This is a genomic window from Ottowia sp. VDI28 (assembly GCF_049532675.1).
GTDB lineage: Bacteria > Pseudomonadota > Gammaproteobacteria > Burkholderiales > Burkholderiaceae_C > Ottowia.
On the sequence record NZ_CP149820.1, the window covers coordinates 3,811,021 to 3,867,114 of the forward strand.

At 60.9% G+C, this 56,094-nt stretch carries 55 protein-coding genes and 2 pseudogenes (1 of these 57 only partly in view); 30 read left to right on the forward strand and 27 right to left on the reverse strand.

Going from position 1 to position 56,094, the window contains the following annotated elements; translation table 11 throughout:
- Positions 1-108: 108 nt before the first annotated feature.
- The 5 genes from WJU18_RS18070 to WJU18_RS18090 all read left to right on the forward strand — a co-directional run bounded on the left by WJU18_RS18070 (position 109) and on the right by WJU18_RS18090 (position 3,065).
- Complete coding sequence (locus WJU18_RS18070; RefSeq protein WP_423454477.1) at positions 109-642, forward strand: GbsR/MarR family transcriptional regulator; 534 nt, start codon at positions 109-111, stop codon at positions 640-642.
- Positions 643-762: 120 nt separating this feature from the next.
- On the forward strand, positions 763-1,242 hold the full coding sequence (locus WJU18_RS18075) for a thiol-disulfide oxidoreductase DCC family protein (RefSeq protein ID WP_423454478.1): 480 nt from the start codon (positions 763-765) through the stop codon (positions 1,240-1,242).
- Positions 1,243-1,263: 21 nt separating this feature from the next.
- Positions 1,264-2,169: an NAD-dependent epimerase/dehydratase family protein gene (locus WJU18_RS18080; protein WP_423454480.1), complete on the forward strand. Its 906-nt coding sequence runs from the start codon at positions 1,264-1,266 to the stop codon at positions 2,167-2,169.
- Between the two features lie 3 nt (positions 2,170-2,172).
- Complete coding sequence (locus WJU18_RS18085; protein ID WP_423454481.1) at positions 2,173-2,592, forward strand: DoxX-like family protein; 420 nt, start codon at positions 2,173-2,175, stop codon at positions 2,590-2,592.
- Positions 2,589-3,065, forward strand: coding sequence for a DUF2269 family protein (locus tag WJU18_RS18090; protein WP_423454483.1), 477 nt, complete (start codon positions 2,589-2,591; stop codon positions 3,063-3,065). The genes WJU18_RS18085 and WJU18_RS18090 overlap by 4 nt, the downstream gene beginning before the upstream one ends.
- A 12-nt stretch (positions 3,066-3,077) precedes the next feature.
- On the opposite strand, the gene WJU18_RS18095 is transcribed toward WJU18_RS18090, so the two are convergent.
- The 8 genes from WJU18_RS18095 to WJU18_RS18130 all read right to left on the reverse strand — a co-directional run bounded on the left by WJU18_RS18095 (position 3,078) and on the right by WJU18_RS18130 (position 12,097).
- Complete coding sequence (locus tag WJU18_RS18095) at positions 3,078-3,920, reverse strand: phosphotriesterase family protein (protein WP_423454485.1); 843 nt, start codon at positions 3,918-3,920, stop codon at positions 3,078-3,080.
- A 74-nt stretch (positions 3,921-3,994) separates the two neighbouring features.
- On the reverse strand, positions 3,995-4,123 hold the full coding sequence (locus WJU18_RS18100; RefSeq protein ID WP_423454487.1) for a hypothetical protein: 129 nt from the start codon (positions 4,121-4,123) through the stop codon (positions 3,995-3,997).
- On the reverse strand, positions 4,120-5,412 hold the full coding sequence (locus tag WJU18_RS18105) for an aspartate aminotransferase family protein (RefSeq protein WP_423454488.1): 1,293 nt from the start codon (positions 5,410-5,412) through the stop codon (positions 4,120-4,122). Before WJU18_RS18105 ends, WJU18_RS18100 begins: the two co-directional genes overlap by 4 nt.
- Positions 5,413-5,418: 6 nt before the next feature.
- Positions 5,419-6,960, reverse strand: coding sequence for a M81 family metallopeptidase (locus tag WJU18_RS18110; RefSeq protein WP_423454490.1), 1,542 nt, complete (start codon positions 6,958-6,960; stop codon positions 5,419-5,421).
- A complete protein-coding gene (locus tag WJU18_RS18115; protein WP_423454492.1) occupies positions 6,957-8,600 on the reverse strand; it encodes an ABC transporter ATP-binding protein in 1,644 nt (547 codons plus the stop codon). Before WJU18_RS18115 ends, WJU18_RS18110 begins: the two co-directional genes overlap by 4 nt.
- A complete protein-coding gene (locus WJU18_RS18120; RefSeq protein WP_423454494.1) occupies positions 8,597-9,541 on the reverse strand; it encodes an ABC transporter permease in 945 nt (314 codons plus the stop codon). The genes WJU18_RS18115 and WJU18_RS18120 overlap by 4 nt, the downstream gene beginning before the upstream one ends.
- A gap of 27 nt (positions 9,542-9,568) precedes the next feature.
- Positions 9,569-10,510: an ABC transporter permease gene (locus tag WJU18_RS18125; RefSeq protein WP_423454496.1), complete on the reverse strand. Its 942-nt coding sequence runs from the start codon at positions 10,508-10,510 to the stop codon at positions 9,569-9,571.
- A 3-nt stretch (positions 10,511-10,513) separates the two neighbouring features.
- Entirely contained in the window at positions 10,514-12,097 is a 1,584-nt protein-coding gene (locus WJU18_RS18130) for an ABC transporter substrate-binding protein (RefSeq protein WP_423454498.1), read from the reverse strand.
- A gap of 339 nt (positions 12,098-12,436) precedes the next feature.
- On the opposite strand from WJU18_RS18130, the gene WJU18_RS18135 reads away from it, so the two are divergent.
- Together WJU18_RS18135 and WJU18_RS18140 are read left to right on the forward strand one after the other, a co-directional pair.
- Complete coding sequence (locus WJU18_RS18135; RefSeq protein ID WP_423454500.1) at positions 12,437-13,186, forward strand: TetR/AcrR family transcriptional regulator; 750 nt, start codon at positions 12,437-12,439, stop codon at positions 13,184-13,186.
- A complete protein-coding gene (locus WJU18_RS18140) occupies positions 13,183-13,713 on the forward strand; it encodes a hypothetical protein (protein WP_423454502.1) in 531 nt (176 codons plus the stop codon). Before WJU18_RS18135 ends, WJU18_RS18140 begins: the two co-directional genes overlap by 4 nt.
- Before the next feature lie 3 nt (positions 13,714-13,716).
- Here the strand turns inward: WJU18_RS18140 and WJU18_RS18145 are convergent, their stop codons facing one another.
- The 5 genes from WJU18_RS18145 to WJU18_RS18165 all read right to left on the reverse strand — a co-directional run bounded on the left by WJU18_RS18145 (position 13,717) and on the right by WJU18_RS18165 (position 18,523).
- A complete protein-coding gene (locus WJU18_RS18145; RefSeq protein WP_423454504.1) occupies positions 13,717-14,694 on the reverse strand; it encodes a tripartite tricarboxylate transporter substrate binding protein in 978 nt (325 codons plus the stop codon).
- A gap of 38 nt (positions 14,695-14,732) precedes the next feature.
- Positions 14,733-15,068 carry a DUF4387 domain-containing protein gene (locus WJU18_RS18150; protein ID WP_423454506.1) on the reverse strand — a complete coding sequence of 112 codons (336 nt, stop codon included), beginning with the start codon at positions 15,066-15,068 and terminating at the stop codon, positions 14,733-14,735.
- 14 nt (positions 15,069-15,082) lie between these two features.
- A complete protein-coding gene (locus tag WJU18_RS18155; RefSeq protein ID WP_423454508.1) occupies positions 15,083-16,444 on the reverse strand; it encodes an acyclic terpene utilization AtuA family protein in 1,362 nt (453 codons plus the stop codon).
- A gap of 157 nt (positions 16,445-16,601) precedes the next feature.
- Entirely contained in the window at positions 16,602-17,609 is a 1,008-nt protein-coding gene (locus WJU18_RS18160) for a sigma-54 interaction domain-containing protein (protein ID WP_423454509.1), read from the reverse strand.
- Between the two features lie 23 nt (positions 17,610-17,632).
- Positions 17,633-18,523, reverse strand: a complete 891-nt coding sequence (locus WJU18_RS18165; protein ID WP_423454511.1) for a LysR substrate-binding domain-containing protein — start codon at positions 18,521-18,523, stop codon at positions 17,633-17,635.
- A 97-nt stretch (positions 18,524-18,620) separates the two neighbouring features.
- On the opposite strand from WJU18_RS18165, the gene WJU18_RS18170 reads away from it, so the two are divergent.
- Genes WJU18_RS18170 through WJU18_RS18180 form a run of 3 tightly spaced genes read left to right on the forward strand, consistent with a single transcriptional unit; the run spans position 18,621 to position 21,580 of the window.
- The gene (locus WJU18_RS18170) at positions 18,621-19,424 is read left to right on the forward strand and encodes a nitrilase-related carbon-nitrogen hydrolase (protein WP_423454513.1); all 804 of its coding nucleotides are present in this window, start codon (positions 18,621-18,623) and stop codon (positions 19,422-19,424) included.
- Between the two features lie 37 nt (positions 19,425-19,461).
- On the forward strand, positions 19,462-20,745 hold the full coding sequence (locus WJU18_RS18175; RefSeq protein ID WP_423454515.1) for an MFS transporter: 1,284 nt from the start codon (positions 19,462-19,464) through the stop codon (positions 20,743-20,745).
- Between the two features lie 13 nt (positions 20,746-20,758).
- A complete protein-coding gene (locus tag WJU18_RS18180) occupies positions 20,759-21,580 on the forward strand; it encodes a prolipoprotein diacylglyceryl transferase family protein (protein ID WP_423454517.1) in 822 nt (273 codons plus the stop codon).
- A gap of 22 nt (positions 21,581-21,602) precedes the next feature.
- On the opposite strand, the gene trxC is transcribed toward WJU18_RS18180, so the two are convergent.
- Genes trxC through galE form a run of 3 tightly spaced genes read right to left on the reverse strand, consistent with a single transcriptional unit; the run spans position 21,603 to position 23,489 of the window.
- Complete coding sequence (gene trxC / locus WJU18_RS18185; protein WP_423454519.1) at positions 21,603-22,052, reverse strand: thioredoxin TrxC; 450 nt, start codon at positions 22,050-22,052, stop codon at positions 21,603-21,605.
- A 29-nt stretch (positions 22,053-22,081) separates the two neighbouring features.
- On the reverse strand, positions 22,082-22,420 hold the full coding sequence (locus WJU18_RS18190) for a hypothetical protein (protein WP_423454521.1): 339 nt from the start codon (positions 22,418-22,420) through the stop codon (positions 22,082-22,084).
- A gap of 40 nt (positions 22,421-22,460) precedes the next feature.
- A complete protein-coding gene (gene galE, locus WJU18_RS18195) occupies positions 22,461-23,489 on the reverse strand; it encodes a UDP-glucose 4-epimerase GalE (protein WP_423454523.1) in 1,029 nt (342 codons plus the stop codon).
- 143 nt (positions 23,490-23,632) lie between these two features.
- Here galE and WJU18_RS18200 point away from each other — a divergent pair, with 143 nt between their 5' ends.
- The 6 genes from WJU18_RS18200 (at position 23,633) to WJU18_RS18225 (ending at position 32,908) form a co-directional block, all read left to right on the forward strand.
- The gene (locus WJU18_RS18200) at positions 23,633-24,406 is read left to right on the forward strand and encodes an ABC transporter permease (protein WP_423454525.1); all 774 of its coding nucleotides are present in this window, start codon (positions 23,633-23,635) and stop codon (positions 24,404-24,406) included.
- Positions 24,396-25,784, forward strand: a complete 1,389-nt coding sequence (locus tag WJU18_RS18205; RefSeq protein ID WP_423454527.1) for an ABC transporter ATP-binding protein — start codon at positions 24,396-24,398, stop codon at positions 25,782-25,784. The genes WJU18_RS18200 and WJU18_RS18205 overlap by 11 nt, the downstream gene beginning before the upstream one ends.
- A gap of 9 nt (positions 25,785-25,793) precedes the next feature.
- Positions 25,794-26,462, forward strand: a complete 669-nt coding sequence (locus tag WJU18_RS18210; protein WP_423454529.1) for a class I SAM-dependent methyltransferase — start codon at positions 25,794-25,796, stop codon at positions 26,460-26,462.
- Positions 26,463-26,557: 95 nt separating this feature from the next.
- Positions 26,558-30,568: a glycosyltransferase gene (locus tag WJU18_RS18215; protein ID WP_423454531.1), complete on the forward strand. Its 4,011-nt coding sequence runs from the start codon at positions 26,558-26,560 to the stop codon at positions 30,566-30,568.
- Positions 30,569-30,605: 37 nt separating this feature from the next.
- Positions 30,606-31,700: a non-hydrolyzing UDP-N-acetylglucosamine 2-epimerase gene (wecB, locus tag WJU18_RS18220; protein WP_423454533.1), complete on the forward strand. Its 1,095-nt coding sequence runs from the start codon at positions 30,606-30,608 to the stop codon at positions 31,698-31,700.
- Positions 31,700-32,908: a glycosyl transferase gene (locus WJU18_RS18225; protein WP_423454534.1), complete on the forward strand. Its 1,209-nt coding sequence runs from the start codon at positions 31,700-31,702 to the stop codon at positions 32,906-32,908. The genes wecB and WJU18_RS18225 overlap by 1 nt, the downstream gene beginning before the upstream one ends.
- Before the next feature lie 7 nt (positions 32,909-32,915).
- Here WJU18_RS18225 and WJU18_RS18230 read toward each other — a convergent pair whose 3' ends face one another.
- Entirely contained in the window at positions 32,916-34,106 is a 1,191-nt protein-coding gene (locus WJU18_RS18230; protein ID WP_423461034.1) for a PLP-dependent aminotransferase family protein, read from the reverse strand.
- Between the two features lie 95 nt (positions 34,107-34,201).
- Between WJU18_RS18230 and nth the strand changes: the two genes are divergently transcribed.
- Positions 34,202-34,840 carry an endonuclease III gene (gene nth, locus WJU18_RS18235; RefSeq protein WP_423454536.1) on the forward strand — a complete coding sequence of 213 codons (639 nt, stop codon included), beginning with the start codon at positions 34,202-34,204 and terminating at the stop codon, positions 34,838-34,840.
- Positions 34,841-34,856: 16 nt separating this feature from the next.
- On the opposite strand, the gene WJU18_RS18240 is transcribed toward nth, so the two are convergent.
- Complete coding sequence (locus tag WJU18_RS18240; RefSeq protein ID WP_423454538.1) at positions 34,857-35,618, reverse strand: IclR family transcriptional regulator; 762 nt, start codon at positions 35,616-35,618, stop codon at positions 34,857-34,859.
- Between the two features lie 145 nt (positions 35,619-35,763).
- Between WJU18_RS18240 and prpB the strand changes: the two genes are divergently transcribed.
- The 5 genes and pseudogenes from prpB to WJU18_RS18265 all read left to right on the forward strand — a co-directional run bounded on the left by prpB (position 35,764) and on the right by WJU18_RS18265 (position 39,738).
- The gene (gene prpB / locus WJU18_RS18245; protein WP_423454540.1) at positions 35,764-36,681 is read left to right on the forward strand and encodes a methylisocitrate lyase; all 918 of its coding nucleotides are present in this window, start codon (positions 35,764-35,766) and stop codon (positions 36,679-36,681) included.
- A 24-nt stretch (positions 36,682-36,705) separates the two neighbouring features.
- Positions 36,706-37,698 (forward strand): Bug family tripartite tricarboxylate transporter substrate binding protein, encoded by a 993-nt coding sequence (locus tag WJU18_RS18250; RefSeq protein WP_423454542.1) that lies wholly within the window; start codon positions 36,706-36,708, stop codon positions 37,696-37,698.
- A gap of 68 nt (positions 37,699-37,766) precedes the next feature.
- Entirely contained in the window at positions 37,767-38,552 is a 786-nt protein-coding gene (locus WJU18_RS18255) for a fumarylacetoacetate hydrolase family protein (protein WP_423454544.1), read from the forward strand.
- A pseudogene (locus WJU18_RS18260) lies at positions 38,549-39,309 on the forward strand (fumarylacetoacetate hydrolase family protein). Before WJU18_RS18255 ends, WJU18_RS18260 begins: the two are co-directional and overlap by 4 nt.
- 21 nt (positions 39,310-39,330) lie before the next feature.
- Positions 39,331-39,738 (forward strand): 5-carboxymethyl-2-hydroxymuconate isomerase, encoded by a 408-nt coding sequence (locus tag WJU18_RS18265; RefSeq protein ID WP_423454545.1) that lies wholly within the window; start codon positions 39,331-39,333, stop codon positions 39,736-39,738.
- 37 nt (positions 39,739-39,775) lie between these two features.
- On the opposite strand, the gene rlmD is transcribed toward WJU18_RS18265, so the two are convergent.
- The 4 genes from rlmD to surE form a co-directional block, all read right to left on the reverse strand.
- Positions 39,776-41,236 carry a 23S rRNA (uracil(1939)-C(5))-methyltransferase RlmD gene (rlmD, locus tag WJU18_RS18270; protein WP_423454546.1) on the reverse strand — a complete coding sequence of 487 codons (1,461 nt, stop codon included), beginning with the start codon at positions 41,234-41,236 and terminating at the stop codon, positions 39,776-39,778.
- A 134-nt stretch (positions 41,237-41,370) separates the two neighbouring features.
- Positions 41,371-42,225, reverse strand: coding sequence for a peptidoglycan DD-metalloendopeptidase family protein (locus WJU18_RS18275; protein ID WP_423454548.1), 855 nt, complete (start codon positions 42,223-42,225; stop codon positions 41,371-41,373).
- Positions 42,226-42,247: 22 nt separating this feature from the next.
- Positions 42,248-43,063 (reverse strand): protein-L-isoaspartate(D-aspartate) O-methyltransferase, encoded by an 816-nt coding sequence (locus tag WJU18_RS18280; RefSeq protein ID WP_423454550.1) that lies wholly within the window; start codon positions 43,061-43,063, stop codon positions 42,248-42,250.
- Positions 43,063-43,851 carry a 5'/3'-nucleotidase SurE gene (gene surE / locus WJU18_RS18285; protein ID WP_423454551.1) on the reverse strand — a complete coding sequence of 263 codons (789 nt, stop codon included), beginning with the start codon at positions 43,849-43,851 and terminating at the stop codon, positions 43,063-43,065. Before surE ends, WJU18_RS18280 begins: the two co-directional genes overlap by 1 nt.
- A 180-nt stretch (positions 43,852-44,031) precedes the next feature.
- On the opposite strand from surE, the gene WJU18_RS18290 reads away from it, so the two are divergent.
- Positions 44,032-45,006 carry an NADPH:quinone oxidoreductase family protein gene (locus WJU18_RS18290; RefSeq protein WP_423454553.1) on the forward strand — a complete coding sequence of 325 codons (975 nt, stop codon included), beginning with the start codon at positions 44,032-44,034 and terminating at the stop codon, positions 45,004-45,006.
- Positions 45,007-45,024: 18 nt separating this feature from the next.
- Here WJU18_RS18290 and WJU18_RS18295 read toward each other — a convergent pair whose 3' ends face one another.
- Positions 45,025-46,401, reverse strand: a complete 1,377-nt coding sequence (locus tag WJU18_RS18295) for a heavy metal sensor histidine kinase (RefSeq protein ID WP_423454554.1) — start codon at positions 46,399-46,401, stop codon at positions 45,025-45,027.
- Positions 46,398-47,081 (reverse strand): heavy metal response regulator transcription factor, encoded by a 684-nt coding sequence (locus tag WJU18_RS18300; protein ID WP_423454555.1) that lies wholly within the window; start codon positions 47,079-47,081, stop codon positions 46,398-46,400. The genes WJU18_RS18295 and WJU18_RS18300 overlap by 4 nt, the downstream gene beginning before the upstream one ends.
- Positions 47,082-47,301: 220 nt before the next feature.
- Between WJU18_RS18300 and WJU18_RS18305 the strand changes: the two genes are divergently transcribed.
- The 7 genes from WJU18_RS18305 to WJU18_RS18335 all read left to right on the forward strand — a co-directional run bounded on the left by WJU18_RS18305 (position 47,302) and on the right by WJU18_RS18335 (position 52,905).
- Positions 47,302-47,634 carry a hypothetical protein gene (locus tag WJU18_RS18305; protein ID WP_423454557.1) on the forward strand — a complete coding sequence of 111 codons (333 nt, stop codon included), beginning with the start codon at positions 47,302-47,304 and terminating at the stop codon, positions 47,632-47,634.
- Positions 47,631-49,040: a TolC family protein gene (locus WJU18_RS18310; protein WP_423454558.1), complete on the forward strand. Its 1,410-nt coding sequence runs from the start codon at positions 47,631-47,633 to the stop codon at positions 49,038-49,040. The genes WJU18_RS18305 and WJU18_RS18310 overlap by 4 nt, the downstream gene beginning before the upstream one ends.
- Positions 49,041-49,046: 6 nt before the next feature.
- Positions 49,047-50,459 (forward strand): multicopper oxidase family protein, encoded by a 1,413-nt coding sequence (locus WJU18_RS18315; RefSeq protein ID WP_423454559.1) that lies wholly within the window; start codon positions 49,047-49,049, stop codon positions 50,457-50,459.
- 87 nt (positions 50,460-50,546) lie between these two features.
- Positions 50,547-51,038 (forward strand): cupredoxin domain-containing protein, encoded by a 492-nt coding sequence (locus tag WJU18_RS18320; protein ID WP_423454561.1) that lies wholly within the window; start codon positions 50,547-50,549, stop codon positions 51,036-51,038.
- Between the two features lie 29 nt (positions 51,039-51,067).
- On the forward strand, positions 51,068-51,553 hold the full coding sequence (locus WJU18_RS18325) for a DUF411 domain-containing protein (protein WP_423454563.1): 486 nt from the start codon (positions 51,068-51,070) through the stop codon (positions 51,551-51,553).
- Between the two features lie 7 nt (positions 51,554-51,560).
- Entirely contained in the window at positions 51,561-51,905 is a 345-nt protein-coding gene (locus WJU18_RS18330) for a copper-binding protein (RefSeq protein WP_423454565.1), read from the forward strand.
- A 37-nt stretch (positions 51,906-51,942) separates the two neighbouring features.
- Positions 51,943-52,905, forward strand: coding sequence for an arsenic resistance protein (locus WJU18_RS18335; protein ID WP_423454567.1), 963 nt, complete (start codon positions 51,943-51,945; stop codon positions 52,903-52,905).
- A gap of 25 nt (positions 52,906-52,930) precedes the next feature.
- On the opposite strand, the gene WJU18_RS18340 is transcribed toward WJU18_RS18335, so the two are convergent.
- From WJU18_RS18340 to WJU18_RS18350, 3 genes and pseudogenes are all read right to left on the reverse strand, one after another.
- Entirely contained in the window at positions 52,931-54,199 is a 1,269-nt protein-coding gene (locus tag WJU18_RS18340; protein WP_423454569.1) for an MFS transporter, read from the reverse strand.
- On the reverse strand, positions 54,196-55,650 hold the full coding sequence (locus tag WJU18_RS18345; protein ID WP_423454571.1) for an efflux transporter outer membrane subunit: 1,455 nt from the start codon (positions 55,648-55,650) through the stop codon (positions 54,196-54,198). Before WJU18_RS18345 ends, WJU18_RS18340 begins: the two co-directional genes overlap by 4 nt.
- Positions 55,651-55,668: 18 nt before the next feature.
- A pseudogene (locus tag WJU18_RS18350) lies at positions 55,669-56,094 on the reverse strand (efflux RND transporter permease subunit) (it continues 2,960 nt past the right edge of the window).

The window sequence follows — 56,094 nt, forward strand, 5'->3', positions numbered from 1 at the left end:
TATTTAACGCCAGCTTTCGCCAGTATGACGGGAGGTCCTTTGCTCAATCGTCGGATGCTGGAATTCAAATTTCTGTCTTGACAGAAATAAATGACATAGAATGAAGCCATGGAATTAAGTCAGATCCAACGCCAATTCGTCCTGCACTGGGGCGAAATGGGTTCGCGCTGGGGTGTGAACCGCACCGTGGCGCAGATACACGCCCTGCTCTTCGTTCACGGCCAGCCGCTCAATGCGGAAGAGTTGAGCGAAACCCTGGGCGTGGCCCGCTCCAATGTGAGCAACAGCCTGAAGGAGTTGCAAGCCTGGGGTCTGGTGCATACCACCCATGTGCTGGGCGACCGGCGCGATTTCTTCGGGACGAGCGTGGATGTGTGGGAGCTGTTCCGCACCATCGTGCGCGAGCGCAAGGAGCGCGAGTTCGATCCCACCATTCGCATGCTCTCCACGCTGGTGAAAAGCCCTGAGTTCGAGCATGAAACCGCCGATGCGCAAGACCGTATCCGCTCCACGCTGGATCTGATGCAAAAGCTCGGCTCCTGGGCCGACGAGATGCTGCGGCTTTCGCCCGGCACGCTCGACAAGATCCTGGGACTGGGCGCCAGCGTGCAGCGCTTCGTGCGCGGCAACCCCAAGAGCTGAACCAAGGAGCACGTTCGACGCGCAAACCCCAACGACTCTCTGCATGGCAGGCATTGTCCTGCCTCTTTTTGAAGCCAATATTTCTGTTAATACAGAAATTACGAAATTAAAGGAAGCAACATGTCCAGCACCTCCATCCAGTTCCCGCTGACCTTGTACTACGACGCCAGCTGCCGCTTCTGCAATGCGGAGATGACCAACTTGATGCTGCGCAACACGCAGAACCGGTTGCGCTTCGTCAATTGCGCCGATCCTGGATTTTCTGGCGGCCCTGCGCCGCGAGAAGATTTGATGCGCGCCATTCACGGCGTGGATGCGCGGGGGCAGGTTTTCATAGGCGTGGATTGCCTCACCCGCGCCTACGAAGGCATCGGTTGGGCCTGGGTGCATCAGTTGTTCAGCCTGCCTGTGGTGCAGCCCTTGGCGCAACGCCTGTACCCCGTGATCGCGCGCAACCGCTACCGCATGCCGCAGTGGCCTGTGGCATGGCTTCTTGAGTTTGCAGCTCGCCGCGCTGCTGAAAGGGCCGCGAACCGCAGCGAGCGCTGCGCAGAAGGACAGTGCGACATCGACGGCAACGGACCCGCAAAAAGATCGTAAACAGGTTCTCAGGAGCACGCTATGACAGATACCTTCGCGCCCCCTGTCCGCATCGTATTGCTGTGTGGCGCTCACGGCTTCATCGGTCAAGCCCTGGCACAGCGCCTGGAAGGCAGCGGCTGGCATGTGCGCGCCGCCAGCCGCCGCAGTGAGCGGCCGCTGGACTATGCGCGCATGCGCACCGCTGACGATTGGCTGCCTCATTTGCAAGAGGTTCATGCCGTTGTCAACGCAGTCGGGCATCTGCGCGGAGGCGCCCAGGCGCCGCTCGAGCGCATCCATGCCGAGGCGCCCATGGCCTTGTTCGACGCTTGCGCCAGGTTAGGCATCCGGCGGGTGATGCAGCTTTCAGCCCTGGGTGTGGATGGCAACGACACTGCCTACGCCCGCACCAAGCGCGCTGCCGACCGGCATCTTCAGGCCCTGACGGCCGCCGGTCAACTCGATGGCGTCATCGTGCGGCCCAGCATCGTGATCGGGGCAGATGGCGCCAGTACCCAGCTCTTCATGCGGCTCTCGCTGCTGCCCATGCTGGCCCTGCCTCACCCCATGCTGCGGCGGCATATTCAGCCCCTGGCCGTGGATGACCTCGCCGATGCCATGCGGCGATTGCTGGAGTCCAGCCATACAGGGTTGGTTGAATTGGGCGGGCCCGAGCGCCTGAGCATGGCCGGGTTGATCGCCAGCTTGCGGCAGCAGCGGGGCCTGGGGCCTGCTCGGGTGGGCACCCTACCTGACTGGTTAAGCCGCGCGAGCGCCCGTCTGGGTGATGCTGTTCCCGTCTCGCCCTGGTGCAGCGCATCACTGGTTCTTGCCTCGCATGACAACTGCTGCGATCCAGCGCCGTTGCGCACCTGGCTGAGGCGTGAACCTGTAGCAATCGAAGAACTGTTGAGGCACATCGAAGCGGATGCCGCAGTGGAGTGATGTATGAGTCTCGACCTGTATGGAAGCCGTCTCCGCGTGGGCAACCAGTTGCCCGCCCTGCTGTTGCACTGGAGCGTGGTGGCCGTGTGGCTATTCACCGCCGCTGTCAGCGTGCATGAATGGCACGGGCAAAGCAGTGCGTTGCTGTCAGCCGCAGGCATTCCCATAGGGCGCTGGCATGACTGGTTGATTGGTGGCGGCGCGGCGATGGATCTGGTGATCGGCTTGTGGCTGTGCCTGATGCCATCGCGTCTGGCTTACGGCGTCGCATTGGCAGGCATGGCGGTGATGACGTTGGCTGCAACTGTTCTGCTGCCTGATCTATGGCTGCATCCCCTAGGGCCGCTGAGCAAGAACCTGCCGATCGCTGCCGCGCTGCTGCGGCTGATGCAATCCGCCAAAGAAAAAGAGGATTTGAAATGAATGCTTATCTGCTGCTCAAGACCTTGCACATCCTCTCCAGCGTGCTGCTGGTAGGTACTGGATTCGGATCGGCCTTCTACATGTATTTCGCCAATCGCAGCGGCAGCGTGCAGGCGCAAGCCGTCGTCGGCCGGCTGGTGGTGCGCGCGGACTGGTGGTTCACTACGCCTGCCGTCATCGTTCAACCGCTGTCTGGCCTAGCGATGATGCACCTGGCCGGCTGGCCCTGGCATACGCCGTGGCTGCTGCTTTCGGTGGCGTTGTATGCGTTGGCTGGCGTTTGCTGGCTACCCGTGGTGGTGATGCAGGTCCGGATGGCTCGCATGGCAAGCGCCGCTGCCGCGCAAGGGCATCCCTTGCCGCGGGCCTACCAGCAACTCGCCCGCCGCTGGGAGGCACTGGGCTATCCGGCTTTCATCGCCATGCTGGCGGTGTATGGCCTGATGGTGAACAAGCCAGCGCTGTGGGGTTAGCCTTTCGACGGTTCAATTGATCGTCAACAACCGCCGAGGCGTGGACACCAGGATGGTGTCCACGTCCTCCTGTGTGAAGCCTCGCCTGAGCATGCGGGGGGCAATGTTGGCGAAGACGTGCTGATAGCCATGGCCACCGTAGCGGCCCAGCCGCGTGCGGGTGCAGATGTCATGGCTGATCAGGACCTGGTTTCTGTATCCCCTGTCCACCAGGAGCTTGACCATGCGGAGCCTCGCTCCGTCGTTAGGCATATCGATGTCGGACATGGGGTATGCGGTCTGCTCCCAGCCGAACAGGTCGAACTCGATCACACAACCCGTGTCCGCCAGGCGAAGGAGCCGGTCGTCGTCGAAAATCGTACGGTCGATATGGCTGATCACGACGCGGTCCAACTCCTGGCCGCGGGCGCGGATGAAATCCGCGACTTCCATCGGTTGATCCTCATCGCGCCCAGGGTGAATATTGAGCGCGGCGCCGGTGGCCTGCATGGCCGTGATCGCGCCGTTCATGACCCGCTTTTCCAGATCCGTCCATGGCGCCTGGCAGCCGATCTCTCCGATGATGCCGGCCTTGACTTGCGTTCCCCATGCGCCTACGGTGATCTGCTCGATCATCTCGCGGGCGAAATCATCGGCTGAACGGGTGTGGTTGGCCGGACTCTGGTAGTCGTTCACATAATGGCCGCAGCCCATGACGATGTTCACGCCCGTGGCGCGCGCCACCTCCGCCAATCGCTCGGGCTCGGGGTTCAGGCCGCCCACGGTGAGATCGACCAGGGTAGAGCCGCCGGCGGCCTTCATGTCCTGGATCTCGCCGATGGCCACATCCGTCTCGTCGAGCCGGTAGTTGCGCATGAAGGGCTTCTGGCCGTAGGCAATGCCCCAGCAGTTGCAGAGATTGATATCTTCTTCCTGCTCGGCGGGCGGATTCAGCCGCAGTGGCGGGGGGTCAGATCGATGAACACATGCTCGTGCATCAAGGTGGGGCCCAGGGATGCGGGGTCCACCAAGCCCAACACGGTCTGCGCCTGGCCCCTCATTTCGTTGCGCGTCATCATGCGGCGAGCTCCTTGGTGTAGCGCTTCAGAAACTCCTCGAAGGCCGCATGGAAACGATCCAGATCCGAATCGGTCAGCGGCAGGGAGAGCACGATGAAGCCGCGGCGGGCCACATAGAAACCATGCGCGAGCATGTGGAAAAAGAAGAGATCCTTCACGATACCTTCGGATGCGGGAATGTCATCGCAGCGTTGAATCTCGGAACTGATGCCGTGCAGATTCATGAGAGAGCCCAAGCCCGTGAGCTGCAGCGGTGCGCCGTGCGCGTGGCAGCTGGCGTTGAGGCGTTCGCGCAGCGCATCGCCCCTGGCATTCAAGGCGACCGCGGCCTCGGGCGTATAGATGCGGCTCAGGCCCGTGATCCCTGCCGACATGGAAAGCACGTTGTTGTTGAAAGTACCTGCGTGGCCCAGATGCCCCGGCGTGCGCGGATCGAAGAGCGCCATGATGTCTTCGCGGCCACCGAAAGCGCCGAAGGACATGCCACCGCCGATGTACTTGCCCAGCGTGGTCAAATCAGGCGTGATGCCCAGTTGCGACTGCCGCCCGCCAGGTGCAAGGCGGGAAGTCATGACCTCATCGAAAACCAGCACGGCGCCTGCTTCGGTGGCCAGTTGGCGCAAGGCCGCCAGGAACTCCGGGCGCCCGACGATGCAACCGCCAGCGCCCTGCATGGGTTCGACCACGATGGCGGCCAAGTCCGCCGCGTGCTCCTTGACCAGCACGGTAGTACTGGCGATGTCATTGTAGCTGCCGATCACGAAATCATGCGGCACATTGATCGGGGCCGGGCCGGCGGCGAATGTGAGCACTCCGCCGTGGTAACCGCCCTTGAACACCATCACTTTGCCGCGGCTCGTGAAACGCTTGGCGGCGGCAATGGCCAGCAGATTCGCCTCCGTGCCGGAGTTGGTAAAGCGCAGTTGCTTGACCGATGGGAACCGCTGCGTCACCAAGGCAGCCAAACGGGATTCCAGCAGGTTGTGGCCCGTGAGGTTGATGCCGCCGTCAAGCGCGGCGTCAATGGCCTTTCGGATCTCAGGGTGGCTATGGCCGTACAGACCGGCCGTGAATTCCCCCAGCAGATCGGTGTACTCATGGCCGTCGGCATCCCAAAGCCGCGAACCTTCGCCACGGGCGATGGCCAAGGGGAACGGTTCATAGAACAGCACCGAACGCGTGTTGCCGCCCGGCATGACCTCGGTGGCGGTCAGGTACTGCACCCGGCTCTTGGGGTTGATGGCTACGTAGTCTTCTCGCAGGAGATTCAGTTCAGATGCAATGCTCATGTCGCTTCAAGAGAGGTTCAAGGGTTGATGATTCGGGTGCGTCTCGTCGTCAAGGGGCCAGATCGGGCGCCTGACGTTGCGGTAAGGCAAGGTGCGCAGATCGGTGGCATGAATTCCGCCGGACTCCACGAAGACGACACCGCGTGAAACAGGTTCGAGATCGGCACGGAAGTGGTTGATGCCTTTGAGCGCCAGGATATTGAGTTGCTCCACGTCCACACCCAGCACGCGGTACTGCCCGCGCTCTTCAGCCTGCACACGGTTGCTGGCCACGATGATCCGGACCTCTCCGCACTGCAGCAAAGCACTGGTTCCGATCGAGGCCGGCGTGCCAGTTCTGAAGGGCCCCGCGCGCGTGAAACGGCCATCGGAGGTGGCAAGCACCCGCACGCGCAACGGCACTGGGCCACCGCCGAAGTTGGGGTCGGTTTTTCCGGCGATGAGCAGGTCCACTTCGGCTCCAACGCCTGCGGCCACCGCCTGGCGCGCGCTCTCCGGGTCGTATAGAAGTCCGACCAGGGTGCCGGGCAGATTGGCTTGCACAAGCGCTCGCAGCAGATGCGTGGCGTCGCCGTAGCCGCCGCCGCCCGGGCCGTCGGTATAGTCCGCCAGGATCAGGGGGCCGCTGCGCCGCGCGGGCGCCTGGCACATTGCCAAGGCAGACTCGATACTTTGCAGGTGAACCGTTTTTTGAGCGCGCCAGGAATAGGCATCGTCCATCAATGCGTTCGCCACCGCGAGGCAGCGGCTGTCCTCGGCTTCACCGTCTCCCAGGACCAGAACAGAAGGCCCGGCCTCGAACACATCGCCCATGTAGTACCCGGCATTGAGGCTGAGATCCAGCACGAACCCTTCCGCCTCATACTGGCGCGCACGCGCCTGCAGGCGGGTCATGGGGGTATCGCCCAGCGTGCGTCCAAGATCCATGCCGGCGATGGTGGGACGGCGCGCCACCTGAAGGCGCGGGCGGATTTCTCCCTTCAACGTGCGATCGACCAACGCGCTGGCCCGCCGCCCTGTCTCGAACTGATCGGTGTGAGGAGTGGTCCGGTAGCTGGTGAGAATATCCGCATACCGCACCATGGCATCGGTCACGTTGGCATGCAAATCCAGGGTGGCGGCCACGGTCACTTTCCAACCGGCCTGCTGCCTTATCCTGAAGAGCAGATCGCCCTCAGGATCAGGCAGCCCATCCACATACATCGCGCCGTGCAGGGAAAGAACAATGGCATCGGTATCGGAATGCTCGGCCAGCGCGCGAAGAAGGGGCTCGGTCAATGCATCGTAGGCGGCGCGGGTGACCGGCCCCGAAGTGGACGCGCACGCGCTGACCACCGGCACGAGCTCCCAACCGTACTCCTGGGCGGCCTGGATGATGCCGCCCATTTCCGTGCGGGTTCCGGCCATGCGCTCGAGAATCTCGGCGCCGAACAGCAACTCCTCCCGGCCGAATTCAGCCAAGGTGGTGCGCAGCCGGCTGAATGAGTGGCTTTCGTGGCTAAGCCTCGCGACGAGCACCTTGGGAGACATACGGGTACAGGCTGTCACGCAGTGGCTCCGTGGAACAGGAATCCACGCCCGGGCACGGCTTCCAGCAGAGAACGTGTGTAGCTGTGCGTGGGCCGGCTGAATACGTCGTGTGCCGGCCCCTGCTCGACAATGGCCCCCTGGTGCATCACGATGATGCGGTCGCAGATCTGGTTGGCCACCCGCAGGTCGTGCGTGATGAACAGAAGTCCGATTTTCAAGCGGCGCTGGATCTCGTCCAGCAGTTCAAGGATCTGAGCCTGTACGGAAACATCCAGAGCGGAAACGGCTTCGTCCGCGATCAGCAAACGGGGGTTGCATGCGAGCGCACGCGCGATGCAGATGCGCTGGCGCTGCCCGCCGGAAAACTCATGGGGATAGCGGTTGAGCGCGTCAGGCTTCAAGCGCACCAGGGTCATCAACTCCTCCGCGCGTGCCCAGGCCTGCGCGCGCGATTGGCCCGCGTTCACGGCGCCCTCGATGATGGATTCACCCACTGTCTGACGCGGGTTCAGCGACCGGTACGGATCCTGGAAGACCACCTGCACCTGCTCGCGGAAAGCTCGCAGCCGCGCGCCTTTCGCCTGCTCGATAGCTTCGCCCTGCGACATGACCGTGCCGCCGCTCGGATCGATCAGGCGCGCGATGCAGCGGGCCACCGTCGATTTCCCGGAACCTGATTCGCCCACGATGCCCACCGTTTCCCCCGGGCGAACGGCCAGTGAAACATCCTTGGCTGCATGAACGTCCTTGCGCCCGCCAAAGAATTTGCGCGAGGTGTAGGTTTTGCTGAGCCCTCTTACCTCGATCAGGGGCTGTGCCTCTGCCACGGCCTCGCGCTGCACCGGCTCCAGGCCTGGCACGGCCGCCAGCAGCATGCGGGTGTAGGGTTCACGCGGGGCCTGAAGCACATCAAGCTTGTGCCCTTGCTCGATCATTTCACCCAACCGCATCACCACCACGTGATCGGCGATATCGGCCACCACGCCGAAATCGTGCGTGATGAAAAGCACGGCCGTGCCGTTCTCACGCTGCAGCTCCCGGATGAGCTTGAGGATCTCAGCCTGGGTCGTGACGTCCAGAGCCGTGGTGGGCTCGTCGCAGATCAACAGCGCAGGCTTGAGGATAAGCGCCATCGCGATCATCACGCGCTGGCGCTGCCCGCCGGAAAGCTGGTGCGGGTAGGATTCGAAAATGCGCGGAGGCGAAGGCAGCCGCGTGTGTTCGAAGATGTCCAGAATGCGCGTACGCCGCTCCGCGCGGCTCATCCGGGTGTGCACGGCCAGCATCTCGTCGAGCTGCTGGCCGCACGTCATGACCGGGTTGAGCGCGGTCATGGGCTCCTGGAAGATCATGGCCATCCGCTCTCCGCGAACGTGCCGCAGGCGCTCCATCGGCATGGCCAGTATGTCTTCGCCGAGCAGGTGCACACTGCCCTGCGCAGGCGACACGCCTGGCGGCAGCAAGCGCATCACGGTCTGCGCGATGACTGACTTGCCCGAACCGGATTCGCCGATCAGGCAGGTGGTCTGCCCTGCGAACACCTCGAACGAAATGTGTTCGACCGCATGGGGCCGGTCCGCATTGGCGGGCAAACTTACCGTGAGATCGCGCACGGAGAGCACGGGGCCCTGGGCTTGGGAGTTCTGAGCCATGTTCATGCGCCTCTCTTGCGGAGTTTGGGATCCAGTGTGTCCCGCAAGCCATCGCCCAGAATGTTCACGGCCAGCACCGTGAACGCCAGGAACGCGCCCGGGAACAGCACGTTTTCGGGATGCTCGTTGAAGCTGACCCTGCCTTCGGACATGATGTTGCCCCAGGTAGGAATCTCGGGCGACAAGCCGATGCCCAGGAAGGAAAGAATCGCCTCCACCAGCATGGCGGAGCCGCACACATAGGTAGCGTGCACGATGAGCGGCGCGACCGCGTTCGGCAGGATATGGCGCCACAGCACCTTCCAGGTTGGGGTATTCAGGGCAACCGCGGCCTCCACATAAGGCTCCTCCCGCACCGAGAGAACGATCGAGCGCAGCAGGCGCGCCACCCGTGGCAGTTCAGGGATCGTGATCGCCAGGATGATGGTCAGAAGGCTGGCGCGCCACATGGACACCAGGGCGATGGCCAGCAGAATGTTGGGAATGGCCATGAAGCCATCCATCAGGCGCATGAGCACCCCATCGAGCTTGCGGAAGTAACCTGCCAGCAAGCCGATCAAACCACCGCCCAGAATGGCGAGAACGGCGACAGCCAGCCCCACGAAGAGCGACACGCGGGCACCGTAGGCCACCCTGCTCCAGGTGTCCCTGCCGAACCCGTCGGCGCCCATCAGAAAGAAATGGTCGACGCTGTCCCCGGAGAGATCGGTGAAAGGCGCGCGGGTGCCTGGCGCGATGTTGATGCTGGAAGGATCGATCGCGGCCGGATCGACGGTGCCGAGCCAGGGCGCGGCGAACGCGACGAAGCACAGAACAGCCAGTGCGCAGGCGCCGATCCGTACCGACGTATTGGCCCAGACGAGACGCCAGGTCGAGCGCCGCTTGCTGTTCGCAGCGGGCGCCTCCTGGGGCTCGATGGCGGTGATTTTTGAAGAGTCGAGAGCCATGGTCACAATCAAGCTCGATAGCGGATATCAATAGCGGATGCGCGGATCCAGAAGCACGTAGCTCAGATCGATCAGCAGGTTGATGAGAACGTAGACAACGGAGAACAGCAGAATCACGCACTGAATCACCGGAAAATCCCGCGAGAGCACGGCATCCACGGTGAGCTGGCCCAGGCCGGGAATGGCGAACACCGTTTCGGTGACCACCACGCCGCCAATCAGCAAGGCAATGCCGATGCCGATCACCGTCACGATGGGAACAGCCGCATTGGCGAGCGCATGCCGGATCAGCACTGCGCGCTCATCCAGGCCTTTTGCCCGCGCGGTGCGGATATGGTCTTCGGTCAGTGCTTCCGACACCGCGGCACGGGTCACACGGGCAATCAGCGCGATATACACGAGCGACAGCGTGATGGCCGGAAGAATCAATTGCGACAACCAGGGCCACACACCGGAGGAAAGGCGCTTGTACCCCTGAACCGGCAGCCAGCCCGTCTTGAGGGAAAAAATCCAGATCAGCACATACCCGACGATGAAAACCGGCACCGAGAAACCCAGCACCGAAAACCCCATGAGGGTGCGGTCGATCCAACCGCCATGCCGGGCCGCCGCGATGACACCCAGCGGCACCGCCAGGAGAACCGCCATGACAATGGTCAGCCCCGCCAGCGACAAAGTGGGCTCCAACCGCTGCCCGATCAGATCGACCACATTCATCTTGAAGTAGTACGACTGACCGAAATTGCCTTGAAGGAGCTCGCCCACCCAGTGCAGGAACTGCGACGGCAGCGAGCCCTCCAGGCCCAGGCTCTGGCGGACGCGGGCGATGTCGGCTTCCGTCCCCATGTCGCCCACGATGAGCGCCGCGGGATCCCCCGGCGTCAGGCGCAGGATCAGAAAGACGAAGACCGCCACGAAGACCAGCACGGGCACCGTGGACAGGAGCCGGCGGACAATGAATGTAAGCATGGATCAGGGCTTGCTGATGTTCCAGTAGACGTTCGTCGAGCCGGTCAGGACGCCGCTGACCGCATCCTTGCGGAAAGCGACGGGACGCAGCAACTCACCCATGGGCGCGAAGGCGCCGATCTCGTAGGCGCGGAACTGGATGTCTTCCGCCAACTTCTTGCGATCGGCATCGGTGCCGGCCTTCGCGAACGCACTGCGAAGCTGTTCCAGGCGCTCGTCGGAAGCCCAGCCGAACCAGCCGGCCTCGCCATTACCCGACAGCGGCGCGTAGTTGAGCGGGCTCAAGGCATCCTCCGAGCCCCAGTAAGTCACGAACGCATTCCAGCCACCCTGTTCTGCGGGCTCCTTCTTCGCGCGGCGCGCCACGAGGGAGCCCCAATCCATGGATTTCATGTCGACCACGAAACCGCCTTGGCGAAGCAATTGCGCCACCAGCGGGGGAAGCTTTGCCAGCGAGCTGTTGTCCGTGGCGTGCAACAGCACGACCGGCTGGCCCTTGTAGCCCGCAGCCTTCAGGAGTTCCTTGGCCTTGGCGAACTGCGGTTTTTCAGTGAGGCCCGGCGTCTTGTTGGAAGCCAGCGGAGAGCCGCAAGGGTAGACCGACAGGCAAGTCTTGTAGAGCGAAGGAATCCCCACCTGGGTTTTCAGCAGCGCCTCCTGGTTCATGGAAAGCATGGCGGCCTGGCGCACCCGGACGTCATTGAATGGCGGCACCAGGTGATTGAAGCGGAGCAGGTACTGGCCCCCTGCCGCGTCCGCCACCGTGATGCGGTTGTTCGCCTTCAGTGAGTTGTAGTGTTCAAAGGGCACGCTCTCCAGCATGTCCACTTCGCCATTGACCAGGGCGTTGACCTGGGTCTGCGCATCCTTGAGCACCACCCACTCGACACGGTTGACCTTCACCACCTTGCCGCCCGTGGTGCCTGAAGGGGCCTCGGAGCGGGGTACATATTTTTCATTCTTGACGTAGACCGCTCGTTCGCCTGGGCGGAATTCGTCTGCCTTGAAGATGTAGGGGCCAGAGCCGATGTGCTCGGAGATCTGCTGGTCAGCAGGCGTATCGGCCATGCGCTTGGGCATGATGAACGGCACCAGTGAAGAAGGCTTGCCGAGCGACTCCAGCACCGCCCCATAGGGCTCATTGAAGATGAACCTGAAGCTATTCGCCGACACCGCCTCTGCCTTGGCCATGGCCGCGTACATGCGCTGTCCCATCGGATCCCGCTTGGCCCAGCGGGCAAGCGAAGCCAGAACATCTTCCGAGGTCACGGGCTTGCCGTCATGGAACGCCAGGCTGGGCCGCAGCTTGAAGGTCCAGGTCTTGCCGTCGCTGCTGGTAGTGAAGGATTCCACCATCTGCGGCTGGATTTTTCCCTTGGCGTCGGTGCCGAAAAGCGTGTCGTAAATCATGTAGCCGTGGTTGCGCGTGACCACGGCGGTGGTCCATGTCGGATCCAGGACCTTGAGCTCGGACGAGGGAACGAGACGGAAGACATTGCCGGCCGCCTGAGCGGAAGCAGGCAACGCCGCAAAAGCCAGAGTGGCTCCAAGAATGGACGCAAGGGCGAGGCGACGCGTGGATTTCATGTACGTACTCCTTTAGGCAACACCGCTTTGGCGGCGGTTGGATGGGACTGGGCTCGTTGACGGATCCGAAATACAGCCGGTCCATCACATGCAAGCAATATGCCACGATGGCCGATTTATTAATTGTTCACTGAACAATTAAATTGTTGCACAATGACGTATAGCGATTGATCAGGGATTACCCCGATCACGGCCCGCCTGATTCCGGCACGTGAAGCTTCCTGTCTCCCCCGATGTGGTGCACAAATGCACCAAGGCTTCGCACCTGAATTGGGCTGATCGTCAACGTGTACCATCCAACCGCATAGCTCCCGGACGTCCTCCGCCTGCCCTCTTCCAATGCCGACATCCACTTCCGATAGACCCGCAGAAAAACCCGCGCGCAGATCAGCAGGCCGGCCCGCGAACAGCACGATCACGCGCGAAGCCATCGTGAACGTCGCGCTCGATCAACTCGACAGGGTGGGAGCGCACGCCTTCAGCGTGCGTGATGTGGCGCGTTCGCTGGACGTCTATCCCAGCACGATCTACTGGCACGTGGAATCCAAAGAGGCTTTGTTGGCGGAAGTGGCCAGCGTAGTGATGACGGGCGCCATACCGCCACGCGGCTCCGGCGACTGGAAAACCTGGCTTCGGAATCTTTTCAAGCGCTACAGGAAAGCGGTGCTCAAGCACCCCAACGTGGCGCAGCTGCTTGGTGCGCAGATGGTGTCGAACGCCAGTCTCAGCGTCGACCTGATCGAAGGTGTCATTGGTGTTCTGCTGGAAGCCGGCGCCACTGAAGACAACCTGAGGGAAGCCTATAACTGCGTGATCTCGGCGATGACCGGCTTCATGACCATGGAGCTGGCCCCGCTACCCATCGACAACCCCCAGGATTGGGCCGCGGCACTTGAAGGGCGGGTTCGCTCCATCGATCCGCTGGAGCACCCTACCCTGACCCGGCATCTGCACCTGCTGGCCAACAAGGCGTTCATCTTGCGCTGGCAGAACGGCAGCCAGGTGCCGCTCAACAGCAGCTTCAATGCGCACGTGGAAATATTCCTGGCGGGGCTGGAAGCGTTCCTCTCGCAGAAAATAGAGGAATGAAGCCCAATATTTCGTCGCGCCGGCAAATCATCACGATCGTCCTCCTTCTCCTGGCCATAGGGGGAGGCCTGGTGCGCTGGCTGACGCCCTCGCCTTCGCTGATACGCGATCTGGGGACGCTGCTCCTGGTACTGTGGCTGCCGATCGTGGGCAACATCATCGCCTGGCTGATGGCGCGTGCCCATAGACCGAAGGTGCAGCAGCCCGGATTTTCCCAGGATGCCGGTTTCGTGCCTTCGGCTCGCGTCGAGCTTACCTTGTTCCCAGCCGCCGTACCCGCAGAAAGCCGGCCTGTGCGTGCAGGATTTTTCCCCTGTATCGTGGTGCTGGGAACAGAGGGTTTCAGCGCCCTTTTGGAAGTACCGCAGAGCGCTGAACCTGTACCCGAAGTGCCGCAAGCGCTACAGATTCAGTTCCTGCGGCCGGAATTGGCGCTGCCCCGGTTGCAACTCGACAGAGAGTTCACCCTGCTGTCCGGCCGGAAAGCCCTTGGCCGAGGCAAGCTGCTGGACCTTACCGAAGCCTGAATCTCACTCGGCGACGATCTTCTTCTCGACAGCGATCCTCTTCCACAGCGCCAGATCGTTCTTGACCCGCTTGGAGACGTCGGCTGGCGGCAAGGCCACGGGCGTGGCGCCGTCGGGTTCCAGCAACCCTCTCACCTCCGGCGTCTTGGCGATCTGGGCAAGCTCCCTGTTCAAGCGCGCCACCAGCGCTGGCGGCGTAGCGGCAGGCGCAAAGATGGCCACCCAGATGTCGGCCGAGTACCCGGGCACCACGCTGGAAACGGGCGGCAGGTCTGCAAACGCCGGATTAGCCTGGGCTGAGGTGACGGCCAATGCACGTACTTTGCCTGATTTGATCTGCGGCGCGATCGACGTGTAGTTGGAGATCATCATGTCGATCTGGCCGCCCGCCATGTCCAGCAGCGCGTTGGCGGCGCCTTTGTAGGGAACATGGGTCATCTTGAAGTGCGCGGAGTCGGCCAGCATTTCTGTCGCCAGGTGCGCAATGGAGCCCGTGCCCGAAGTGCCATAGGTCAGCGCACCCGGCTTGGCTTTGGCGGCCGCGACGAACTCTCCGATCGTCTTCACAGGCGTCTGCGCGCTGACCGCCAGCAGCATGGGCCCGTCGCCCACAATGGCGACCGGCGCGAACGCGGTCACCGGGTCGTAAGGCATTTTGAGTTGGGTAGCCGCCGCGGTCAGGAAGGTGGACGACGTGAGCAGGAGCACCGACCCATCAGGCGGCGCCTTGGCGACATAGTCGGCGCCGATCACGCCCGCAGCGCCGGGCTTGTTCTCGACAATGACGGTGGATCCCAGCCGTTTGGCCAGCAGCGGAGCCACGGCTCGCGCAATCGCATCATTGCTGGCGCCGGCCGAGAACGGGACGACGATCTTCATCAAGGCCGGGATTTTGGGCTCGGCTTCGGTTTGTGCGATGCCGGCCAGAGGCAGGCATCCCGCTGCCAGCACGAGCAGACGGCGAAGAACAGAAACGGGCATGGAGGTCTCCTGTTTTTGATCAGTTATGGGCGGCGGGCTCAGCCGGGAATCGCCACATCGAGCAAGGGTGCATATTGCTGGGCGCCAAAAATATCGCCGTCTCCCGCGCTGCCGCTGGGCCTCTCGCGATACATGGTGAACTTGATCGCCAAGCCCGGCTCGTACGCCACGAAATCGCTGATGCGCGAGGGCTCGATGCGGTAAAGCGCGGCCATGGTTTCCCGAGTAATGGCACCGGATCGCGTCACCCGCTCGTAAGATTCCCGTTCACGGAAGATGATGTCGAACGTGATCTTGTTGACGCCCGCGTTCTTGCTGCGGATGGTCTTGGCCAAGTCACTGAGGCGCGCTGCCTGGGGTACTTTGTTGCTCATCTTGCTTACCTCGTTCAAACACCGGCTTCGGTCAAAGTGGGGGAAAAGAGCTCCATCGGGTCCTTGACTTCGATGGTGTGGTTCAGCGTCCAGCGGTAGGCCGGGCTGGCGTGCAAAACTTCGTCCAGCGGGAAAGCCACAGAGCCGGCCGTCCCTTTCACATCAGGCAGACGGGCGTAGAACATCTGGCGCAAGCCGATCATCGCGACCTCCTCGGCCATTTCCCGTGTGGGTGCCACGCCCTGCACCATCACGCACAGTTCATGCCCCGGGAGGTCGCGCAGCGGCTCCAAGGCGCCCATCACACCATCGCGACCGTAAACGTTGTAGTGCAGTTCATACCCCTCGTTGCCGAAACGCGCCTTGACCTGATCGCGCGCCCAGCCGATGACAGCATCCACGTTCGCCACGGTATAGGGATCGCGAATGCCGCAAATGCCGACATACCGCTCGCCCACCTTGCCAGCGCCTTCGAGCTTGACCTTCACCTGCGCATCGGGCAGAAAGCGCGAGCCGGTGATCCGTGTGGTGCGCTCACTGATCTGTTCGTAGCTGCAGTGTGTCATGTCGAGCTTTCCCCCAGCGAAGAATTCTTCGTACGGATTGGAACGCTCGTACATCGCGTGGCCCGACACTGAAGCGATCGTGCAGCGCTGCTCCGGGTGCATGGCAGTCACGCGTACATCGTCCTGAGAAATCTCTCCCATCACGGTTTCCTTGCCGCCATAGGGTTCGGCACAGAACGAGGCACATTCCAGCACTTTGCCCAGATAGTAGGCACGGTCGGCGGGGAAGCCATGATGCAACGCAGGTGCCGCAAACACAGCCGCATCGGAGCTGCGGCCACCGATGATGACGTCGGCGCCCTGCTCCAGCAGATGCACGTAGGGATGAACCCCTGCCATCGCCACGATGCGATCCGTGGCCTCCAGCTCGCTGGCCGTGAGATCCTTGAACCCATCCAGGCCACGAACGGCAGCGCCGTTCTCCATGCGGGCGCGCAGATCGTTCTTGCTGACTTCGGAATAGAAATAGCCCAGGCGAAACTTCGGCAAGCGGTGCTTGAGCGCCAGTTCCTTGATGATCGACACGTAAAGGTCGACCCTGCTGTTGCTGCCGGTGTCACCAGCCGACCCGATGATCATCGGCACGCCCAGCTTCCGCGAGGCCAGCAGCATGCGCTCCAGATCATGGCGCTGCCAGGCCTCCGGGCTGGTCGACGTATCCGAGCCGAGCGGGACCGGCCCTACGTCGTCGCTGCCGGAATCCGCGGCGATGTAGTCAGGCCCTGCCGCCACGCCAAGCTCGAAGCTCTGCGTTCTGAGCGGTGCGAAGCCGAGGTGCCCATTGGGGCAAATGATCTTGAGGGAATCCATGCTGCCTTTCTCGCTTTGTGTTTCGAACGCGAGAATTAGTGCAGGATGTGTGCCAATCCACGGGTTTTTAAAAAACCCTTATGAATCAACTAATTGGATTTTTTTCACTGGTTCAGGAATCGAGATTTGCGTGCAAATTCACGCTCATGCGCAAATCTCACGCAGACGATTCGCCGGGCAATTTCAGTTCCAGCTTCAGCATCTGATGCCGCAGCGCATGGCGTGTCAGCTCCAGCCGAACGGCAGCCTCTCCGATATTGTTTCCTGTCGCGGCAAGTGCTTCGCGGATCAGTTGCTTCTGGTATTCGGCCGTGGCCGCGTGATAGCTTTTACCGCTTCCAACTGATGGCGCGCTGCGCCGGGTTGCTTGGCGAGCCTCGCGGATGATGCGGTCTGGCAGATGCTCCATCCGGACCCGGTGGCCATCTTCGAGCAAGCATATGCGCTCGATCAGATTTTCAAGTTCACGCACGTTGCCCGGCCACACGTATTGGCGGAAAACCTCCTCGACCTCGGGATCGATCTCGGTCATGCGGCTGCCGTGCATGCGGTTGCATGACTGCAGGTGGGCATGCGCCAACATGAAGATGTCTTCGCCCCGTTCCCGGAGCGGCGGCAGGTTGATCGCGACCACCTGCAGACGATAGTAAAGATCGTCGCGGAACGCCCCTGCTTTCACCTCTCCCAACAGGATCTTGTTGGTGGCTGCAATGAAGCGCACATCGACATCGGTGGAACGCACCGCGCCAACGCGCCTGAAGCGGCGTGTGTCAAGCAAGGTCAGGAGCTTGGCCTGCATCACGGTGTCGAGCTCGCGCACCTCATCGAGAAACACAGTGCCGCCATCCGCCGCTTCGATCAGGCCTTGTTTGTGACCCACCGCCCCTGTGAACGCGCCCTTCTCGTGGCCGAACAGCTCCGATTCGAGCAATAGCCCTGGAATCGCCGCGCAGTTGATATCGACGAACGGCGCCGCAGCCCGGTTGGAGGCCTCATGCAGCAGGCGGGCGACAAGCCCCTTCCCAGTTCCGGTTTCGCCATAGATCAAAACCGTCCGGGCCCTGCTTTTGCCCACACGATCGATCAATTGGCGCAGGCGAACAATGGACGGATGTTCGCCGATGAGGGAGCGAGGCAGCGTGGTGGAGACTTCTGAGCGTTTCACGCCGAGAGGATACAAGCTCCTCTTCAGCTCAAGGCAAGAAACGCCGCCAGCGCCCGTGCACTTTTTCTGGCGCCGGGACGGAAGACATAACAAATCGGCAGTTCGATCTCCATATCGAGCGATAGCGCCACCACGCTGGAAGGCAACTGGCTGACAATGCCTTCGCCAAAAAGGCCAATGTGCTCGCTTTGCGCGATAGCCTCCAGCAGCAGCGGCGTATCGTCGGCCTCGTAGGCGATGCGGACGGGAATGGCATGTTCCTCCAGCACAGGCAGAATCTTCGACCTGAAGATCGTCCACCGTGATTCGTTGCCGATGGCAAGACCCCACTGCATCAATTCGCTGACCTTGGCAGTGTGGCGCTGGGCCAGTGGATGCGTATGGGAACACAGGGCAACCACCCTCTGCGTTTCAACGGGTACCGCTTCCAGATGAAGCTTGGCCAGCCTTTCCGCATCCTGCAGGGCAAAAGCGCCATGAATGGTTCCCCCCGCGATGTCCTCATAGGCTGCTTCGGATGACAACAGTTGCAGGTTCAGCGAAACATGCGGGTGACGCAAACCAAACTGGAACAGCTTCTGGGACATGCACCCATATGAAGCCTGCGCAGAGTAGCCCAGCAGAAGCTCCTCTCTGTTACCGGCGGCCAACTGCCGGCATTCCCGAAAGGAACGCTCCATCTCGTGCAACCACTGCTGTACGCGGTGATGCAGCACCTGCCCGGCGGGCGTCAAGCTCGTGGAGCGGGTGGTGCGTTCGAACAGCTTGAAGCCCACTTCATCTTCCAGTTGGCTGATGCCGCGGCTGAGCGCAGGCTGTGCCATGCCCGCCTCTTCGGCAGCTTGGTGGAAGTTCAGCGTCCGGCCCAACTGTTCGAACATCTGCAATCGGCGTATGGAGGGAAAGTTTTTCATTGATGACTTTAATGTTATCAATCCAACTCAATCCGGTATTGGACTTTGCTCATTGCTCCGTCTTAACATGACTAATGGAACAGATCATGGCAATGCAATGAAAGTATCAGTATCTCAGTTCAAGAGTACCGCGGACATCTCCGTCAACCTGAAAACCTCCATTGAACACATCAAGCAGGCGGCAGCTGAAGGCTCCAGGGTGATAGGGTTTCCCGAAGCCAGCATGGTCGCATTCGAATCAAGCAGAGATGAATTGCGCGCTTATGCGGAGAGTTCATCCACATGGTTCCTGGAAGGCATTGCCGAAGCAGCAGTGGCCCACTGCATCGATGTTTTCACGGGTGTCTATGAACCCTCGGGAGAGGAGCGCTCCAGCAACGTCTTCGTTCACGTGAACTCGAAAGGCGAGATCGCTGGGCGTTACGAGAAAGTGCATCTGTACGACGCATTCAGTTTCCAGGAGTCAGCGAAGAACAGACATGCCCCGCAGAAGCCCGACCATGGCGAGGTCTATGTCGCCCAGGTTGACGGCATCAAGTTCGGCATCCTCAATTGCTACGACCTAAGATTTCCCGAGATCGCTCGGATCGCGGTAGACAAGGGCGCGGACGTGCTGGTCTACGGCGCAGGCTGGATTGCAGGAAGCCTCAAGGAGCTGCACTGGGAAACGCTTTTGCGGGCCCGCGCCATCGAAAACACCTGCTTTGTTCTTGCTCCGTGCCAACCACCGCCGGAGTCCGTGGGCATGAGCATGATTCTCGACCCCAGCGGACTGCTCCTGGCAGGGGTGGCGGAAAAGCAAGGGGTTTGCAGTGCCAGCATTGATCTCGACCGGCTACGCGAAGTACGCGAGGTGCTGCCTTGTCTTCAGCATCGGCGCTACCGGATCGCCTCTGCCTGATCCTCCCACATTTCCGCATTCAAAAACTGGAGACATCATGTCAACACAATCCGACAAGCGCGTCCTGTATTCCGCGGCGCTTGGGCAATTTGTCGAGTGGTATGACTTCGTGGTCTATGCCTATTCGGCCACGGTCATCGCAAAGCTGTTTTTTCCGACGACCGACCCAGGTACCGCCTTGCTCTCCGCATTTGCGGTGTATGGCGTTGGCTTCATCATGCGGCCGCTCGGCGGGTTCATCTTCGGGAGCCTAGGCGACCGGTTCGGGCGAAGAACCGTGCTAGCGGGCATCATTCTGGGCATGGGGGCTTCCACGGTACTCATAGGCCTGTTGCCCACGTATGCCCAGATCGGGATCTGGGCGCCGGTTCTTCTTGTGATCCTGCGCTTGATTCAGGGCTTGTCCGCAGCTGGGGAAACCATCGGCTCCAACTCGTTCGTTGCCGAACATGCACCTCCTAATCGGCGAGGCCTGCACGTGGCCTTCACCTATGCGTTCGCCAATCTGCCCCCCGTAGCGGCGGCGTTGCTGATTCTGCTGCTGACCACCCTGATGGGCAATGAGGCTTACGAAAGTTGTGGTTGGCGGATCCCCTTCATTCTGGGAGGGCCGCTCGCGTTGGTCGGCCTGTACATCAGGACCAAGGTCGATGAGTCTCCAGCGTTCCAGAAGGCGCAGGCGGCCAACCAGATCTCCCAAAGCCCCATCAAGGATGCCATACGCGATCAGCGCAAGCAGATGGCATTCAGCTTCGCCTTGGCGGCGTTTTCAAGCCTGGCGTTCTATACGCTTTCCGGATACTTCGTCTCGTATCTGACGGCTTCTGTCGGCATGAGCCGATCCGACGCACTGACGGCCAATAGCGTGGCCATGGTGATCGCGTTCCTGGCCATGGTCACGAGCGGATACCTCTCCGACCTCGTTGGACGCAAGCCCATGCTGCTCATAGGCCTGCTGTTCAATGCTTGCATCAGCATTCCAGCCTATATGCTGGCCGCACAGGCTACGCTAGTCTCCGCCATTCTGGGCCAATCGCTGCTGGCAATCGGCATGGGTTTGTTTGCCGGGCCGCTGGGTGCCGCGCTGCTCGAACTGTTTCCCACGAAAACGCGATTCAGCGCTTCCGCCATCAGCTACAACCTGGCTTACACGATCTTCGGCGGCACGGCGCCATTTCTGGGTGCGTGGCTGGTGCTGAAGACAGGCTCTCTGTTGGCGCCCGCCGGGTATATGGCCGCCGTATCCGTTCTCGTGCTGCTGGTGACCCTGGCGCTGCCCGAAACCTTCAAACGGTCGTTGCTGGACTCGGAGCACGCCTAAACTATCCGGCACCATGATCGGTGTCGGACCATTTTCCATTCAAGTTGTCATCGTTGCCTTGGCCGCACTGGCGGCCTGGCTGCTTGCTCGCGTTACCGCCAAACGATTTGTTCCTGACAAACCCTACAAGGCCGCAGGCAGCCTGATTCTGGATGCGCTTTTCTGGGGATTGCTGAGTGCCCGCCTGGGCTATATCGCTCAATGGTGGAGAGAATATTCGGCCGCCCCCATGTCCATGCTTGCGATCGGCGACGGCGGGTTCTCTTGGTGGGTTGGAATCCTGGCGGGGGTTGCTTACCTCTGGTGGCGCACCCGTGGGCGTCGGGCGCTTCGACGTTCTCTGTTCGCGGGTACGCTGGCCGGCTTGGCTGTCTGGTTCGCCGCAGGAGTTGCACTGGAACAGATGCAGCGCTCCGCACCCGGGCTACCCCAGCTCCAGTTGACAACGCTTGATGGCCAGCCCATCAATCTGGCGGCCTACAAGGGGCGGCCCGTGGTGCTCAATCTGTGGGCGAGTTGGTGCCCGCCCTGCCGCCGCGAGATGCCGGTGTTCGAGCAAGCGCAAAAAACTTTCCCGGACATGGTGTTCGTGATGGTCAACCAGGGAGAAACGGCACAGCAGGCCGGTAATTTCCTGCGGCGGCAAGGGCTGGCCCTTACCGATGTTTTGCTCGATTCATCATCTCAAGCCATGAAGGCCATGGGATCGCGCGGCCTGCCGACCACCTTGTTTTTTGACGCTCAGGGACGCTTGGTCGACTCACACGTGGGCGAATTGACGATGGCTGGTCTCAAGGGCATCGTATCGCGCCGCTTCTCGAATATCGAGCGTTGAAGAAGAGCGCCCTACTTTCGTCTCAAGCCTGGGGCAAGTGCGACCTCGCCCACTGGGCGATCTGATTGGGATTGGTCATGGCGCCCGACTGCCGCGCCACTTCCCGCCCGCCGACAAAGAGCGCCAGCGTGGGGATGCTGCGGATGTTGAAGCGCGCACCAAGCGCCTGCGCGGCTTCGGTATTGACCTTGGCGACGCGAATGTGCGGCTCCAACTGCGCGGCCGCTTGCTCATAGGCCGGCGCCATCATGCGGCAGGGGCCGCACCAGGGCGCCCAGAAATCGACCAGCAGCGGGATCTGGCTGCGCGTGAGGTGTTTGTCGAAAGCGGCCGCATCGTCAAGCGCGGCCGGTTGGCCGGCAAAGAGCGGCTGATGGCATTTGCCGCAATCGGGATGGCTGGCCAACTGGTCTGCCTGCACCCGGTTGGTGGTATGGCAATGCGGGCAAACAATATGCAAGGGCTCGCTCATGGCTGCTGGGCTCCTGGTGAACTCAGGTATCAGACGGGTGAGGCGTCAGTGGGCGCTTCCGGCGCGTTGTGCTGGCGCGCGCGTTCAATGGCCTCCCGGGCCGCTACTTCAGCGGTGGTGGCCGCCTCCAGGGGTGAACGGCACAGGCCGGCTTCGGCGTAGTGCAGGTTCTCGTAGATTTCAGTCGCGGCAGGGCTTTGCGCCAGCAACGAGCCCCAATCGACCTCGGTATCGGCCAAGGCTTGCGCCAGGCGCTCGACCACGGTGCGGTATTGGTGCGCATCTACCGGCACGCGGCTTGCATCCAGCCGCTCCAGCAACTGGGCCAGAACGGCTGTCGTTTGGGTGGGGGTTTGCAATGTTTTCATGCTGCGCAGTTGGGGGCCGGCCGCATGAATGCAAGGGGTGTCAGCTTGGGTAGCCCTGAGGATTCCGCGATTGCCACTGCCAGGTGTCCGCGCACATATCGTGCAGGCTGCGCGCGGCCTCCCACTGTAGAAGCTCCTTGGCCTTGGAGACGTCCGCAAAATAGGCCGGTACGTCTCCGGGGCGCCGCGCCGCGATCTGATAGGGAATGGCCTGGCCGCTGGCCGCCTCGAAGGCCTTGACGACGTCCAACACGGAATAGCCTTGGCCGGTGCCCAGGTTCAGCGTCAGCAATTCACCCTCCTCCCGCCGTGCCAGGTACTGCAAGGTGGCGGCGTGCCCCTCGGCAAGGTCCATGACGTGGAGGTAGTCGCGCACGCCGGTGCCGTCGTGGGTGGGGTAATCGTTGCCGAATATCGAGAGCATGGGGCGCGCGCCTGAAGCCACCTGGCTGATGAACGGCATGAGATTGTTGGGGATACCGCTGGGGTTCTCGCCGATGCGGCCACTGGGATGGGCCCCCACCGGATTGAAATAGCGCAACCGGGCGATCTTCCACTCCGGGTTGGCCGCTTGCAGATCCGCCAGGCAACGCTCCACCATCCATTTGCTGGTGGCGTAAGGGCTATGGGTTTGGCCGCAGGGGGATGACTCTTTCAAAGGAAGGTCTTCAGGCGCGGGATCGCCATAGACGGTGGCGGAAGATGAAAACACCAAGGTATTCACCCCGGCCCGCTGCATGGCCTGCAGCAGGGTCAGAGTGCCCGCCACATTGTTGTCGTAATACAGCATGGGCTTGGCCACGGATTCGCCCACTGCTTTCAGGCCCGCGAAATGTATTACCGCATCCACTCGCGGTCCTGAAAATACATTTTCAAGCGCGGAGACATCCCGAATATCCGCCTCAATAATGCGTAAACTGCGCCCGGCCAATTCCTGAACCCGCCGCAACGATTCTGGAAAACTATTGCAAAAATTGTCAATAACCGTGACGTTACATCCATTTTCCAATAAACACAAACAAGTGTGTGAACCGATATAGCCAGCGCCGCCGGTAATAAGTGCATGCATTTGTAAATCTTCACTTCTGCTCACGCTTTGGCCCTGTATAAGGTTACAAAGCTGGCACGAAAAAGCTAGTTAATGTATCCAACAAAAAAATGAACCCTCACGCGAATCGCTCGATATCTCCCCTGGAATTACTGCACTCGCTCGTGACCAACAGGGTGTTGCTTGCGGGATTGATCAAGCGCGAGATCGTTGGCCGCTACCGCGGCTCGGTGATGGGTCTGCTGTGGTCGTTCTTCAACCCCGTGTTGATGCTGGCGGTGTATACCTTCGTGTTCAGTGTGGTGTTCAAGGCCCGCTGGGCAAGCTCATCGGAGTCAAAAACGGAATTCGCCATGGTCCTGTTTTCAGGACTGATGGCGTTCAACCTGTTTGCCGAGAACATCAACCGCAGCCCTTCCTTGATTCTTGGTAATGCGAATTATGTCAAGAAAGTAATCTTTCCTCTGGAAATTTTGCCCGTCGTTGTCCTTGGCTCGGCGGGCTTTCATTTTCTTGTCAGCCTGCTCGTGTGGCTGATTTTTCATCTGATTTTTCTGGGTGTGCCATCAGCCACTGTTTTCCTTTTACCTCTGACCCTGATGCCTTTGGCACTGCTTTCACTGGGGCTTGGCTGGTTTCTGGCTTCGCTGGGCGTGTTTTTACGCGATATCGGGCAGATCGTCGTGGTCTTGACCATGGTGCTGATGTACCTCACACCGATCTTCTATCCGATTTCCGCTCTGCCGGACGAATATCAAGGCTGGATGAATCTGAATCCGCTGACGGAAAGCATCGAGCAGATCCGCAACGTGATGATGTGGGGTGCCGGTCTCGATTGGCTTGCGTGGATGAAACAGATGGCGCTGGGACTCGTGGTGGCCTGGCTGGGATTTGCCTGGTTCCAGAAGACGCGTAAGGGGTTTGCCGATGTCGTCTGAGCTGGCCATCAAGATCGAGAATCTGAGCAAGTGCTATCACATCTACGACACGCCGCGCGACAGGCTCAAGCAGATGATCATCCCGAAGCTGAGCAAGCTGGCGCTGCAGCCGCCGGGGCAATATTTCAGCGAGTTCTGGGCACTCAAGGACATCTCCGTCGAGATCACGAAGGGAGAAGCCGTGGGCGTGGTCGGCAGGAACGGCAGCGGCAAATCCACCCTGCTTCAACTGATCTGCGGAACGCTTTCGCCCACGCAAGGCCTGGTGGAAACGCATGGGCGCATCGCCGCCCTGCTGGAGCTGGGTTCCGGCTTCAATCCTGAGTTCACAGGGCGCGAGAACGTCTATCTGAACGGAGCCATTCTGGGGATCGGCAAGGAGCGGCTGGATGAGAAGTTCGCCGACATCGTGAAGTTCGCCGATATCGGAGAGCACCTCGACCAGCCCGTGAAAACCTATTCCAGCGGGATGTTCGTGCGGCTGGCCTTTGCGGTGCAGGTTCACCTGGAGCCGGAAATCCTGATCGTGGACGAGGCGCTTTCGGTCGGCGATCAGTTCTTTCAAGCCAAATGTTATGCCGCCATCCGCTCGATGATGGACAACGGCACGACGGTGCTCTTCGTCTCGCATTCCGCAGCAACCGTCAAGGCGCTCTGCCCTCGCGCGATCCTGCTCAGCCATGGCGAGCTGATCATGGATGGCTTGGCCAGCAAGGTGTTGGACCGCTATTTTGTATTGGGATCGCTGGAGGCGAATTCCGCGAGTGCATCGAATTCCACGAGTACCGCTGTAGAACAACCGGCGCCATCAGCGGGGATAGTTCCGGAATCCACGATTGAAACGCTATCTGCGTCCATGGTTCCAACGGTTGAATCAGCAGTATCCCGCGCGGCACGGCTGGTTTCCAGCATGCAACCACCATTTGAACGCCGCGTCTCGCATCGGGTGGGAACAGGGCAAGCCAAATTTACCGAGTGCCGAGTGCTAGCTGGGGGCGACGAAGCCATCGTGGTGGAAACCGGTGCAACGCTATGCATCCAGGCGGCTCTCGATGCGGCAGAAGACTGCCCTTATGAGGGTGAAGTGGGATTAGTGGTATCCACCATCGAGGGAGTCGAGCTGTTTGCCATTAACTCGTTCTTCCAAAACATTTTTGTGCCACCGATGAAGGCGGGAGAAAAGCGTCTTTTGGAATTCGAATTCGTTTGCCCCTTATCCAGCGGGGCCAGATACAGGATTGATTTGGGTTATCGAATGCCAGTACAAGGAGAGTATGTTGATAAAGCATTTTCTTCGGCAGGCTTCAGTGTTGTCAACCAGGGCGAACGAATAGTCCCTCTACTATTTGATGTTCCAGGAAAAATCAGCATCAGCTGAGTTAAAAAAATGACAACATATCTTCCCGAACTGAACATTTCGGATCTTGTTCACGCTGTCTCTGCCCAAGATTGGTCGACCATAGAAGAGAAGATTGGTATCCAGCAGTATGAGCGCTTAGGGCTTGATCGAGCCTTGGCCATTGCGGCAGATATTTACGCTCAACATGGCTCCTTGCATGGATTGAAGATCCTGGATGTTGGGAGTAACAATGGATTGATCTCCAAGGTGCTTTCAGCGCTTGGATGCCATGTAGTAGGAATTGACAATGGAGACGTGGATGGACAAGGGTTGTATTCAAACCTACAAAGCCAGATAAATTCTTCTGGATTTGATTTTTACCAACAAGATCTCGCCAATTTTATTCATCTGGACAAACGTTCCTGGGATTGCATACTCTTATTGAGCGTGACCCATCACTGGGAAACTGGCTATGCGATGTCAGGGCGCAGAAGATACTCAGACGATGACATCCGGAGATTGATGACTGAATTATTCCGGCGCACTCAGCGCTCCATATATTATGAATGCCCATCCGATGAACCTGGTTTCAAGCCAGGATTTGGCATTGATTTCCTGATGCGTTATTGCGAAAAAATACCAAAAATGAGAAATATCGGGCGCACAGTAGGGCCCAATGGATATCCGAGGGACTTTTTTGCGCTGGATATGGGGTAATTGATGCCACTAAATAATATCGCCGATAAAAAAAGAGCAAAGCAGAGTACACCATTGGGCGAGACATTGAAATCTCCTATTGCTCGGACACATGTTTGCTTGCCAACCTCAATAAGCATGCGCGCGTGGTGCGCACAGGCCAGACAGAAGCTACGGCCCTAACGGTTATTCTCGAAAACGATCATCTGCTGGTTCCACTCGCAGGCTCACCTCGTCCAGACACGCATATTCTTGGTGTACAGCAGACACATACGGCGGCGAGAGACAACTGGGAAAAACTGATCGGAACCAGACGGCCGGCACTCATGCCGGTTTACCGAGTATGCAACTGCATGGCGGAAATTCAGATTCTCGATGGCCAGGAATTCGAGGATGCCGCCACGACACCTGCCTGGAAAAAAGTACGCGGCATGATCGGCCAATCTGGCTACGACCCAAAAGGAGAGCCTGTCCCTTTTGATCAATGGCGTATCTGGATGAGCGAGCTTGCTCTGGGGTTGGATGAGCTGGAAAAACTGGGGCTTGCTCATGGGGATCCTTATCCATTCAATGCCATTCGTACCGCGTCGAATGCCGCTTGGGTAGATTTCGGCCATCTTACTGACGACCCTGTTCAGCGCTTCAAGGATGCCTGGGCATTTGTACTGTTCACCGTCCTCCACACTCAGCGGTTGAGCACTTCGTACAGCCCGGGGCTTTTGAAGAATCTCGCCTCGGCGTTGGCGAAGGCGAACTTGCCAGGCAGATTTGACCGGATTCGGCAAGTACTATCTGAACGCTATCAGGACGTTGAGCTCGTCAAGGATGTTCGCGTTCCCAGCTTGATATTTGCGGAAGCTGTTGCAGAGCAATCGCAGAATGTCTTTGGCGATCCAGATTTATCTAAATTATTGCTGAAAGCCTCAATTCAGTATTTCTCTGATTTTCTGCACCACATCCAACGCGGGAATCAATATTTCACAGCCTTTCACGTTGAGCAACAGCGCCACCGTTTCATGGAACAGGAGACGCTGAGACTGACGGTACCCAAAGCCGAACACACGAGCAAGGTTGATTCAATAAATCTCATCGTTACCGAGCGGGATGCACAACTTGCCATCTGCAATCAACAGATAACTGAGCTTGACGTGCAATTGAAAAATCTTAATAAGTTGCTGGCGGCTCGCGATGAAGAATTGAGTTATTTGAGGGGCGCCATGTCCGAACGTGAAGAGCAAATCTCTTTGCTGAACGTGACACTATCTGCACTCGAGAAGCAGGTACACAGCTTGGGCAGTGGCATTGCCAGCCAGCAAGAGCAACTCACCAAACTCAGTCAGATCAAGGCGGCTGAAAACCAGCAACAGACCGCACTGGAGAGAATGCTTTCAGAGAGAGATATCGAGATTGCAGAATTGCAACAGAATCTCGCGCACAAGGAAGGTTTGATCGTTCATCTGAATCAAACCGAAGGCGCTGTAGGTGATCAGGTTGTCAATCTAAATCAAATCATTGTTCAGAGAGAAGAACATATCTCTGAATTGAATCGGATCGTCGAGGAACACGGCGCCCATGTGCGTCACCTTACAGAGACGGCAAACACCCACTATGAGCACCTTTCACAGATACTGGCCAGCCGCTCATGGAAAATCACTCGCCCCATGCGCGCCGCAGCGCGTTTCATCAAATGGGGTGGTTTGACGGACAGCGATCGCGGCAAGCTTTATAACCATGCGAAGCGTGCTTATCATCGAATTCCAGTCTCCTATCAAACCAAACTGGTCTTCAGGAAGTATTTTCTGAAGATAACCGGTTGGACCCCGGCAACGCCTGCCATGCCAAATAGGGGGTATATGCCCGCCCCTTTGGCCTTCGCCCAGAACCCCCAAGTTGGCACACCGCGTACGTTGGCGCCCTTGGCGGCCAACCTCAGTGCGCTGATTCAACCAAGGATCACAAGCCAACGCATTCCCTATTTTGGCGTACGGCGGCCTGAAGGCACCCGCCGCGTTGCCATTCTGACCAATCAACTCCTGGACTGGCATGACGGACGCCCGAGGTTCGGCGGCGGCGAGCGCTATGCGCTGGAGTTGGCGCGGTTGCTCAAGGAGTTGTCGTTCGATGTCACCTTCTATCAACCCAGCTTCAAAGCGCCGGGCGAAGGCGAATACTATGGTTTCAAGGTCATCTTGTTACGCACCGCCGATTCAATCGGCGAGTTTCACCATGGCCTTTGCAGCGAATTCACCGCGCTGACCCAAGACTTCGATCACGTTTACTACCATCTACCCGAGTACGCCTCCGGCAAGGTGCGCGAAGACGGGCTGATGACTTGCCACGGCATCTGGTTCGATCACAACAACTATCCTCAATCGATCTTTCGAACCCCTGAATGGTTCGAGCAGCTTCACTCCGCATTCTCGAGTCCCCGTTGCGTGGTCAGCGTGGACACAAACTCGATCGGCGTCATCCGCAGTCTTTGGCCAGAACTGGCTTCGACCATGCGGTTCATTCCCAACTTCTACGATGCTGCCTCATATTTTCCGCAGCCTGAATCGCGAGATCGGGAACGCCTCACAATCCTGTTCCCGCGCCGCAGCCAGATCAACCGGGGCTCACGGATCTTTGGCGAAATCGTTTCGCTTATTCCCCACGATGTAGAGATCATCTGGCTGGGCGAAGGTGATCCTGTGGACACGCAGATCGTCCAAGACGTTTGCCGGAACGATAAGCGGGCTAGTTTCGCGGTGGCCGATTTCGACCAAATGCCGCAGTGGTACCAGAAGGCGGATATTGCCGTCATTCCAACTATCGCCTGTGAAGGCACCAGCCTGTCATGCATCGAGGCCCTTGCGGTCGGCTGCGCAGTGGTGTCGACCAACGTTGGGGGATTGCCCGATCTCATCTACGACGGCATGAACGGCCTGCTCGTGGATCCGGACGCACGCAGCATTGCGGCGGCGATCAATCGCTTGATCGTCGATCGCGAACTGCGGGAACGCCTTCAGAAAAGCGCCCACGAAACCGCACACCATTTCGAGCTCAAGCGTTGGCGAGAGCGCTGGGCAGACGTGCTGCACGACTACGGTTGGGTAACGGATCGCGCTATCAATACCTGGAAGAGACAGCAAGGCGGTAACGCACTGCCTCTCGAAGCTCCCCCATCGGACAAGTGGTTGATTCTCACGCGGAATGCCATTCACGGAGGTGTGGAAAGCTTGATACGGGAAGAGGCCAAAGGGCTGAACGCACCGGTGGTTGTCTGTGGTGGACATGATCGCAAGGACACCTGCCCGTTCGAGTACACGCGCGCGGATGACCAGAAAGCGCTGAGGCGAGTCGTCGCGGAGTACGACGTGATCCTCTACCACTGGCTACCGGACTGGTGTCTTGATGTGCTACGTGACTCTGGAAAGCGTTGCATTGAGTTCGTGCACCGGACCGATACGGCAGAAAGCGACAAAACCGTGCCCACCGCGCTAGTAACGCACTCGGCATTTCTTGCGCGCTACGTTCACGAGGCCTGCAACCGTTCCTGCCGCGTCGTTGACCACCCGATCGCGATCGACCGATTCAAACCACAACCTCGGCAAGGCCGGTTCGTGGGGGCTATTACCAGCTACTACGACACCAAAGGCATCGACATCTTCCTGAATGCCTGGGCTCAGTTGAAAAGCCGTTTCCCTGAGCACGGAGTGCGTTTCTATGGCGCCGGGGACGATTTACCCAAATTTCGCAAGCTTGCCAGCGAATTGGAGCTTGATGTCGATTTCAGGGAGGCGACCAGCGAACCTTGGGAGGCAATGAAAGACTTCGCATGCTTCGTAGTGCCATCTCGCATTGAAGGTCTGCCCGTAGCCATTCTTGAAGCCTTGGCGATGAACATCCCTGTGGTGGCGAGCGACCTGCCAGGCATGGTGGAGTTCAATCAACTTTCCGAGGCTCGAGGCTATTCTGGCTTTGTACACCTGGCCAGAAAAGAAGACCCACAGGATTTCGCCGCCGTGATGTCACAGGTCCTGGCCAGCGGCACGCTGAAGGACTCAAGTGCCTACATCAACGATTACTACAGCCCCGAAAAGCACTGCGCCGATCTGGTGAGTATCTATCGGGAACTTTGTCATTAGGCCACCCACATCAAGCAAACCGTCATTAGGAGCAGGCTTGAAAATACTCTGCACAATGGGCACTCGCCCCGAAGCCATCAAGATGGCCCCTGTCATCCTGGCTCTGAAGAAGGAGCCCTGGGCCGAGGTCCGTGTGCTGGCTACAGCCCAGCACCGGGATCTGCTCGATCAGGTGAATCAATTCTTCGGCATCGAGCCCGATATCGATCTGGACATCATGCGCCCCAATCAGGCGCTCACGACCCTCACGGCCCGGCTGCTGCTCGAGTTGGATACCGTGCTGGAAAAAGAGTCCCCCGATGTGGTGCTTGTACAAGGGGACACCACGACGGTGATGAGCGTGACGCTGGCATGCTTCTACCGCGGCATTCCGGTAGGCCACGTGGAAGCCGGTCTGCGCACCTGGGACATGCAGAACCCCTTTCCTGAGGAAGCCAATCGGGTGATCACCGGCGAGCTTGCCCGCTGGCACTTCGCGCCTACCGAGGGCTCGAGGCAGAACCTGCTCAAGGAAGGCGTGCCAGATGCAGGCATCGTCGTGACCGGCAATACAGTCATCGACGCCCTGTTGATGAGCGCCTCGAAAGACCTGCAACTGGGCATCGAAATCGACCCGGACAAGCGCCTGGTGCTGGTGACCTCGCACCGCCGCGAGAACTTCGGTGAGCCGTTTCGCCGCATCTGCCTGGCATTGCAGACGCTGGCCCAGCAGAACCCGGATGTGCAGTTCCTCTATCCAGTGCATCCGAATCCCAATGTGAAGGAGGTCGCCCATGAGTTCCTGGCGATGCTGCCCAACTTCACGCTTTGTGAGCCGCTGGACTATGCGCCGTTCATCGCCGCCATGAAGCGCGCCCACATCATCCTGACCGACTCGGGAGGAGTGCAAGAGGAAGCGCCCGCCCTGGGCAAGCCCGTGCTGGTGCTGCGCGACGAAACCGAACGCCCCGAAGCCGTGGAACAGGGCGTCGTGAAGCTGGTCGGCCCCAACTACAAGACGATCGTGCAGGAAGCGCAGCGCCTGCTCGATGATGAAGACGCCTATCGCGCCATGGCACGAGGCATTTCTCCGTATGGGGATGGTCAGGCCGCACGCAGGATCGTCGAGACGTTGCGCCAGGATTTTGCCTGATGGGACTGGTCTATCTTTCGCCGCTGCCTTGGGATAGCTTTGCCCAAAGGCCGCATAAATTCGTCCGCTGGTTTCATGAGCGTATTGGCGAGCCCGTGCAGTGGGTGGAACCGTATCCCACGCGGCTGCCCCGCCTGGGAGATCTGCGGCGGCTGGTGGACCGGCCTGTTCAGCAAAATCAACCCTTGCCTGCGGAGACGCCCTCCTGGTTGACGGTTCTCAAGCCCGATGCACTGCCGATAGAGCCTCTGCCGGGGTCCGCGCTGCTGAACCGGCCCCTCTGGCAGGACGTCCTGAAGTCTGTCGAGGAGTTTCTGGCCCAATCCAACGGCTACATCGTCGTGGGCAAACCTTCGGTGCTTGCGCTGGAGTTGCTCAAACGCCATCCGGAATACCCTTCGCTGTATGACGCGATGGATGATTTTCCTGCGTTCTATGAAGGCCTGTCGCGCGCTGCATTTGCACGGCGCGAACAGCAGATCGTGCGTGATGTGGATGCGGTCTGGGCCTCCAGTACCGAGCTCAAGCACAGTTGGTCGCGCCATCATCCGAATGTGCACTTGGTGCTCAATGGCCTGGATGAGACGATGGTGCGCGAGAGGCTCGCGCCGCCGCGGCAACCACGCCTGCCTGCAGCCCGCAGGAAAATCTTCGGCTACGTAGGCACCATTGCCTCATGGTTCGACTGGGATTGGGTGCGCGCCCTGGCCGAAGCGCGGCCTCAGGATGAGATCCGATTGATTGGCCCCGTCTTCGAGGCGCCTGCGGGCGCACTGCCTGACAACGTGGAAATGTTTCCTGCCTGCGACCATCCCGCCGCATTGCGGGCGATGGCGGAGTTTGACGTGGGCTTGATTCCGTTCAAGAAGAACAAGCTCACAAGCTCGGTCGATCCCATCAAATATTACGAGTATCGTGCGCTGGCGCTGCCTATTCTTTCCAGCGATTTTGGTGAGATGCGGCACCGCGCCAATGCGCCAGGAGTGTTTATCAACCAGTCTTATGAAGACATTGCTTCCCTGGCCGAAGAGGCCTTGAACACCCGTCAAGGCCTGCAGGACGCAAGCGTGTTCGCCGCGGAGAACACCTGGGAGCAGCGCTTTGATTCGGCCAACCTGGCCACTTACACGCTCAAGAGCAACTTACGCCGTGTTCCCGTGGCAGATGACTTTCTCGTTCTTGGTGCTGAACGCGCGGGTGCGGTCTAGGAAAAACTCATAGCGCCTTGCCCAAGCGGCCAATGCCTTCACGAATGCGGTCTTCGTCGGCCGTGGCGAACGACAGGCGGAGCGTGCTGTTGTCTGGATTGGCGCAGAAGAACGGTGCACCGGGCACAAAGGCGACTCCCTGCTCAATCGCCTGGCGAGCAAACTGAGCACCATCTTTGGTCTTGCCGCCAGCGCCCGTAAGCCGGGCCCAAACGAACAAGCCACCCTGTGGGGTCACGAAATCGATGGCGTCGCCCAAGTCGCTGCGCAAGGCATCGCACATGGCTTGCGCACGCTTGCCATACACCTGGCGGACGCGAGCCAGCGTGGCGGGCATGTGGCCCCCTGCAAGGTATTGCGCGGCTGTGGCCTGTGCGAACGTGCTGGTGTGCGCATCGCTGAACTGCTTGCACATCACGGCCTTGGCCAGGAGTTCGGCCGGAGCCACCATCCAGCCCACGCGCAGGCCAGGGCTCAGCACCTTGCTGAGAGAGCCGCAATGCACCAGCCAGTCACGGCTGCCCGGTACCTCGTGGCTGAGCGCCAGCAGGCTGGGTGGCGGTGCGGCATCGAAATAAAGATCGCCGTAGGGATCGTCCTCGATGATCAGGGTCTGGTACTTGACGGCCAGTTCCAGAACGCGCTTGCGTCGCTCCAGGCTCAGCATGGCGCCGCTCGGGTTGCCGAAGGTCGGGATCAGGTAGACAAACCGGGGTTTGTGCTGCTTGATGAGTTCTTCCAGTTCGTCCACCTTCACGCCATCGGCGTCGATGGGGGCGCTCACAAGATCACCCCCATAGAGGCGGAAACATTGAATCGTGGCTAGGAAGGTCGGCCCCTCCACGATGACCTTGCTGCCGGGATCGATCAGCGTCTTGCCGAGCAGATCCAGGGCCTGCTGGCTGCCCGTGGTAACAATGAGTTGATCGGGGGCGATGTTCTTCACGCCTTTTTGCGCCATGAAAGCCGCCAGTTGCGCACGCAGCGGGTCGTACCCTTCCGTGGCACCGTATTGCAGCGCGCCGCCGGCCTCCTCCGCCAATGCCTTGTTCACGGCCTGGGTGATGCCCGGCACATCGAACATTGCGCTGTCAGGGAAACCGCCCGCGAAACTGATGATGCCCGGCTTGCCCAGCAGCTTGAAAAGCTCGCGAATGGCAGAGGTTTCGACGTTGTCGAGGCGCTTGGCTAGGGGCAGTGCTGAATCAGGCATGATGGCAATGAGATTTTTTGTTCGCGGTGCCCCTATTGTCTCCAATTAGGGATGCGTTTTCAGGTCCAATTCCAGCCACGATGAATTCAAGCCAGATCGACCGCTTTTTTGCCGCCTTGCAAGCCGCCAACCCCCAGCCCCAGAGCGAGCTGGAATTCACCAGCGCGTTCGAGCTACTGACGGCCGTGCTGCTGTCGGCGCAGGCCACGGATGTCAGCGTGAACAAGGCCACGCGGCTGCTTTTCCCGGTGGCGAACACGCCGCAGGCCATTCTGGCGCTGGGCCAGGACGGGTTGGAAAGCTATATCAAGACCATCGGCCTTTACCGCAGCAAGGCCAAGCATCTGCTGGAAACTTGCCGCATGCTGATCGAACGCCATGGCGGTGAAGTACCTCGTACGCGCGCAGAACTGGAAGCCCTGCCAGGAGTCGGCCGCAAGACAGCCAACGTGGTGCTGAATGTGGCCTTCGGCGAACCGACCATGGCGGTGGACACGCATATTTTCCGCATCGGCAACCGAACGGGCCTTGCACCTGGCAAGACGCCGCTGGAGGTGGAGCTGAAGCTGCTTGACCGGGTACCGGCCAAGTACATGGATCACGCGCACCATTGGTTGATTCTGCTGGGGCGCTACGTTTGCCTGGCGCGCAAGCCGCAGTGCTGGCGCTGTGTGGCGGCCGCGGAGTGTGATTTCACGCCCAAGACGCCGGCACCCTGAAAACGCGCTTGCCGCTTCAGGGTGAGCCATTTTTCTCCAGGTTCTCCACCCATGCGGCCTCACGCTTGAGCATTCCGACTATTTCTGGAACACGCTCCATGGGCATGCGTTCACGGAAAGTCGAGATACTGAAAGTGGCTATGCCAGTGCCTTCAAGGCCTCGCACCGGAACGGCGACGGTGCGTACATCAGTGTCCGTGTGATCCCGCAGCACATAACCCTGACTTGCATGCACCGTCAGAAGCGCCATCGCCTCCTTTGTCGTCCATGACTCGAACTGCGCGATTGCCCGCGCATTGGCCTCCAGCACGCTTCTGGCCTCCTCTGGTACGAAGGTGGAAAGAATGGCCATGCCGCTGGCTCCCACGCCCAGTGGTCTACGCACCCCCACATCAAGCACGAAAGCTTTGGCCGGATGCGCTCCGGCCCGCCGCTCCACGCAGATCAAATCCATGCCGCTGCGCTTGGACATGAACGCAGTGTCTTCGCTATAGCCGGCCAACCGCGCGACGCACGAGCGATAGAGGTCCAGCGAGTCATAGCGCATCGCTGCTGTCAGGCCCATGTCGGCCAGCACTTGGCCCAATTGATAACGGCGGCTCTGGGGATGCTGTGACACCAGCCCCTCCGCCACAAGACTCATGACGATGCGGTGCACGGTGGGTTGGGCAAGGCCCGCCGCTCGGGTCAGCTCCGCCAGCCGTGCGCCCTCGCGATGGTGGTGAGCGATCAGGCGCAGCAGCAGCATTGCACGCTCAAGGCTTTGCGTTCCAGTCATAAAACTCCATATTATGGACTACCAATAGGGGTTTTTCTTAGTGTTTTCCCCAGTGAATTTGCTGAACAATTCCACAACCCCTGCAAGAGTTCTTATTCAATATCAATCAATCAACAGTCCATATTATGGATAAATTGGAAGCTTAATGCAATCACTTCAAAACTCCGTTGAAACCCTTTCGCCCGGCGCTCGCTTCCGTCAAGCCTTACGCGAAGAACGGCCGCTGCAGATCGTAGGCACCCTCAATCCATATACGGCCATGATGGCCAAAACGTTGGGTTTCAAAGCGCTCTACCTGGCTGGTGCCGGCGTAGCCAACTATTCGCACGGCCTTCCCGACCTGGGCATCACTCACCTCGGTGACGTGCTGGAAGACCTGCGGCGCATTACGGATTCGGTAGACCTGCCGGTGCTGGTGGATGTCGACACGGGCTTCGGCGGAGCCTTTACCATTGCGCGCATGATGAAAGGGTTGATTCGCGATGGCGCGGCAGCTCTTCACATGGAAGACCAGGTTCAGCTCAAGCGTTGCGGCCACCGCCCCGGAAAGGACATCGTCAGCCGAGACGAAATGCTCGACCGCCTCAAAGCGGCAGTCGACGCGCGCACTGACCCGAACTTCGTCATCGTCGCCCGCACCGACGCATTGGCCATCGAGGGGCTGAACAGTACCCTTGACAGGGCCTCCGCCTATATGGAGGCAGGTGCAGACATGATCTTTGCGGAAGCATGTACCACGCTGGAAGAGTATCGAGCCTTCGCCGAGCGGCTAGGCCGAACTGATGCGGTACTGGCCAACATCACGGAGTTCTCGAAAACCCCCAATTTCACCACCCAGGAACTGGCGGACGCCGGAGTGGGAGCGGCACTCTACCCCCTGTCTGCCGCACGAGCGATGAATGCGGCCGCGCTCAAGGTCTACAACGCCATCCGCCACGAAGGCACGCAGAAAAACGTGCTGGACATCATGCAAAAGCGTGACGAGCTCTACCAGTTTCTGGACTATCACGCGTATGAGCAGAAGATCGATCAACTCTTCTCGCGCACGGCTCATCAGAATTAAGCACGCGATCTCAGGAGACAAGCTGTGACATGCGACCGCTCGCGGCACTCGCGCCGCCACCTGTTGATAGCCGCGCTAGGCGGCACCCTATTGACCGAAGCGCCCAGCGTCCTGGCGCAAGACAACTACCCGAACCGGCCGATCCGGCTGATCGTACCCTTCGCCCCCGGTGGCGGCACCGACGTCGTGGCGCGCGTCCTGGCGCAAGAGATGGCTGGTGTACTCGGCACCAGCATCATCATTGACAACAAGGCGGGCGCCAACGGCATTGTGGGGACCTTGCAAGGCCTGCGCGCCGCGCCCGATGGCTATACGCTGATCTTCACGATCGAAGCCACCATGGCCATGAACCCCTCGCTCTTCAAGGCGGCAACCTACACGCCAACAGATTTCGAGGCGGTATCCCTGGTGTCGCGCCAACCTTACGTGCTGGTGGTACACCCCTCGTTGGAAGCGCGCACTCTCCATCACTTCGTGGAGCATGCGCGGCAAAACCCTGGCCGGCTCAACTATGCCACAGGAGCGGCAGCTGCTTTTCTCGCAGGGGAGTTGTTCAAGAGTACGGTGGGCATCGATATTTCGAACGTCCCCTACAAGGGCTCAGGAGAAGCCATCGCCGATGTACTGTCCGGCCGCGTTCCGGTCATGGTGTCCAGCCCGGTATCGGTATTGCCGCACCTCAAGGCAGGCAAGCTCCGCGCCCTGGCGGTCACAAGCGCCGACCGCTATCCGCCACTCCCGCAAGTACCCACGGTGGCCGAGCAAGGGTTCAACAACTTCGATGTCACTGGCTGGTACGGTGTCGCCGCTCCACGCGGCACGCCGGCGGAGATCGTGAACAAGCTCAACACTGTGATCAACAAGGCATTGCAGTCGAAAAGCTTGCTCACGCGCTTCGAAGGCACAGGGGTCGAACCCGCCGGCAGCCGCAGCGGACTTGAGTTCGCCGCCTTCATGCGCAGCGAAACCGATCGCTGGTCTGGTGTGATTCGCCAGACCAATCTCCAGAGAGAGTGAGTGCATGAGCACGGGGATTCAGATCCCCGCCGCCAACCCATTCCCGTATCCCGCTTTTAGAGTTTCCAATGAGCCCAGATTTCGACGATGTGCGATGGCAACCCATCGGCCGCCCCTTGGCGGGCTTTATTCCACGGATGGAGGCCCTGACCCGGCTGGCCGCAGGCGAGCATGCCGGCGTGCCGGTCAGCGGCACGGTGTATGGGGTGCTTCACAATGACCCCAAGGCGCTGGCCGCGCTTGGTGAGCAAGCTCATCAGCCGCCCTACAAGACACCTCCCAAGGCACCGGTACTCTATGTAAAACCGCGCAATACCCTGGTCGGACACGGCTCACCAATCCTGGTGCCGGCCGACGCACCAGCGCTTCTCATGGGAGCGGCGCTTGGCGCGATGATTGGCCGCACAGCTTGCCGAGTGCGCGAAGAAGACGCACTCGATGTGGTTGCCGGCTACACGGTGGTCAACGATGTGACGGTGCCGCATGACAACTTCTATCGCCCGTCGATTCGCCATCGAATCCGCGACAGTTTCTGTCCTGTCGGCCCCTGGATACGCCCAGCCGCACAGTCACCGCATCCGGACAACTTGAAGGTGCGCACATGGATCGATGGAGCCCTCATGCTCGACAGTTCAACACACGGCTTTGTGCGCCCTCTCGCTCGGCTCATCGCTGAAATCAGCGACTTCATGACACTTCAGCCTGGTGATCTGCTTTTGACCGGAGTGCCTTTTGGCGGTTTTGACGCCCCCCTGGCTCGCGCAGGCCAGCGCGTGGCCATAGAGATCGAAGGAATAGGCCAGCTTGAAAACCCGCTTGTCGCTGAGCAAGCTTTGAAAGGGGTGCCGGCATGAAAACCGCACGTGTTGCCTATGCGGGGGCCCTCCACACCGCCACTCCCTGGGACAAGGAGCAATTGCGTCTGGCTGACGGCCGGATACTGGGGCATGAAGAGGTCGTATGGCTACCCCCGTTGAGCCAGGCACCATCATTGCGCTGGGCCTGAACTATGCCGAACACGCCAAGGAGCTTGCTTTCAATGCCCGCCAGGATGAACCGCTGGCTTTTCTCAAAGGTCCGGGTACGCTGATCGGACATCTGGGTGACACGCGCCGCCCGGAAGACGCCACTTTCATGCACTACGAATGTGAGCTTGCGGTAATCATTGGCCGCAGTGCGCGCCGGATTTCTCGCGAGCATGCGCTCGATTACGTCGCGGGCTACTCCGTCGCCAATGACTATGTGATTCGCGACTACATCGAGAACTGGTACCGCCCCAACCTACGCGCCAAGAACCGCGACGGTTGCACAGCCCTGGGCCCCTGGTTCGTGGACGCGGCCGATATCCCGGACCCGCAAGCACTCGCGCTCTCCACCCGAGTCAATGGCGAGATAACGCAGCAAGGCCACACTCGGGACATGATTCTGGATGTGGCTGGCCTGATTGAATATCTCAGCAGTTTCATGACGCTCTCGCCCGGAGACATCATTCTTACAGGCACGCCCGACGGGATCGTGGACGTCAAGCCTGGCGACCAGGTGGTTACCGAAATCGAGGGCGTTGGCCAACTGGTCAATACCATCGCCGACGATCGCCGCTTTGGGCGTTGAAACCACGACGGACTTATTTTCATGCCTCATCTCGTACTTCTCTACACGCCCGACATCGAGTTGAATGCCAACGTACCCTCGCTGTGCCGAGAACTGGCCGACACCATGCTATCGCTGCGCGACGAAGCAGACCGGCAAGTGTTTCCTACCGGCGGCACACGTGTGTTGGCCTATCCCGCGGCCCATGCAGCCGTGGCCGATGGCCGTGGGAACTATGGATTCGTCTATGCCAACCTGCGCATGGGCACCGGCCGCAGTGGAGCCGTACACAAGAGCGTAGGCGATGCCTTGCTTGCCGCCTTGCGCCGGCACCTCGACCCACTCCTCGCCCAGCGCCCCGTGGGCGTGACGCTGCAAATCGACGAAAGTCCTGGCCAGGTATTCGACGCCAAGCACAGTAGCCTGCATCCGCTTTTCACACGAAGCTGACGCCAACGGTGTTCGGCTCAGGCTCAGGCGCTTAAGCTCATGAAGCAACGAGCTCAAACACCGCCATGCTCTCCACGTGGGCGGTATGGGGGAACATGTTGACGACTCCAGCCGCCGTACAGCGGTAACCCGCCTGATGCACCAGCAGGCCGGCATCGCGTGCCAGGGTGGCTGGGTTGCAGCTCACATAGACGATGCGGCGCGGGGGCTGCCAGTCCTTGGCATTCTCGGGTAGTGGTTCGGCATCTTCGGCGCCCAGGCGAGCTTGGTGGATGGCGGCCAGTGCCTTGACGAGGGCAAAGGCGCCTTCACGCGGTGGATCGATCAGCCAGCGGTCTGCGTGGCCATCTGCCGCGAGAATCTCCGCGGTCATCTCGAACAGGTTTCGTGCGGCAAATTCGGCAGACATGGCTGTCACGGCGCTCGCCCGATTTCTTTCCAGGTTCTGGCGGGCCCGTGCTACCAAAGTCTCACTTCCTTCGATGCCCAGCACGTGGCCCGCCTGGGTGGCTATGGGCAAAGTGAAATTGCCAAGGCCGCAGAACCAGTCGATCACGCGCTCATTCTTCTGCGCGCCCAGCAGGCGCAGCGCCCGCGTGACCAGCACGCGGTTGATGTGCGGGTTGACCTGGGTGAAGTCGGTCGGCTTGAAGGGCATGGTGATGCCGAAGTCGGGGAGCGCGTAAGCCAATTGAGGCCCACCTTCGTCCAGCAGCCGTACGGAATCAGGCCCTTTGGGCTGCAGCCACCATTGGATGTCGTGCTGCTGCGCAAAATCGCGCAGTTTCTGTATGTCGCCGCTTGAGAGGGGTTCCAGGTGCCGCAGCACCAGTGCGGTGACCGTGTCGCCAGCTGCCAACTCGATCTGCGGGCAGGTCTGGCGAGCTTCCATGCCGTAGATCAGCTCGCGCAGCGGCAGCAGCAATGCGCTGACGTGCGGCGGCAGTACCGGGCATTCGCGCATGTCCGCCACATAGCGGCTCTTGCGTTCGTGGAAGCCAATCAGCACTTCGCCCTTCTTGAGCACATAACGCACTGAAAGCCGAGCTCGGTAGCGGTAGCCCCAGGCAGGGCCCTCGATGGGCCGCAAAATCAGCTCGGGCTTGACTTTGCCGAGGTGCCAGAGGTTGTCTTCCAGTACGCGCTGTTTGACGGCTACCTGGGCGCTAGCCTCCAGGTGCTGCATCTTGCAGCCCCCGCACGCACCAGCGTGCAGGCCAAAGTGCGGGCAGCCCGGGCGCACGCGTTGACTGGACTCGCGGTGAATCTCCGTGAGGGTGGCAGCTTCCCAATTGTTCTTCTTGCGGTGAACATTGGCCGACACCAGCTCGCCCGGCAGCGCACCGTCTATGAACACGACTTTGCCATCAGGGCGGCGCGCTATGCCCTGCGCATCGATATCAAGCGCATCTACATGCAGCCAGCCAGCAGGCCACTCCTCTTGAGAGGCAGCCTGGGGAGGCAATTCAGAAACTTCGATGTCCAGGTTTGAAGCCATAAAAGAAAGGCGCCTTACGGCGCCCTGGTGTCGCAGTGGTAATTTTTCATCGCCGGGCCGTTCCCAAGATGAAAAAGCGGCCCCCTCGGGGGGCAGCGGACCTCGCGAAGCGGTGAAGCGTGGGGGCCACGTTCTCAGCGAGCCGGCAGGTAACGTGCGGGATCCACGGGTTTGCCCGAGCGGCGGATCTCGAAATGCAGCTTCACGCGATCCGTGTCGCTGGATCCCATTTCGGCGATCTTCTGGCCTTTTTTCACACTCTGGTCTTCTTTAACCAACAGAACCTTGTTGTGCGCGTAGGCCGTGAGGAAAGTGTTGTTGTGCTTGAGGATGATCAGATTGCCGTAGCCGCGCAGGCCGGAGCCGGCGTAGACCACCCGGCCGTCAGCCGCCGCCACGATGGGATCGCCTGCCTTGCCGCTGATGGCCAGGCCCTTGTTCTTGGCATCGTCGAAGCCCGCGACCACTGGACCGCTGGCAGGCCAGATGAACGCGACGTCATCGGCGCCCGCGGATGGCGCGGGTGTAGCGGGTGTAGGTGTGGCAGCCGGCGTAGCAGGCGTGGCTGGAGCCGTCGTCGTGCCGGGTGTGGTCTGGGTGGCTGTGGGCACCGGAGGCTTGGAACTGCCGCTGGCCACGGTGGAAGAGCCGCCGACAGGTGGCACCACGCGCAGAACCTGGCCGACCTCGATGACGTTCGGGTTCTCCAGATCGTTCCAGCGGGCAATATCCCGCCAAGGCTGGTTGACCTCAGTGGCGATCCTCATGATAGTGTCGCCGGGCCGCACCGTGTAGAAGCCTGGTTTGCCCGCGTTCTCGGCGCCAGGTAGCGTGGCTGGATCGACAGTGGGCCGGGCGGGCGTGCTGCCAGCGCCACGGTCTTCTACAGGGGCTGGCGTGGTTGACGTGGTACTGCAGCCAACCAACGCAACAGCTGCCGTCAGCAATGCAATGGCGGCAGCCTGGCGTTTTCTCGAGAGAGAAAGCATAAACAAAAAATCCTTTGCGCGTTTAAGCGACCCCCGATTTTAGGGGCACAAAATTGACGGCCTCCAAAATAGTCTGCTGCACCCCCTGTCGTGATCGGTCGACCACCATCAGGGCTTGCTGGCCGGGGCCGTGGGCAATCGGTGCGACGAGGCGGCCCCCGTATGCCAATTGCTCGATCCAGGCATCGGGTATCGCGTCTCCACCGGCAGCCGCAATGATGCCAGCATATGGTGCCCCCTTGGCAAAACCAGCCATGCCATCGCCCAGAATCAAGTGTACGTTGGCGATGCGCAAGGGGCGCAGATTAGCCCGCGCTTTCTCATGCAGATCGCGCAGGCGTTCAATACTATAGACCTCACTGGCCAGTTGGCCCAGCACCACGGCCTGATATCCACAGCCGGTGCCTATATCCAGAACGCGGCCCAACCGGCCATCGGCGCCACGCAAGCCGCCCTGCATGAGCAACTCGACCATCCGGGCCACCACGCTGGGCTTGGAAATGGTCTGGCCCAGGCCGATGGGAAGCGCGGTGTCTTCGTAGGCTTGCGGCACCAGCGCGCTATCGACGAACCGATGCCGGTCCACCGCCCCCATGGCACGAAGCACCTGCGTATCGCGCACACCGCCCTCTGCCAGTTGCTGAACCATGCGGGCTCGGGCGGGAATGGGGTCTCGCGCGGATATGGCGGTGCCGACCCCTTCTGTCACGGAGGCCGGAGCGGAGGGCAGTGAACCGGGCGTTGCCGGGCGCCGCGGCACCGGGCGCCCCCCCAATGCCGGCGAGGTTTTGCCCATGTCGATGCGGGCAGGAAAGCCCGGACGCGGCGGTGTAGCCATCAGCGCCGCCCTTCCTCTGGCATTTCGCTGAGCATATGCCCAAGGCCTTGCGCCCAGTAGCTCAGGGCGCCGTGGTCGGTCAGGTCGACTTTCAAGGGAGTAATGGCAATATGTCCGTGGGCCGTAGCGTGGAAATCGGTGTCTTCGGCGGCATCACGCGCGGCTCCGGCACCGCCAATCCAGTACATGGTATCGCCTCGCGGGCTGGTCTGGGTAATGACTTTTTCGGCGGCGTGCCTGCGGCCCAGGCGGCAGATCTTGGGCGCCTTGATCTGCTCGAGCGGCAAATTGGGAATGTTCACATTCAGCAGCCATGGATCACCGCCCTCCTGCTGGTGATGGCCGATCATGGCCACGATCTCGCCGGCCTTGGATGCAGCGGCATCGAGGTGGCCCCAGCCTTTTTCGATCTGGGAGAACGCGATGGCGGGGATTCCGAACAGGTAGCCCTCCATGGCCGCGCCCACGGTGCCCGAATAGATGGTGTCGTCTCCCATGTTGGCACCGTTATTGATGCCGGAGACGACCAGGTCGGGCTTATAGCCCAGCAGGCCTGTAAGGGCGATATGCACGCAGTCGGCCGGGGTGCCGTTGACGTAGCGGAAGCCATTCGCGGCCTGGTGCACGTAGAGCGGTGAATACAGCGTGAGCGAGTTCGACTTTGCGCTGTTGTTGTGCTCAGGCGCGATCACCTCGACCTCGACCCCAGCCATGCGCTTGAGCGCCTCGTAGAGGGCCACAATGCCGGGGGCCTGGAAACCGTCGTCGTTGCAAAGCAGTATTTTCATGTCTGGGAAATCAGGTGCAACCGATTGTAGGGCCCCTGAGAGGTGATGCATGGTTACAAATACAGTGTCTCGATCAGGTGTTTCCCGCCTCCTCACAGGGTCACCACAGAGACATCGGAGCCTCTGCCGGCGCCTCAATCCCTCTATGATCGGCGGCAACCCCATTCAGAAGGAGACCGTATGCACGCTTGGCTTTGTGAAAACCCCGTTGGTGTCGATGCCCTTACCTGGAAAGAACTGCCCACCCCTCAACCGGGCAAAGGACAAGTGCTGATCCGCATCCAGGCCGCCAGCCTGAATTTTCCGGATCTGCTGATTGTGCAGAACAAATACCAGTTCAAGCCTGAACTGCCTTTCGTTCCCGGTTCCGAGTATGCCGGTGTGATCGAGGCAGTGGGCGAAGGCGTGACCGAGCTGAAAGTAGGCCAAACCGTGGCTTGCCTCTCGGGCACGGGCGGGTTCGCCACCCATACGCTGGCGCCCGCCAAGCTGTGCATGCCCCTGCCCGCGGGGTTTCCGCCTGCGGACGCAGCGGCTTTCATCATGATCTATGCGACCAGCCATCATGCACTGCTGGATCGCGGCCAGCTCAAGGCCGGTGAAACAGTGCTCGTGCTGGGGGCTGCTGGCGGCGTAGGTATGTCGGCCATCCAGATCGCCAAGGTGGCGGGAGCCCGCGTGATCGCCGCGGCTTCGACGGACGAAAAATGCGCGTTCTGCAAGGAGCTTGGCGCCGACGAGACCATCAACTACCAGACCGAGAACCTGCGCGACCGCCTGAAGGAACTGACGGGCGGCAAGGGACCTGATGTGATCTACGACCCGGTGGGTGGTGATTTCACGGAGCAGGCATTCCGCTCGATTGCATGGCGCGGGCGTCATCTGGTGGTGGGCTTTGCCGCGGGCGACATCCCGGCCATCAAGATCAACCTCGCGCTGATCAAGGGCGCCAGCATCGTGGGCGTGTTCTGGGGCGATTTTTCGCGCCGGGAACCGCAGGCCAACGCGGTCATGATGGAAGAGTTGGCCAAGTGGTATGCGGAGGGGAAGATCAAGCCGGAGATCGATCGCCAGATGCCCATGAGCGACCTGAAGGCCGCCTACGCCCGTATGAACAGCCGTGAGGTCAAGGGCAAGCTGGTCCTGGTGAACTGAGCGCAGCCCTCTCATTCGTCATGCCTGCCGGCTGGGGAATTTGAGTACAAAACGGGTTCGACCCTGGGCTGACGTGACCGACACGCTTCCGCCATGAGCAACGGCAATGGCGCGGGTAATGGCCAGGCCTAGCCCGCTGCCGTCGGAATCGGGGTGTGCCCTGGCCGGATCGGCGCGGTAGAAGCGGTCGAACAGCCGGGGCAGCTTCTTGGGATCGATTTCGGGTCCGGTGTTTTCCACGGTCACCTCCGTGGCTGTAGCCGAGGCCGAAATATGGATAGCGACCTCACCCGCTTCCGGGGTGTAGCGCAGGGCGTTGGAGAGCAGGTTGCTCACGGCGCGGCGGAACATCAGACGGTCGCCCTCCATGCTCCCCTCGCCTTCCAGCCTGGGCTGGATATGCTTTTCATCCGCCACGGCTTCGTAGAAATCCAGCAGGGCCTGTGCCTCCTGGCGTGCGGAAAATCGCTCTTTGTGGGGCAAATCCACGCCACGCTCGGTCTTGGCCAGAAAGAGCATGTCGGACACCATGCGGGCCAGCCGCTGAAACTCTTCGGCATTGGAGGCCAGGATATCCCGGTAGGTGGCTGCGTCGCGCTTGGAGGCCAGCGCCACCTGCGTCTGCGTGAGCAGGTTGCTGATGGGGGTGCGCAATTCATGCGCCAAGTCGGACGAAAAATCGGTCAGGCGCTGAAAATCGTCTTGCAGACGGCCCAGCATGCGGTTGAGTTCTTGCGCCAGATCAGCCATTTCCACGGGCACCGTCTCGACCGGCATGCGCTCGGTCAGCTTCTGGCTCGTGACCGCCGCCGCGCGAGATTTCATTTCCCGCAACGGGGCCAATCCCTGGCGCGCCGCGAACCACGAGAGCAATCCGCAGGCCGCAATGGCTGCCATCACATAGATCACAAGGCTGCGGCGAAGCCCGTTCAGAAACTGCACATGGTGCATCGTATCGGCCGCGATCAGCACCTTGAGCGCCGCAGCCGAATACGCCGGCACGGCATCAAACCCCAGGGTGTGGAACTCCGCGCCACCGTGATGCCAGACGCCGAACGTGCCCTGTTCGTCGGTATGCAAACGGTCTCCGCCTTGCACGGGCGCCTCTGAATCCGGGAATTGAAAAACCGCCTTGCCGTGGCCATCCTTGACCATCACACGGAGATCATGGTGGTAGTTCAAGGCCTCGCTCAAGCGCCACCGCGCGTCTTCCGCCGAGTTGGCGTTGCGAAGAATCTCCTCGATCAGGTGCCGCTTGTCCTGCAGCACCATTCGGTCCAGTTCCACGAAATGCCGCTCTGTTTCCACCAGGAACATGCTGCCCAGGCCCAGCACCACCACGGCGGCAGCCACCGTGAAGAAAAGGCTCAGGCGCCGGGTCAGAGAAAGCTTCACTCTTCCTCCGGTATTTCGAGCACATAGCCCATGCCCCGTACGGTCTGGATGAGCTTCACCGGGTGCCCCTCGTCGATCTTCACGCGCAGGCGGCGCATGGCCACCTCGATGACGTTCGTGTCGCTGTCGAAATTCATGTCCCACACTTGCGATGCGATGAGCGAGCGAGGCAGCACCTCGCCATGGCGGCGCATCAGCAGCTCAAGCAAGCCGAATTCCTTGGCCGTGAGATCCACACGCTTGCCGTTGCGCAAAACCCGGCGCCGCAGCAGATCCAGCTCCAGATCAGCCACGCGCAACAGGGTGCTTTCGCTGCCCGCGGGGCCGCGCCGCAGGATGATCCGCACCCTGGCCAGCAATTCCGCGAACGAGAACGGCTTGACGAGGTAATCATCCGCGCCCAATTCGAGCCCCTTGACGCGGTCTTCCACCTGGTCACGAGCCGTCAGGAACAGCACAGGCATCTGCAGCCCCCGGTCGCGCAGGGATTGCAGCACCTGCCAGCCGTTCAGGCCGGGCAGCATGACGTCCAGGATGATCAGGTCGTGATCGCCCTGCAGCGCCAGGTGCAGGCCGTCGGTGCCGCTGGTGACCAGATCGGAGATATACCCTGCCTCGTTCAGCCCTTGCCGCAGGTACTCCCCCGTCTTGGGTTCGTCTTCGACGATCAGTATCTTCATGGAAATTGACTCGAGAGGACTTCGTCATTCCCGCGCAGGCGGGAATCCAGCGGCGGCGACGAAACAGAGATCTGGATTCCCGCCTGCGCGGGAATGACGGGGGAGTACGGCCTGCTCATATGCGAAGTGTGCCGAATTCAAAGCCTTCTGACGCCAAGATAATAAAAATGTAATGTTCGGCACATCTGAGCGAAAGGGTGCGCTCGCCAGAATCGCCGGCATGAGATCGGAAATTCATCAGGCGCCCCGGATGTGGCTGGTTTTGGCCATGGCAGGGCTTGCGGGATGGGCTGTGGCCCAGCCCCCCACGGAGAAACCCGCTTCGGAACCTGTGCTGCGGACGCAGTTGCAGTACACGTCACCCATAGGCACCTATCAGGCCTACAAAGACCAGCCCGTTCAATCCTGGCGAGAAGCCAATGACCGGGTAGGCCAGATTGGCGGCTGGCGGGCCTATGCCAAGGAAGCGCAAACAGGCAAGGCCGCCGAGCCGGCCACGAATACGCCATCCAGCGATCCTCATGCTGGCCACCATGGTGGAGGCAAGCCATGAAAAGCTTGGCCCTTTCCGCACTAGGACTGGCTGTGCTGACGGGATGCGCCAGCGTAACCCTGGATCAGAACATCAGCCGCGTCAACGACGAAGCGGGCAACTTCACCCAAGGCCAGCTCGCACTGGCACGGACTCCGCAAGAGAGAGAGCAGCATGCGCAGGCTGCCGAGTCATTGTTAGCCCACCCTCTGACGCAGAAAGACGCCGTTCAACTGGCTTTGGTCAACAGTCCTGCCTTGCAAGCCATGTTGGCAAGCGGTTGGGCGGCATCTGCTGACGCCGCTCGGCTCGGGCGCATAGCCAACCCTATCTTCAGCTTCGAGCGCATGGTCGCGGGGGATGAGCTGGAACTGGAGCGCGCCCTCTCCTTCGGCCTATTGGATTTGCTGACCTTGCCTGCCCGCCATGGCGTAGCAACCCGGCGCATCGAACAGTCGCAGCTGCGTTTGACCGGCGAGGTGGTGGACCAGGTCACCCGTGTACGCCAAGCCTGGGTACGCGCGGTGGCCGCACGGCAAACGCTCCAATATGCTCAGCAGGTGTATGAGAGCGCGCAGGCCGGTGCGGAGCTGGCCCGGCGCATGCAAGCTGCCGGCAATTTCAACCGCATCACCCGTGCGCGCGAGCAGGCTTTTTACGCCGATGCGGCCGTCCGCCTCAGTACGGCCTCGCATCAAGCCACGGCCAGCCGCGAGGAGCTGGTGCGCCTGCTCGGGCTGGATGAAGCACAGGCCCAAGCGCTCAAGCTCCCTGAGCGTCTGCCCGACCTTCCCAAGCAGCCCATGGAGCCGCAGGCCATGGCCTCGCAGGCCAGTAAAGGCCGGCTGGATATCCGCCTGGCCCAGGCCAACCTCGATGGCGCTGCCAAGGCCCAGGGCCTCGATATGGTGACCAGCTTCACCGATATCGAACTGACAGGCCGCCGCAACACCACCTTCGACAATGCCGAAGGAACGCGCTCCACCGCACGGGGCTGGGAAGTCTCGGTGCGCCTGCCTGTCTTCGATTGGGGTGGCATGCAACGGGATGCGATGAACGGGCGCACGCTGGCGGCCGTCAACCAGCTTGAGGACACGGTGCGCATAGCCGGCTCCAACCTGCGGGAAAGCTACTCGGCCTATCGCACAGCGTATGACCTGGCCTGGCACTACCGCGACGAGGTGGTGCCGCTGCGCAAGGTGATCTCCGAAGAAAACCAGCTTCGCTACAACGGCATGCTGATCAGCGTGTTCGAGCTCTTGGCTGATGCGCGTGAGCAGGTAGGGGCTGTCTCAGCCGCCATTGATGCCGAGCAGCAATTCTGGCTGGCCGACGCGGCCATCCAGGCGGCCATGATCGGGCGCCCTGCGAATGCCAGCGTGTCCATGACTTCCAGCGCCCCCAGCAACAGCGAAGCAAGCCACTGAACAGACATGACTTCCAGAAGAACGTTTTTCAAGTTAACCGGCATGACCGGCGGCGCGGTAGCCGCCAGTGCGGTGAGCCGTGTGGCCATGGCGGCCCTTCCCGAGGCCATCAGCCAAGGCAGCCCGGAGACCATGCCACCGCTCGTGCCCAATTCAGGCCGGCCCTACAACCCGGTGGTGACGCTGAACGGCTGGACGCTGCCCTGGCGGATGAATCAGGGTGTCAAGGAGTTTCATCTGGTAGCCGAACCGGTGGTGCGCGAGATGGCACCCGGTTTCAAGGCCCATCTGTGGGGTTATAACGGCCAGAGTCCGGGCCCCACGATCGAGGTGGTGGAAGGCGACCGTGTGCGCATTTTCGTGACCAACCGGCTTCCCGAGCACACCAGCATCCATTGGCATGGCCAGCGCTTGCCCAATGGCATGGATGGCGTGACAGGGCTCACCCAACCAGCGATTCAGCCGGGCAAGACTTTCGTCTATGAGTTCGTGGCGCGCCGTCCCGGCACGTTCATGTACCACCCCCACGCCGACGAAATGGTGCAGATGGCCATGGGCATGATGGGTTTCTGGGTGACGCACCCGAAAGGCCGGCACCCCCTGATCGACGAAGTCCAGCGGGATTTCTGCTTCCTGCTCAACGCCTATGACATCGAGCCAGGGGCCGCGACCCCAAAAGTGGCGGAGATGACGGACTTCAACCTGTGGTCATGGAATAGCCGGATTTTTCCGGGCATCGATTCCCTGAATGTTCGCCTGGGCGACAAGGTTCGCATCCGCGTGGGCAATCTCACCATGACCAACCATCCGATGCATCTGCATGGCCACGAGTTCATGGTCACGGGCACCGACGGTGGCCCTACGCCCAAGAGCGCGCGTTGGCATGAAGTGACCACCGATGTGGCTGTGGGCCAAATGCGCCAGATGGAGTTCCTGGCCGACGAGGAAGGCGACTGGGCTTTTCACTGCCACAAGAGCCACCACACCATGAACGCCATGGGGCACGACGTGCCTACATTGATCGGTGTGGACCATAGTGGTCTTGCCAGAAAGATCAACAAGCTCATTCCGGAGTACATGGTGATGGGTGAGCGCGGTATGTCGGACATGGCTGAAATGGAAATGCCGATTCCTGACAACACCGTTCCTATGATGACCGGCGAGGGGCCGTTTGGCTCCGTGGAGATGGGCGGCATGTTCAGCGTGCTCAAGGTGCGCCGCGATCAGAAACCGGGAGACTATAAGAATCCTGGCTGGTACAAGCATCCGGCGGACACGGTAGCCCGTGAATACACCGGCCCCATGGCGGAGCCAGTACGCTCCGGCGCTGCAGGCGGACCGTCGATGCCGCGTGCGGGCAAACCTGCGGCCCCAGCCGAAGTCACCGTACGCAAGCCCGCGTCGCATGCCGGACATTGACAGCATGGTTCCGTCATGCACGGATCGGCCATCCGGGAATGACGGGTGCATAAGTCGGCGTGTCTAATTTTTATCTGGAGATCATTCATGCAACCCACGAAATCGGTCATTCGCCTCTTCCTTGCCACCACGGTGCTCGCCTCAAGTGCTGCCATGGCTGCCGGCAATCATGCAGGCGGTCACGGCCATGGCGGCGATGAAACCGCCATTGGCAAGCCCGGTATTGCCGCCAAGGCCAATCGCACCGTGAACATCGTGATGAACGACAACATGCGATACGCGCCGTCGGACATCCAGGTCAAGCAGGGTGAGACCGTTCGCTTCGTCGTCAAGAATGCGGGGCAAATCAAGCATGAACTCAGCCTGGGCACCGAGAAGGAGCTTCTGGAACATCTGGAGCAGATGAAGAAGTTTCCAGATATGGAGCATGACGAGCCGGGCAAAATCACTCTGCAGCCCGGCAAGGAAGGCGAGATCGTCTGGCAATTCACCAAGGCCGGTGCTGTGAATTTTGCTTGCCTGATACCGGGCCATTACGAAGCCGGCATGAAAGGCCAGGTCCGGGTCACCAGGCAATAGCGCTCTGAACATTACCAGGACCTCCCATCATGTCTTTATCCCCTATTTCCGCGAAACCGCAACGGCGCACGCTGCTGTTGGGCACTCTGGCCTTGGGCGCCGCCCTGGGCTCTCACTCGCTGGTAGCGGCGGCGCGTATGCCCATTCAGGTGTGGAAAGACCCGAACTGCGGTTGCTGCAAGGACTGGATCACCCACCTTGAGGAAAACGGCTTTTCCGTCAGTGTGTACGACCAAGGCAACAACGCGGCGCGCAGCCGGCTGGGCATGCCGAAGAAGTATGCCTCCTGCCACACCGCGCTCGTGCAGGGCTATGTCATTGAAGGGCACGTACCCGCTTCCGATATTCGGCGTCTGCTCAAGGAAAAGCCCGCGGGCCTGGGATTGGCCGTGCCGGGCATGCCGGTCGGCTCACCTGGCATGGATGGACCCGCCTATGGCGATCGGCGCGACCCCTATCAAGTGCTACTGATCCAGAAGAATGAATCAGCCATCGTCTTCAATTCGTATACGTGAGATCACCATGAACAGCCTCAAGCAATTCCTGTCCGTTTCCGCCGTGGCCATGGGCCTCGCACTGCCCCTGAGCGGCTTCGCCCAGGCCGATGCGGCAGCGCCAAAGGCAGACGCCTCTTCTCAACAAATGTCCATGACCGATGGAGAGATCAGAAAGGTCGACCTGGACAACGGCAAGGTCACCATCAAGCATGGAGAGATCAAGCACATGGACATGCCCGGCATGACCATGGTGTTCACGGCCAGGGACAAAAGCCTGCTCTCGAACGTGAAACCAGGCGACAAGGTGAAGTTCATGGTGGTTCATGAAAACGGCAAGATGATCGTGACCGATATTCAGCCAGCCCAGTAGACTTGCTACCTTGTGAACCTGCCGGCCCTGCATCCGCTTGCGTGAATTTCTCGAATCCCGACAGACCGTCATTTACTTCGCGGCGGTAGCGCTGGCCGCCGGTATGGCGTGGCTGATGCCGAGCACCGCCGCCCTGGCTCCAGCCATAGACCCGCTCCTGGCGCTCATGCTGTTCGCCACGTTTCTCCAGATGCCCCTGATGGAGTTGCGCCAAGCGCTGATGAACGTGCGCTTCATCGGTGCCCTGCTGACGGCGAACTTCATCGCCGTGCCCGTGCTGGTGTTCGCCCTGATGCCGTGGCTTCCGCCCGATCCTCTCCTGCGTACGGGTGTACTGCTGGTGCTGCTGTCCCCGTGCATTGACTACGTGGTGACGTTCGCGCAGCTGGGACACGCAGATGCTCGGGCGTTGCTGGCGTCCACTCCCGTCCTGCTGGGAGTACAGATGCTGCTCTTGCCGGTCTTCCTGGAATTTTTCTTGGACGATACCGCTTCGAGCCTCGTGCAGTGGCAGCCGTTTCTGCATGCGTTTGTCTGGTTGATCGCCGTGCCGCTATTGTTGGCCGTTGCGTGCCAGGCGTGGGCTCGGCGGACTCGCATGGGCGGGATAGTGGTGCGCGCTCTGGGTTTGCTGCCGGTACCCGCCACGGCCGCCGTGCTGTTTGTGGTGGTGACCTCCGTCACGCCACAACTCGGATTGGCGTGGGGGGCCGTGAAAGCCGTCTTGCCGATCTATGTGGTCTTTGCAATAGCCGCCCCTTTGCTGGGATGGGCAACGGCCCGCGGCTGGCAGCTTCCGGCCAAGCAAGGGCGCGCTGTCGCCTTCAGCAGCGCCACCCGCAACTCCCTGGTCGTGCTGCCGCTGGGACTTGCCATTCCTGGCGGCATCCCTCTGATCCCCGCCGTGATCGTGGCGCAGACGCTCGTGGAACTTGTCAGCGAGCTGATCTACGTGAAACTGCTGTCCCTCTTGGGGCGGCAAGGCAAGGGCGCAGCTTAGAACGTGTTCTCTCTGCTTTGAGCGCTCACCTGCCAGTGCCCTCCCGCTCCATGGAGTCTCGCTGAGCAAGCGCTGGGAACAGGCGCTGCCACGCCAAAGCCACCAAAATGGTACCCACGCCTCCCGCTACCACAGACCCTACCGGGCCCAACAGCGCTGCCGTGGCGCCGGACTCGAACTCACCAAGCTGGTTGCTGGCCCCAATGAAAATCGAGTTGACCGCGCTCACGCGGCCCCTCATCGCATCTGGCGTTTCCAGCTGGACGAGAGTTTGGCGGATCACCACATTCACCATGTCGGCCGCGCCCGAAACCGTCAGTGCCAGAAGCGACATGACAAAGCTGCGCGACAGCCCGAAGACCACCATGCAGACTCCGAATGCGCCCACGGCCATGAGCAGTGTCCTGCCCACCCGGCGCTCTACCGGCTTGTGCGTGAGCCATACAGACATCACCAGAGCACCTATCGCCGGTGCGCCGCGCAGCACCCCCAATCCCCAGGGCCCGACATGGAGGATGTCTTTCGCGAAGATGGGCAGCAGTGCCACCGCGCCGCCCAGCAGCACAGCGAACAGATCTAAAGATACCGCGCCAAGCACCGGTTTGCGCTGCCAGATGAAGCGCACGCCGGCCAGCAACGTGGCCATGGTGACGGGTTCGCGCGCTGGCGGACTATGGGCGTAGTGCAGCCGCGCCACGAAGAAGCAAGCCGCTCCGAACAGCAGCACGCAACTGCCGTACACGGCTCCCGTGCCGGCTGCGAACAAAAAACCGCCCAGAGCCGGCCCGCCGATCACGGCCGCCTGGGTGCCTGTCGCAGCGAAGGCCATCGCGCGCGGCAGCAGCCTGGGCGAGACCAGCAGCGGTATGAGCGCCTGCTGGGCAGGCATCTGGAATGCGCGCACCGCGCCCAGCACCAACGAGATCGTCAGCAGCAAGGCGCGCGAATCATGCCCTGTCGCGTGCGCCGAGAGCAAAGCAAGCGCCACGAAGCCCTGCACGCCCAGGCACAGCGCCAGGATGCGCCCGCGGTGATGGTGATCGACCACGTGCCCCGCCACGAGGGCGAGCAGCAGGGCCGGCCCAAACTGGTAGAGGCCCACCAAGCCGAGATCCCAGGCGCTGCCCGTGAGGTCATACATGTGCCAGCCAATGGCCACCATCAGCATCTGCGCGCCTGCGCTACCCAGCAGGCGCGCAAGCCACAGATGCATGAACGGCCTCTCGCGCCGCAGCTCGGCAAAAGCGGTTTCGGGCGCGGTGGACTCTTTGGGGGAAAGATCAGGGCCGCTCATGGCGCGGCATCCGCCCAAGGGGCTTGCCACCCGCCTCCCATCGCCTGGATCAATCCCACCGCGGCTTGCTGCCGCTGCAACTGCAACTGAAGTACGCCACGCCGCTGAGAAAGCGCACCGGCTTGAGCTGTTACCACGGCAGTGTAGGCCGAAAGGCCCGCCTGGTAGCTGTTGAGTACCTGCTGCTCGACACGCGAGGCGGCATCAGCGGCCTGGCGCGTCTGCTCCATCTGCTGTGCCAGCGTCTGCAACGCGGTCAATTGGTCCTCCACCTGCCCCATGGCCGTGAGCGCCGTCTGGCGATAAGTGGCAATGGCCGCATCCCGCGCAGCCATGGTTTGATCGACCCGTGCCTGGCGGGCACCAGCATCGAACAGGGTTTCGGCCACGGAGAGACCGAGCGACCACAGCATGTTCGAAGCAGAAAACAGATTGCTGACAGGAAAGCCCGTGTTCGGGCCACCCGAGGCGCTGAGTGTGACGCTAGGGAAGAACGCCGAGCGTGCCACACCGATCTGCAGGTTGGCGGCGGCGACGGAGCGTTCCGCAGCGGCTATATCCGGCCGGCGCAGCAGCAACGCCGAAGGCACGCCTGCGGGCACCTCGGGTACGCGGTCAATCCATTGCTGGGCCGCCAGCGAAAAGTTGGCTGGCACCTCGCCCACGAGCAACGCGATGGCATGCTCATAGACGGCCCGGCTACGCGTCATGGCCGTGCGGCTGGCTTGCGCGCTGAGCAGCGTGGCCTGTGCCTGCAGCAGATCGGTGCGGGCAGCCACGCCAGCCTCGTAGCGATTCTGAGTGATGCTGGTGCTGCGCTCGTAGGCTTTCACGGTTTCATCCAGCAGCACGATTTCCGCATCGGCTTCGCGCAGGGCCAAATAGGCATTGGCAAGGCTGCCCTGGGCCGACAGGCGCGCGTTCGCCAGATCCGCCTGGCTGATTTGTACATTGGCCGCCTGTGCGCGGGCGGCATCGCCAAGCCGCCCCCATAGATCAGGCGCCCAACTGGCTGACAAGCTCGCGGAGAGCGAACTCCCGGCGTTCGAAGCCCCCTGCCCGCCCGTGCGCTGCGCACCCGCCTGTACGCCCAGCGTAGGCCATAGTGCCGCCCGTTGCTGCTCGAGCAGGGCCTGCGCCTGGGCCACGTTGGCGACTGCCAGCGCCAGGTTCTGGTTGGAGACCTCGACCCGGCCCATCAGATCAGCCAGCACGGGGTCTTCAAAAAGCTCCCACCATTTGCCGGCTTGCCATGCGCGAGCGGCGTCCGCGCTCACCCAGCCCTCGGCCGTTGGCACGCTCTTCCAGGCGGTGGACAGCGGCACGGCAGGCACGTTTTCCTGCGGCGCCATGCTGCAGGCGCTGAGCAGCGCAAGGAAAACAGGCGCCAGGAGCGTGCTGGGTTTCGAGCGCCGGCTGGCGCCTGGGATTCGGTGTACTTTGACTACCATGTGCGGATTCTTCGCGGTCTAGGCTGTGACAGCACGTGCCAGATGCGCTTCGCCCTCGGGGCGGCGGCGCAGTTTGTCGAGCAGCACGTACACCACGGGGGTGGTGAGCAGGGTGAGCAACTGGCTGGCAATCAAGCCGCCGATGATGGTCACTCCCAGAGGCTGGCGCAGTTCCGAGCCCTGCCCGAAACCGATGGCCAGCGGCAAGGCACCCAGGCCGGCGGCCAGCGTGGTCATCAAGATGGGGCGCAGGCGCAACAGGCAGGCTTCGCGCACGGCTTGCGCGGCGCTAAGGCCACGCGCGCGCTCGGCATCAAGGGCAAAGTCGATGATCAGGATGGCGTTCTTCTTGACCAGCCCGATAAGCAGGAACACGCCGATCAAAGCCATGATGGAAAACTCCATGCGCAGGGCCATGAGCGCCAGCACCGCGCCAAAGCCAGC

Excerpts from the sequence above, each read along its gene's own strand:
- WJU18_RS18070 (WP_423454477.1), top strand. The coding sequence starts at position 109 with ATGGAATTAAGTCAGATCCAACGCCAATTCGTCCTGCACTGGGGCGAA.
- WJU18_RS18075 (WP_423454478.1), top strand. The coding sequence starts at position 763 with ATGTCCAGCACCTCCATCCAGTTCCCGCTGACCTTGTACTACGACGCC.
- WJU18_RS18080 (WP_423454480.1), top strand. The coding sequence starts at position 1,264 with ATGACAGATACCTTCGCGCCCCCTGTCCGCATCGTATTGCTGTGTGGC.
- WJU18_RS18085 (WP_423454481.1), top strand. The coding sequence starts at position 2,173 with ATGAGTCTCGACCTGTATGGAAGCCGTCTCCGCGTGGGCAACCAGTTG.
- WJU18_RS18090 (WP_423454483.1), top strand. The coding sequence starts at position 2,589 with ATGAATGCTTATCTGCTGCTCAAGACCTTGCACATCCTCTCCAGCGTG.
- WJU18_RS18095 (WP_423454485.1), bottom strand. The coding sequence starts at position 3,920 with ATGCGCAACTACCGGCTCGACGAGACGGATGTGGCCATCGGCGAGATC.
- WJU18_RS18100 (WP_423454487.1), bottom strand. The coding sequence starts at position 4,123 with ATGATGACGCGCAACGAAATGAGGGGCCAGGCGCAGACCGTGTTGGGC.
- WJU18_RS18105 (WP_423454488.1), bottom strand. The coding sequence starts at position 5,412 with ATGAGCATTGCATCTGAACTGAATCTCCTGCGAGAAGACTACGTAGCC.
- WJU18_RS18115 (WP_423454492.1), bottom strand. The coding sequence starts at position 8,600 with ATGAACATGGCTCAGAACTCCCAAGCCCAGGGCCCCGTGCTCTCCGTG.
- WJU18_RS18120 (WP_423454494.1), bottom strand. The coding sequence starts at position 9,541 with ATGGCTCTCGACTCTTCAAAAATCACCGCCATCGAGCCCCAGGAGGCG.
- WJU18_RS18125 (WP_423454496.1), bottom strand. The coding sequence starts at position 10,510 with ATGCTTACATTCATTGTCCGCCGGCTCCTGTCCACGGTGCCCGTGCTG.
- WJU18_RS18130 (WP_423454498.1), bottom strand. The coding sequence starts at position 12,097 with ATGAAATCCACGCGTCGCCTCGCCCTTGCGTCCATTCTTGGAGCCACT.
- WJU18_RS18135 (WP_423454500.1), top strand. The coding sequence starts at position 12,437 with ATGCCGACATCCACTTCCGATAGACCCGCAGAAAAACCCGCGCGCAGA.
- WJU18_RS18140 (WP_423454502.1), top strand. The coding sequence starts at position 13,183 with ATGAAGCCCAATATTTCGTCGCGCCGGCAAATCATCACGATCGTCCTC.
- WJU18_RS18145 (WP_423454504.1), bottom strand. The coding sequence starts at position 14,694 with ATGCCCGTTTCTGTTCTTCGCCGTCTGCTCGTGCTGGCAGCGGGATGC.
- WJU18_RS18150 (WP_423454506.1), bottom strand. The coding sequence starts at position 15,068 with ATGAGCAACAAAGTACCCCAGGCAGCGCGCCTCAGTGACTTGGCCAAG.
- WJU18_RS18155 (WP_423454508.1), bottom strand. The coding sequence starts at position 16,444 with ATGGATTCCCTCAAGATCATTTGCCCCAATGGGCACCTCGGCTTCGCA.
- WJU18_RS18165 (WP_423454511.1), bottom strand. The coding sequence starts at position 18,523 with ATGAAAAACTTTCCCTCCATACGCCGATTGCAGATGTTCGAACAGTTG.
- WJU18_RS18170 (WP_423454513.1), top strand. The coding sequence starts at position 18,621 with ATGAAAGTATCAGTATCTCAGTTCAAGAGTACCGCGGACATCTCCGTC.
- WJU18_RS18175 (WP_423454515.1), top strand. The coding sequence starts at position 19,462 with ATGTCAACACAATCCGACAAGCGCGTCCTGTATTCCGCGGCGCTTGGG.
- WJU18_RS18180 (WP_423454517.1), top strand. The coding sequence starts at position 20,759 with ATGATCGGTGTCGGACCATTTTCCATTCAAGTTGTCATCGTTGCCTTG.
- trxC (WP_423454519.1), bottom strand. The coding sequence starts at position 22,052 with ATGAGCGAGCCCTTGCATATTGTTTGCCCGCATTGCCATACCACCAAC.
- WJU18_RS18190 (WP_423454521.1), bottom strand. The coding sequence starts at position 22,420 with ATGAAAACATTGCAAACCCCCACCCAAACGACAGCCGTTCTGGCCCAG.
- galE (WP_423454523.1), bottom strand. The coding sequence starts at position 23,489 with ATGCATGCACTTATTACCGGCGGCGCTGGCTATATCGGTTCACACACT.
- WJU18_RS18205 (WP_423454527.1), top strand. The coding sequence starts at position 24,396 with ATGTCGTCTGAGCTGGCCATCAAGATCGAGAATCTGAGCAAGTGCTAT.
- WJU18_RS18210 (WP_423454529.1), top strand. The coding sequence starts at position 25,794 with ATGACAACATATCTTCCCGAACTGAACATTTCGGATCTTGTTCACGCT.
- WJU18_RS18225 (WP_423454534.1), top strand. The coding sequence starts at position 31,700 with ATGGGACTGGTCTATCTTTCGCCGCTGCCTTGGGATAGCTTTGCCCAA.
- nth (WP_423454536.1), top strand. The coding sequence starts at position 34,202 with ATGAATTCAAGCCAGATCGACCGCTTTTTTGCCGCCTTGCAAGCCGCC.
- WJU18_RS18240 (WP_423454538.1), bottom strand. The coding sequence starts at position 35,618 with ATGACTGGAACGCAAAGCCTTGAGCGTGCAATGCTGCTGCTGCGCCTG.
- prpB (WP_423454540.1), top strand. The coding sequence starts at position 35,764 with ATGCAATCACTTCAAAACTCCGTTGAAACCCTTTCGCCCGGCGCTCGC.
- WJU18_RS18255 (WP_423454544.1), top strand. The coding sequence starts at position 37,767 with ATGAGCCCAGATTTCGACGATGTGCGATGGCAACCCATCGGCCGCCCC.
- WJU18_RS18265 (WP_423454545.1), top strand. The coding sequence starts at position 39,331 with ATGCCTCATCTCGTACTTCTCTACACGCCCGACATCGAGTTGAATGCC.
- rlmD (WP_423454546.1), bottom strand. The coding sequence starts at position 41,236 with ATGGCTTCAAACCTGGACATCGAAGTTTCTGAATTGCCTCCCCAGGCT.
- WJU18_RS18275 (WP_423454548.1), bottom strand. The coding sequence starts at position 42,225 with ATGCTTTCTCTCTCGAGAAAACGCCAGGCTGCCGCCATTGCATTGCTG.
- WJU18_RS18280 (WP_423454550.1), bottom strand. The coding sequence starts at position 43,063 with ATGGCTACACCGCCGCGTCCGGGCTTTCCTGCCCGCATCGACATGGGC.
- surE (WP_423454551.1), bottom strand. The coding sequence starts at position 43,851 with ATGAAAATACTGCTTTGCAACGACGACGGTTTCCAGGCCCCCGGCATT.
- WJU18_RS18290 (WP_423454553.1), top strand. The coding sequence starts at position 44,032 with ATGCACGCTTGGCTTTGTGAAAACCCCGTTGGTGTCGATGCCCTTACC.
- WJU18_RS18300 (WP_423454555.1), bottom strand. The coding sequence starts at position 47,081 with ATGAAGATACTGATCGTCGAAGACGAACCCAAGACGGGGGAGTACCTG.
- WJU18_RS18305 (WP_423454557.1), top strand. The coding sequence starts at position 47,302 with ATGAGATCGGAAATTCATCAGGCGCCCCGGATGTGGCTGGTTTTGGCC.
- WJU18_RS18310 (WP_423454558.1), top strand. The coding sequence starts at position 47,631 with ATGAAAAGCTTGGCCCTTTCCGCACTAGGACTGGCTGTGCTGACGGGA.
- WJU18_RS18315 (WP_423454559.1), top strand. The coding sequence starts at position 49,047 with ATGACTTCCAGAAGAACGTTTTTCAAGTTAACCGGCATGACCGGCGGC.
- WJU18_RS18320 (WP_423454561.1), top strand. The coding sequence starts at position 50,547 with ATGCAACCCACGAAATCGGTCATTCGCCTCTTCCTTGCCACCACGGTG.
- WJU18_RS18325 (WP_423454563.1), top strand. The coding sequence starts at position 51,068 with ATGTCTTTATCCCCTATTTCCGCGAAACCGCAACGGCGCACGCTGCTG.
- WJU18_RS18330 (WP_423454565.1), top strand. The coding sequence starts at position 51,561 with ATGAACAGCCTCAAGCAATTCCTGTCCGTTTCCGCCGTGGCCATGGGC.
- WJU18_RS18340 (WP_423454569.1), bottom strand. The coding sequence starts at position 54,199 with ATGAGCGGCCCTGATCTTTCCCCCAAAGAGTCCACCGCGCCCGAAACC.
- WJU18_RS18345 (WP_423454571.1), bottom strand. The coding sequence starts at position 55,650 with ATGGTAGTCAAAGTACACCGAATCCCAGGCGCCAGCCGGCGCTCGAAA.